The sequence below is a fragment of the Achromobacter xylosoxidans genome, from assembly GCF_002192695.1.
Classification (GTDB): domain Bacteria; phylum Pseudomonadota; class Gammaproteobacteria; order Burkholderiales; family Burkholderiaceae_B; genus Achromobacter; species Achromobacter xylosoxidans_C.
The window spans coordinates 166993-223015 of sequence record NZ_MTLG01000052.1; the positions used below are offsets into that span (position 1 = coordinate 166993).

The following is a 56023-nucleotide window of genomic DNA, read 5'->3' on the forward strand; positions in this document are numbered from 1 at the left end:
CTGGTGGCGAGCATGGGCCAGGCGGGCCTGCTGGCTCAAGCCGTGCCCGACCCGCTAGCCCCTGGCGCCCGCATCGACACGCGAGCTGTCTGCCTGCTGCGCGACCGGCTGGCCCAACATGGCGCGCTGTTTGACTTCGCGTTCGCCATGCAGGGCTTGGGTTCGGCCGCCATTTCCCTGGACGGCACGCCCGCGCAACGAAAGCGCTATCTGACTCCTGCCCGGGCAGGAAACCACATCGCGGCGTTCGCGCTGTCGGAGGCGCAGGCGGGTTCCGACGTCGGCGCCTTGTCGTGCGCGGCCAGGCAGGATGGCGACGCCTATGTCCTGGACGGCGAGAAAACCTGGATCTCCAACGGCGGCATCGCCGACCACTACGTCGTCTTCGCGCGCGAGCCTCGCAGCACCGGCTCCAAGGGGATTTCGGCTTTCATCGTGGACGCGGATACGCCGGGACTGGAGATCGCGGAGCGCATCGACGTCATATCCCCGCACCCGCTGGCGACCCTGAGGTTCACCGCTTGCCGTGTCGCGGGCGGGCAGGTGCTGGGCGAGCCGGGGCAGGGATTCAAGCTCGCGATGCGCACGCTGGACATCTTCCGCACCTCGGTGGGCGCGGCGGCGCTGGGCTTTTCGCGCAGGGCGCTGCAAGAGGCCACGCAGCATGCGCTGCAACGCGAGATGTTCGGCAAGACGCTGGCCGACTTCCAGCTGACTCAGGCCAGGTTGAGCCAGATGGCGACCCAGACCGACGCCTCCGCGCTGCTGGTCTATCGCGCCGCCTGGGCGCGCGATGCCGGGCTGGGCTCGTCGCGCGATGCGGCCATGGCAAAGCTGGCCGCCACCGAGCATGCGCAGCAGGTGGTGGATGCCGCCTTGCAGATGCACGGCGGGCTGGGCGTGCGGGCCGGACACATCATGGAGCAGCTATACCGCGACGTGCGGGCGTTGCGGATCTACGAAGGCGCGACCGAGGTCCAGCATCTGATCATTGGACGTGATCTGTTGCGCGAGGCTCGCGAGCAGTCGTTGGCGGCGACAGCCCACCCACCCACTCAAGGCCCGATCAGGGCGACCCATAACCAGGAACAACCATGACAGGCCCTTTGTCCGGTATGCGCGTCATTGACGCCAGCAATTTCGTGTTTGGACCGATGGCGACCCAGTTGCTTGCCGACATGGGGGCCGATGTGATCAAGGTGGAGCCGCCCCAAGGCGACCCGATGCGCATGGTCGGCAAGTCGCGCAACGCCAGGATGGGGTCATTCTTCCTGAACTTGAACCGCGGCAAGCGCAGCGTGATCCTGGACCTGAAGCATGCCGCCGACGTGGCGCGGCTGGACACGCTGCTGGCCAGCGCCGACGTCTTCGTGCATAACATGCGGCCCGCTGCCGCAAGGCGCCTGGGCATAGACTACGACAGTCTGGCGCAGCGCCATCCCCGGCTCGTCTATGCCGTGGCGCTGGGCTTTCACCAAGACGGCCGCTACGCCGAACGCCCCGCCTATGACGACGTGATCCAGGGCATGAGCGGTGTGTCCGGCCTGCACGCCAGGATGTATGGTGAGCCGGGCTTCATTCCGATGCTGTTCACCGACAAGCTCTGCGGCGTCTATCTGGCTGGCGCCATCGCGTCGGCGCTGGTGGCGCGAGCCGCCAGCGGGCAAGGGCAGCAGGTGGAGGTTCCGATGTTCGAAACCATGGCCTCTTTCAATCTGGTCGAACATCTGGCCGACAGCATATTCAGCGGCCCGGAGACGGCGGCCGCGCCGCGCGGATATGAGCGCGTCTTCAGCCGCTACCATCGGCCTTTGAAGACACGTGATGGCCATGTATGCGTGGTGGCCAACACGGACGCGCAGTGGCAGCGCCTGTTTGCCTTGCTGGATCGGCCCGATCTGGCCGCGGACCCGCGGTTCGGGAGCATGGGGGATCGTATCCGCCACGCCGAACCCTTGTATGAGGAAGTCAGCCGCAGCCTGCTAAAACGCGACGCGGCGCAATGGCTGGCGCTGTTCCTTGAGCACGACATTCCCGCGGGACCGGCCAACAATCTGGATGACTTGCTGCGCGACCCGCATCTGGCGGATGTGGGTTTTTTCGAGACCGTTGAGCACCCGACGGAGGGCGAACTGCGTTGCGCGGCCACGCCGTTGCGGTTTTCCGCGAGCCCCAGAGCCTCCGCCGGCGCCGCACCCGGGCTGGGCGAGCATAGCGCCGAACTGCTGGGCTAGGGACAGCGCGACTCCAGACCGCGAGTCATTCCGGCGGCTTCAGCCGCGACGGCACTTCGCCCACGTCGCTGCATACCGCCAGCACTTCCGCGGGCTTCCTGCTCATCGACAGGTATACATGGCCGATACTGCTGTCGAAATAGGCGGTTTCCAGCTTGCCCAGCACGACGCTGTCGCCGTTTTCGAACTGGATGCGTACTTTGCCCGACAGCACCACCGCGAATTCCTGGCCTGGGTGCCGGATGTAGTCCTCGAACTCGACCACCTTGCGCGAGTCGATGAGCGCCAGCATGGGCGTCATCTTCTTGCCGGGATATTCGCCCATCAGCAAGCGGTAGTGGTAGTTCTCGGTGACGTAGTCGCGGGCGTCGCTGAGCTTGTTCTTGACGAAGGTCGGGGCGACGGCGGCCTGCGAGGCGTCGGGCAGCATGAACATGCGGGTCATGTCTATGCCGAGCGCGCCCGCCAGCGCGGCGAACTTCTCGTAGCTGAGGGCGATCTGCCCCAGCTCCGCTTTCGACAGGGTCGAGACCGCGATGCCGCTGGCGGCGGACAGCGCCTGCAGGGTCATCTTGCGCGCCTTGCGCTCGGCCCGCAGGCGAGCGCCCATTTCTTCCTTGCCGACGATCTCGGGCGGGGATGTAGTGCCGGGTAGGGCCATGTAGCGATCTGGCTGGTAGGGGTGGTTGGGGGCAGGGCCCGCAAGCCCCGCTGCGTATGCCGGATTGTAAGGGCTGGCGGGGCTCAGGCTCCCGCCCGGCTGAGAACGCGGCCGGCGTGCTGGCCGGTAAAGGCCTGGCCTTCCCAGACGGGCGCGCCGTTGACGTAGACCGAGTGGATGCCCGCGGCGCGCTCGGTGGGACGCTCGAAGGTAGCCGAGTCGGCCACGGTGGCGGGGTCGAAGACCACCAGGTCGGCGTAGTAGCCGGGCTGCACCTGGCCGCGTTCGGCCAGGCCGAACTTGGCGGCGGTCAGGCCGGTCATCTTCCAGACCGCGGTCTCCAGCGGGAACAGGCCCAGGTCGCGCGAGTAGTGGCCCAGCACCCGGGGGAAGGTGCCCCACAGGCGGGGGTGGGGGCGTTCGTCGTGGGGCAGGCCGTCGGAGCCGATCATGGTGGGTCCGAACGCCAGGATGCGCTGCACGTCGGGCTCGTCCATCATGAAGTAGATGGCGCCGGCGGGCTGCAGCTCCGGCACCACGTCGTACTTGGACTTGCCGCGCTCGGCGGCGATTTCCTCCAGGTCGCGTCCGCTCAGTTCGGGGAACGGCTTGCACCAGGTGATGAGCGTGCGGCCCGCCAGCAGCACGCGGTCCTGCTTGAGCATGGTGGAGCCGGCCACGTAGGGATAGGCGTCCAGCGACACGTCCTGGCTGGCCATGGCCGCCTCGATCAGCGCTAGCGTTTCCTTGGAGCGGCCGAAGTTGGGCTTGCCCATGACCTTGTGGTGCGAGATCACCACCGGCACGTCCAGCTCGCGGCCGATGCGGAAGGTCTCTTCCAGCGCCGCCACGATGTGTTCGCCTTCGTCGCGCATATGGGTGGCGTAGACGCCGCCATGCGTGCCGAGCGGACGGCAGACTTCAATGATTTCCTCGGTGCTGGCATGGGCCGCGGGCGGGTAGAACGCGCCGGTGGATATGCCGATGGCGCCGCTGGCCAGCGCATCGTCGGCCAGCGCCTGCATGGCCTGGATTTCGTCAGCCGTGGCCTCGCGCCGCAGGTCGGGCATGACGGCGGCGCGCAGGGTGGAATGGCCCACCATGCAGGCGGCGTTGACCGCGGGCGGGGCCGCGCGCAGGGCTTCCAGGTAGTCGGAGAAGCGTTCGAAGCGGAACGAGCCGCCTTCGTCCAGCAGATCCAGCGGCGCGGGCGGGTTGGCGTGCGCCAGCGGCGCCAGGCTGATGCCGCAGTTGCCGGTGACCACGGTGGTGACGCCCTGCGAGATCTTGGGCGTCATGTCGCGGTGCTTGAGCAGGTAGTTGTCGTCGTGCGTGTGCGAGTCGATGAAACCCGGCGACACCACCTTGCCCGCCACGTCGATGCGCCGCCGGGCAAGGTGGGCGCTCAGGTCGCCGACGGCGGCGATCCGGTCGCCGCGCACGCCGACGTCGGCCAGCCGGCCGGGCGAGTTGGTGCCGTCGATGACGGTGCCGCCGGCAAGGATGTAATCGAACGGGGTGGCGTCGGTCTGGGACATGAGTATCTCCGGCTAAACGGGGGTGGCGAAGTGGCAGGCGACCTGCTGTTCGGGAGCGATCTGGCGCGGCTGCGGCGCTTCCTCGGCGCAGCGCGGCTGGGCCATCGGGCAGCGGGTGCGGAAGGCGCAGCCCGAGGGCGGCGACAGCGGGCTGGGAATCTCGCCCTTCAGCACTTCCACGGGCTTGCGCTCGCCCTGGCGGGCGGAAGGAACGGCGGCCAGCAGGGCGCGGGTGTAAGGATGAGCGGGACGTTCGAAGATGGCCTCGCGGGTGCCGGTCTCGACGATCTTGCCCAGGTACATCACGGCGACGCGGTGGCTGATGTGGCGCACCACGCTCAGGTCGTGCGAAATGAAGACATAGGTCAGTCCCAGATCGCGCTGCAGGTCCATCAGCAGGTTGATGACCTGCGCCTGGACCGACACGTCCAGCGCCGATACGGGTTCGTCACAGACGATCAGGCCCGGATCCAGCGCCAGCGCGCGCGCGATCACAATGCGCTGGCGCTGGCCGCCGGAGAACTCGTGGGGATAGCGGTCGGCGGCGTCCGGGCGCAGGCTGACGCGCGCCAGCAACTGCGCGACGCGCTCGCGGATGGCGGCGCGGCCGTGGCCGAAGGCGCGCAGCGGCTCGCCGATGATGTCGCGCACCCGCATGCGCGGATTCATCGACGAAAACGGATCCTGGAAGATGAACTGCATGCGCTGGCGCATGGCGCGCAGCTCGCGGCTGTTCATGGCGGCCAGGTCGCGGCCTTCCAGCAGGATGCGGCCTGCGGTGGGATCGGTCAGGCGGATCAGGCATTTGCCGGTGGTGGACTTGCCGCAGCCGGATTCGCCCACCAGGCTCAGCGTCTGGCCGCGCGGCACCGACAGGGACACGCCGTCGACCGCGCGCAGCACCTTGGCGCCGCTGCCGCTGTCCACGGGATAGTGCTTCTTCAGGCCGATGACTTCCAGCATGGGCGGGGCCTCGGCGGCGGACGCGGACACCGCGCTGGCAAGGGGGATGTCGTGCAGATTCATGGCGGGCCTCAGGCGGTCAGGGCGGCGGGGGCGGGTTCGGCCGCGCGGGCCCAGCACCAGACGCGGTGGCGGCTGCCGGCATCGGCGGCGGGGGGCGCCTGCTCGGAACAGCGCGGCTGCGCCTCCGGGCAGCGCGCCGCGAAGGCGCAGCCGCGCGATTCGGGCGTCATCACCGGCACGATGCCGGGCAATTCGGCCAACCGCGCCGTATGGTCCTGGCCGTCGGCGAAGTCCGGCAGGGAGCGGATCAGCGCCTGGGTGTAGGGGTGTTGGGCGCGGTCCAGGATGTCGTCGACGCTGCCTTCCTCGACCTTGCGCCCCGCGTACATCACGATGACGCGCTGGCACATCTGCGCGACCACGCCCAGGTCATGGGTGATCAGCACGATGGAGGTGCCCAGCCGTTGCTGGATCTCCCGCAGCAAGTGCAGGATCTGCGCCTGGATGGTGACGTCCAGCGCGGTGGTGGGTTCGTCGGCGATCAGGACCTTGGGCTGGCAGGCCAGCGCCATGGCGATCATGGCGCGCTGGCGCATGCCGCCCGACAGCTGGTAGGGATACTCGCGCACGCGGCGCGCCGGGTCGGAGATCTGCACCAGCTCCAGCAGCGATTCGGCCTGCGCCATGGCCTCGCGGCGCGACAAGCCTTGATGCAGCATGAGCGATTCGCTGATTTGCTTGCCCACCGTGAAAACGGGATTCAGCGAAGTCATGGGCTCCTGGAAGATCATCGAGATCTGGTTGCCGCGGATCGCGCGCATGGCTTTTTCAGGCAGCGCCAGCAGATTCTGGCCGTCGAACTCGATGCTGCCGCCGGCCACGCGCCCGGGGGCGCGCAAGAGCCGCATGATGGACAGGGACGTGACGCTCTTGCCGCAGCCGGATTCGCCGACCAGGCCCAGGGTTTCGCCGGGCATCAGGTCGAAGGACAGGCGGTCCACGGCAAGCACCGTGGTTTCGTCGCCGTCGAAACAGGTGGTGAGGTCGTGCACGCGCAAGACGGGTTGGGTTTGCATGGGCGCTCCTACAGCTTTTTCGCCAGGCGGGGATCGAGCATGTCGCGCAGCCCGTCGCCCACCAGATTGACGGCCAGGACGGCCACGCCCAGGAACAGGCCCGGATACAGGATGATGTGGAAGGCCACGGCGACGAAGTTGCGGCCTTCGGCCATGATGTTGCCCAAGCTCGGGATCTGCGGCGGAATGCCCACGCCCAGGAAGCTCAGCACCGCCTCGGTCAGGATGGCGGATGCCGCGATGAAGGTGGCCTGCACCATCAGCGGGGCGAACAGGTTGGGCAGGATGTGGCGCAGCAGGATCGCGGGCACGCGCGTGCCCGACGAAATGGCGGCCTCGATATAGGGTTGCTCGCGTATCGTCAGCACCAGCGCGCGCACCAGCCGCACCACGCGCGGCACCTCGGGGATGACGATGGCGATGATCACGGTGCCCAGGCCGCCTTTCAGGGTGGCCATCAGGGCGATGGCCAGCAGCACGCCGGGAATCGCCATCAGGCCGTCCATGATGCGCATGATGAAGGCGTCGATGCGGCGGAAGTAGCCCGCCGCCATGCCCAGGGCCACGCCGGCGACGGTGGATACCACCGCAACCACGATGCCGACCACCAGCGAGACGCGGGCGCCCCACACGGTGCGCGAATAGACGTCGCGGCCCAGCGCATCTGTGCCGAAGAAGTGTTCCGACGAAGGCGGCTTCATGCGCGCCAGCGGATTGATGTCCTGCGGGTCGACGGTGGCCAGCCAGGGCGCGGCCAGGGCGATCGCAGCCAGCGCCAGCAGGATGGCGCCGCCGATGTACAGCATGGGGTGGCGGCGCAGCGAGCGCAGCACGCGGCGGTGGCGCGGCCGGCGCGCGGGCAGGGACAGGGTAGTGGTCGTCATGCGTAGCCCCCGTTCAATAGCGGATGCGCGGATCGAAGAGCCGGTAGCTCAGGTCGACCAGCAGGTTGATCAGGACATAGATGCCCGAGGCGACCAGCAGCACGCCCTGGATCACGGGATAGTCGTGGCGCAGCACGGCGTCGATGGTCAGCCGGCCCAGGCCGGGAATCGCGAACACGGTTTCGGTGACCACCACGCCGCCGATCAGCAGGGCCACGCCCACGCCTATGGTGGTGACGATGGGATTGGCGGCGTTCTTCAGCGCATGCCATACGATGGGACCGGCCGCCAGGCCCTTGGCGCGGGCGGTGCGGATGTAGTCCTCGGACAGGGCTTCCAGCATGGTGGCGCGCGTCATGCGGGTCAGCAGCGCCATGTACACCAGGCCCAGGGACAGGCAGGGCAGCACCAGGTGGCGCAGGTAGGGCACCAGGCCGTCGGCCAGGGGCTTGTAGCCCTGCACCGGCAGCCAGCCCAGCTTGATCGAAAAGCCGTAGACCAGGCTGTAGCCGATCAGGAACACCGGCACCGAGAACGCGCAGACCGCGCCTATCATGACCAGCCGGTCCAGCCAGCGTCCCGCGTGCCAGGCTGCCAGGACGCCCAGCGGAATCGCCACGATCACCGCGAACAGCATGGTGAAAATGGCGATGGACAGCGTCGGTCCCATGCGCTGGCCGATCAGCTGCGAGACCGGCATCTGCGTGGACATGGATGTGCCCAGGTCGCCGGTGGCGATGTGGCTGACCCAGATGCCGAACTGCTGCAGCAACGGCTTGTCCAGCCCCAGGTTCTGGCGGATTTTTTCCACGTCGTCGGCGGTGGCGTTGTCGCCCGCGATCACCGCTGCGGGATCGCCCGGCGACAGGTGGATCAGCAGGAACACCACGACCGCGACCACGGCCATGACAGGAATGACGGCCGCGATGCGGCGCAGTATGTATTTCACGCTGGTTTTCCCCCGGCTTGTGGCCGGGCGCGCGCGGCGCCCGGCGCCCGCCTTACGGCTTCTCGATGTTCCACATCACCGGGATGCCGGTCTTCAGCAGCTCGGTGTGCTGCAGGCCGCGGAACGCGGACACGGGCTTGAACTCGCCCCACATGACGTAAGGCACGCTCTGGTAGGCGCGGGCCTGCATCTGCGCGGCGATATCCTTGCGCTTGGCCGGGTCGGTCTCGCGGATCCAGCTGGTGCGCAGCGCGTCGAGCTCCTTGTCGCAGGGCCAGCCCGGCAGGCTGTTGCCGCAGGCGGCGGACATCCAGGGGTTGGTCACCGGCGTGCTGGCGTCGTAATAGCCGCCCCAGGTCAGGAAGACGTTCCAGCCGCCTTGCGCGGGCGGATCCTTCTTCAGGCGGCGGCCGGCCAGCGAGGCCCAGTCCATGGATTGCAGGTCGACGTTGATGCCGGCCTTCTTCATGTTCTGCGTCAGCACCATGACGGCGGGCGCGCTGAGGTGGTCCGTGGGGTACAGCACCACGACCTTCTCGCCTTTGTAGCCGGCTTCCTGCAACAGCTGCTTGGCACGCGCCGGATCGGTCTTGGCGTAAGGCGCAGCGCCCGCGTCGCTGGCCAGGGGCGAGCCGCAGACGAAGAGGCTGGGGCAATAGTCCACGCGGTATTTCTCCGGGTAGCCCATGGCCGACAGCATTTCCTTCTGGTTCACCAGGTGGTACAGCGCCTGGCGTGCAAGCTGATTGTCGAAGGGCGGATGCAGCGAATTGAGGATGACCATGCCCTGCGTCGCGACGGATGTGTTCAGGGTGATGTCCTTGTTGGTCTCCAGCACGGGCAGGAAGTCGGGCGTGGTCTGTTCGATCATGTCGACCTCGCCGTTCATCAGGGCGGCGGTGGCCGTGTTGCCGTCTGGGATGTAGACCCACTCGACGCGGTCCACCTTGACGTTCTTGCCGCCGGCCAGGCCGTCGGCGGGCTCCGCGCGCGGCACGTAGGCCGGGTTCTTCACATACACGACCTTGTTGCCCGGCACCCATTCATCGCGCTTGAAGAGGAAGGGGCCCGAGCCGACCATTTCCGTGACCTGGGTGTTCGGGTCCGTCATGGCCAGGCGCTTGGGCATGATGAAGGGCGGCATGCCGGAAGGCTTGGACAGGGCGTCCAGCACCAGGCCGAAAGGCTCCTTGAGCGTCAGCGTGAAGCTGTTGTCGCCGGTCGCCGCGAGTTCGGCGCCTGCGGCCATCATGGCCTGGCCCAGCGTGTCCTTCTTAGCCCAGCGCTGGATCGACGCCACGCAATCCTCGGCCTTGACCGGCGTGCCGTCGTTGAACTTCAGGCCCGGGCGCAAGGTGAAGCTCCAGCTCTTGCCGTCCTCGGACACGGTCCAGGTGTCCACCATCTGCGGCTTGACCTGGCCGCGGCTGTCCTGCGAGAACAGGGTGTCGAACACCATGTAGCCGTGGTTGCGCGTGATGTAGGCCGTGTTGAACAGCGGGTCCAGCGTCTTGAGGTCCGCGTGCGGCACCAGGCGCAAGGTCTTGGTCTGCGCCAGCGCGCCGCTGGCGGCGCCCATGGCCAGCAGGGCGGCTGCGCCCAGCAAACTGAAACGTCTGATCATTGTTATCCCCTTCGTTATTCCCACGCCCTGCTCGGGCGGCAATCGTTGAGCCTCAGGCCTTGAACGGCCACTTCGGCAATTTGCGCTTGGTGTAAGGCAGCGCGTTGTAGTCGGTGGTGATGGCGCCTGGCGTCTCCACGTAGATGACGTGGCGGCCCACCTGCGAATACGAGGCGTAGAAGTGCTGTGACGATTTCACGATGATGAGCTTCATGGCCAGCAGGTCGACGCCGAACTGCGTGAACAGGTCGGTGCCCATGGCCTGGGTGCGGTTGGTGGTGAGGGCGATGGTCACGCCCTGGCTGCGCACGATGGCGACGTCGCCCAGCAGCGCGGGCGTGCCGGCCAGCCCGGTCATGATGGCGTCGCGCTTGAGCGCCACGATTTCGCAGTCCAGGTCCAGCGGCTGGCCCGACACCGGCGCGACCTTGCCGCCGATGCGCAGCTGGATGCGCGCGCCTTCGCCCGCCTCGAAACAGAGCTGCACCGCCACCGGATCCCAGAACGGGCCGGTCGCGACGTCGGTGATGCCGCGCGCCAGCACGCGCTCCAGGATGAAGGTGGCGTCGCTGGGCGCGCCGCCGCCCGCGTTGTCGGCGGAATCCGCCAGCACCACGGGGAAGTCGTTCAGGGCCAGGGCCTGATCCAGCGCTTGGTCGGCGCCGGGGTAGGGCGGCGCCAGCTGGTCGCGGAAACCGATGATCTCTTCGCCCAGCGCGCGCGCCAGGGCGTTGGCCTGGGCCTGGTCGCCGTCGGTATAGACCAGCACCTTGGAGCCCATGTCGGGCGTGTCGCCCCACGGGAAACCATGCGCGATCGACACCGACAGCACGCCTTCCTTGCCCTCCATGGCGAGCAGGCGGTCCACGAAGCTGCGCATGGGTTCGCGGCTGGTGTGCATGATGGAGATCATCTCGCAGTCGTACACGGCGCGCGTGGGTTTGATGCGGCCTTCGGCGCGCGCCACGCACAGGTCCACCAGGTCGTAGGCGCGCTCCAGGATGTCGGTGTGCGGATATTCCTTGAAGCAGACCAGGAAGTCGGCGCTTTCCACCATGTCGGCCGTCATGTGGCAATGCGGGTCCAGTTCGGCGCCGATCACGGTATCGGGGCCGACGATCTCGCGGGCGCGGCGCAGCAGGTCGCCTTCGCAATCGTCATAGCCGTCGGCCACCATGGCGCCGTGCAGGCCGAACAGGGCGATGTCGACGCGGCCGGCGCGCTTCAGGTCGCCCAGCAGTTCGTCGCGCAGGGTTTCGTAGGCGTGGCGGGTGGTGATGCCGGCCGGCGTGGCGCCCGCGGTCAGGCCTTCGATCAGGGTCCAGTCCTTGCCCTGCGCGCGCTGGCGCGCCGCCCACAGCGGTCCGGAGAACATCTGCATGCGGTCCGGATGCTGGCCCGCGGGGTAGTAGCCGCGAGCCCGGTAGGCCGACAGCCCGGTCGGGATGGGAGAGAAGGTATTCGTCTCGGTCGCCAGCGACCCGGAAAAGATTTTCATGCTGCGGCTCCGCGTAAAGAGGTGCACAAGGGGGCGCAGGCGTCGCCGCGAGCGCGAGGGAAAGGCCGCACCGCCTGGCGCAGGGCCAGACAGTGTCAAACCATGGGACAGGCCCGCAGGGCGGGCTCAGGCTTCGGACACGGGGCCCGGCGTATAGCCGCCGTGCGTCGCCGCCGCGCCCAGCCAGGCCTGTACCTCGATTTCCACGTCCACGCCCATGGCCAGCTTGGCCTCGACCGTCGAACGCGAAGGGAAGTCAGAAGAGAAATGACTGCGGTAGGCGTCGTTGAACTGCGCAAAGAGCTCCAGGTCCGACAGCCACACCGTCACGCGCACCACGTCCTTGAGCGTGGCGCCCGTCAGCGCCAGCGTTTCCTTGATGCGCTCGATGGCGGCGTGGGTCTGCGCGGTGATGTCGCCGCGCACGACCTGGCCGTTGGCGTCCATCGGGATCTGGCCCGACAGGAACAGGAAACCGCCGGCCTGGGTGGCGCGGGAGAACGGCAGGGGCAGGGGGCTGGGGTAGCGGGCAATGGTGGTCATGGTGGACTCTCGCAGGCTAGGGGATGGTTCAGCGCAATCGCGCGGGGCGCACGGCCTCGGCGTCCACGCCGTGCGCATGCAGATGGGCGGGCACCGGCTGGTGCGTGAGCAGCGCGGCGGCCAGCTCAGAAGTCGCCGCGGCCGTCTGGATACCATAACCGCCCTGCGCCGCCAGCCAGAAGAAGGCGGGCGCATCGGCGTCCCAGCCGATCACGAAATCGCCGTCCCGCACAAAGGAGCGCAGGCCGGCCCAGGTGTGCTTGGGGCGGCGGATGGTGAGCGAGGTCGCGCTTTCGATGCGGTAGATGCCGGTGGCCACGTCCAGTTCTTCCGGCACCACGTCATGGGCCGCGACCGGATCGGCGTTGGCTGGCGACCCCAGCAGTTGGCCGGCATCGGGCTTGAAGTAATAGCTTTCGTCGACGCCGACCACGGCCGGCCAATGGGCAAAATCCACGTCCTGCGGACCGGAGAACGTGAAGGCGGTGCGCCGGCACGGTTGCAGGCCGACCGGCGATGCGCCGCACAGGGCCGCGGCGTGGTCTGCCCAGGCGCCGGCGGCGTTGACCAGCGCCCGCGCCCGCAGGCTGCGGCCATCGGCCAGGGCCAGCGTCCAGACGCCGTCCGCATGCGCGGCCGACACCACTTCTGCATTGTTGTGCAGCACCGCGCCCTGGCGCGCCATGCCGCGCAGAAAGCCTTGGTGCAGGGCGTGCACGTCGATGTCACGGGCGTCCGGCTCTTCGATGGCGCCGCAGATCTGGTCGCCGCGCAGGCAAGGCACGCGTTCGACGGCCGCCTCGGCGTCGATCAGCGCCACATTGGGCGATTGGCTGCGGAAGTCGTCGTAGACCTCGTGCAGCAGGTCCTGCTGTTCGGGCGTGGCGATGTACAGCACGCCGCGCGGGCTGAGCAAGGGATGCTCGCTGAAACCTTGCGGCGGATTCTCATAGAAGGCGCGGCTGGCGCGCGTGAGCGCCTTGATCTGGGCCGTGCCGTAGGTTTCCATGAACATGGCCGCGGAACGGCCGGTGGAGTGGTAGCCCGGCTGGGCCTCGCGTTCCAGCACGGCGACCGAGGCGGCGGCGCTCAGGCGGTAGGCCACGGAAGCGCCGGCGATGCCGGCGCCGATCACGGCGTAATCGAATAGGGGTTCTGCTGTCATTTTGTCGGAAGCGAGAATTCTCTTATTTGATAATTCTCGAATACGATAGTTTTTTGACGGCAGACAAGTAATAGGGGAAAGCCCCGATGGAGGAACTCCGGGGCTCGGGGGGATCAGGTCAGGCGCGTGCCGTTGGGAACCTGCTCATCCGGCACGGCCAGTACGATGCCGCCGGCTTCGTCCGCGAAACCCAGCACCAGCACCTCGGATTTCATCGGTCCGATCTGGCGCGGCGGAAAATTCACCACGGCCATGACGCACCTGCCGGCCAGTTCTTCCAGCGCATAACGCTCGGTGATCTGCGCCGAGCTTTTCCTGACGCCCACGCCTGCGCCGAAATCTATCGTCAGCTTGTAGGCGGGCTTGCGCGCCTCGGGAAAAGCCTGCGCCGACAGGATGGTGCCGACGCGGATGTCGACCTTGAGGAAGTCATCAAAGCCGATATCGGCGGCTGCGGGGGTATTCGGGTCTTGGGTGTAGTGCACGCTGGGTCCTTTGATTGGGTTGTCCTTCACCTTGCGTAGGGCCGATTTGGTCGATAGACGGAACAGTTTGTTCCGCGCAATGGTGTGTTTTTTGGCTTCTCAAACGTATTCGGGACAATTGCTGGTCGGTAGAATTCGCCATGCATTTTCCTCTATCTACTCGTCGGAAGGCCAAAACGTCATGAGCAATGCTTATCTGGACGCCCTCAAGCAGCGTCGCACGCAGTACTCGCTGGGCCGCAACCTGTCGATCTCCAAGGAGGAACTGACCTCCCTGATCCAGGACGCGATCAAGCACAGCCCCTCGTCGTTCAACTCGCAAAGCTCGCGCGCCGTGATCCTGTTCGGCGCCGAGAGCGAAAAGCTCTGGAACATCGCGATCGAAGAAGTGCGCAAGGTCGCGCCGGCCGAGAGCTTCGCCCAGACCGAAGCCAAGCTCAAGAGCTTCGCCGCGGGCGTGGGCACCGTGCTGTTCTACGAAGACCAGGGCGTGGTGCAGGGCCTGCAGGAAAAATTCGCGCTGTACGCGGACAACTTCCCGGTCTGGTCCGAGCAGGCGGGCGGCATGGCTCAGTTGTCGGTCTGGAGCACCCTGGCCAGCGCCGGCGTGGGCGCCAGCCTGCAGCACTACAACCCGCTGATCGACGCCGCCGTTGCCCGCGAATGGAACGTTCCGGCCTACTGGAAGCTGCGCACGCAAATGCCGTTCGGCTCCAACGAAAACGGCTTCGGCGAAAAGGCGTTCATGGACGACGCCGAGCGCTTCCGCGTGGCGGGATGAGGTATCGGGGTCCCGTCAACGGTGCCCAAATGAAAAGCCCGCATTTCCAAATCAGGAAATGCGGGCTTTGTTTTTCGGCCTGCCTGCAGCCGCGGTTCGTCCGCAGGGGACGATGGGGGCGTCAGAGAATGACGCCTCCCGCCGAATCGATCTTCTGATCGGACTTCGGCGGCGCGGCTCGTTTGGGCGGTGTTTTCTTGGCCGGCTGGGCGGGCGGGGCGGCCATGCGGGCAATCGAGCCCTTGGCAATGGATTCCAGCTGGCCGTTCACCACGGCGCCATAGGCCACTTTCGCCTTGATTTCGCCGATCTTGATCGAGGCCACCTTTTCTTCGGTTGCGCCGAGTTTCTCGCCGGTGTCGGGATCGACCAGTTCCTCGCCGGTGGCGTAGATGTCGTAGACCTGGCCTTCGTTCACGCTGCCCATGCCGCGGTTGATGATCACGCGGCCGTTTTGCACTGCCACGACTTTGGCCGGGTTCACGATCTCGATGATGTCGCCGACCATCTTGCCTTGGAACTGTTCCATCGCCGCGCTGATCTTGTTGCCGCCCGAGGCAAATGAGGCCGAGTCCGACCACTTCACGGCGCGGGTCGCGGCTTCGACCAGGGTGTAACGTACCGAGGCGCGGGTGGCTTGCGAGACTTCGCGGGTGGATTCGCCGGTGAGCTCGACGTTGTTCTCCTGGACCCGGGTCGAAACGCTGGCTTGCGTCAGGTCGATGATCAACAGGAAATCCGCCCCTGCCGCCTGGCCCAGGCGGGCGCGCTGTTGGTCGGATACGTTGTCGCTGGACAGAAAGTCGTTTTCCTTTTCGAATGCGGCGTCATTGCTGCGGTCCAGAACGGTGAAGCGTCCGCTCTTGACCAGTTTGTCGGTAACCGATTGGCGCATGTCCGCCGACAGGGCGCTGCGGCGCAACTTGCCGGTCGTGACGATGGCGATGCTGTCGCGTTCCAGCTTGGGAGACTTTGCCTGGTATTCGAACTTCTCGATCGTTACCGACAATTCGACCATGCAGCCCTTGCTGCCGCCGCACTCCTGCTTGGTCACCGAGTAACCTTTCACCTTGCCCTGCGCGCGCACATCATTCGTGCTGCCGACGCCTGCCTCGACCGTCGTCTTGCTGGACGCCTGGGCTTGCGCCGAGGCGCTGGCATTCAGGGTCTGCTCGTTGTTGGTGACCGTATCCTTGATCAAGCCGCTGTCCGTGTTCTGCTCGGTGCGCTTGGCGTCGAGTTCAGCGGAGGCTTGGCCTTCGGCATCCCGTTTGACCTGTACGTAGGCCTTCGGGCTGGCCGAGCGCGTTGCAACGGCGGCGCCATTGACTTGCTTGATGGCATTGCCCAGGGCCGATTCGACGGCCTGCTCGAAAGTGTCGCCGTACCCGACCGCGGGCACCGTGACATCTTCGGCGCTTGCCGTGTGGGCGACGCAGAACATTGCGGCGCCCAACATCCATTTCTTCATCATGAATCTGTTCTCGAAAAAAAGACCGCCTGCTGCAGGCAGGCGGCCTATTCGTCCATGACCCTTACCAGGTCACCGTGCGGTTGTCGCCGCGCTTGATGATTGCTTCCTCGCCTTCCCAGTAGGCCAGACCGTTGTCCAGGTTGGTGAGCGTCAGCTGGAAGTAGTAATCGACCTGCTGCGTGCGGCTATCGACGCGGTTGTTGCGCTGCAGGATCTTGCCGGACAACGAAAAGTCCGGGGCGACCACGCGGCCGTCCTTCTTCACCGTGGCCTGGTTGACCATCTTCGAACCCTTCAACGCGCGCGATTTTGCGGTCATTGCGTCTTCGGGACCGTTCAGGCCGACTGCCGTCGTGATGACGAAACGGCCAGAGTTGAGCAGGCTCACGCGAATCTTCTTGGTCAACTGGTCGGTGTCGATGCGTTGCGCCGTGTCGTTGGTGAGATTGGACATCGCGATCACGAAACGTCCGCCCTGGGCGGCCTTCGGGTGCACCATCAAGGGCGAGTTCAGCATGTCGTTGACCATCTTGTTGGCCGCCGATTCGAAGTCCTTGTAGTCCAGCCCCATCACCGCGACGTTATCGGTCTTCTGGTTGACGTATTGGGTCGTGGGGGCGCAGCCGGCCAGTGTCGCCGCCAGCAAGCCGGCCGTAAGAGAAAGCTTTACGCTCATGGTGTTCCTTGTAGATCGTTATTTGGAGGCCAGAATGTCGACGCGAGGCGCAATAGCGGCATTCAGGGCTCGCACATACACGACTACCGGTCTTTTTTCCTGGGGCAGGTCGACCACGATGTCTTCATGGCCGGGGACGCCCAGCGTCAGCTGGTTCGACTGGGGATATGGCACGTTCATTAGCTGGAAGTTGTGCGGTAGCGTCGACCACGAACGCAGGTCGGCTTGCGTCGAAGCAGCCTGCGCTATCCCGGCCAACGCCCCCAGTAGCGGGCTGGAGTCGTTCAGCTGCTTCTGCAGCACGGTCTTGGCCGTGGCGCGCACGATTTCCTTGATCAAGATGGCGTTGAAACGGGTCTTGAACTCGCCGCGTATGATGGTGTCCATGTCCGCCAGGACTTGCGTTTGCTGACGTCCGGCGCTCAGGTAAGGGTAGGCGGGCGTGCCTTCGCGCATGACCGGAAGGGCAATGCCGGTGTACTTGATGTTGCCGCTCACCAGGAACAGGGGCAGGTCGATCCGCAATTGCTCCTTGTGCGCCGCAGTGCCGTTCTCGAAGACGATCCAGACCGCAGGCTTGAGCTTGCCGCTCTTGGACTGGGCTGCCGCCGCGTCGATCTTGACCTGCGTATTCTTGGTCAGCGCGTACGCGCGCTCCAGGCTGGCGCGTGCCTTATCTGCATCAGCCTGTCCTTCGCCGTTGATCAGAAAGTACAGGCCATGCAGGTAGAGTGCGGCCGGGTTGATGTAACCGGCGTAAGGCGTCCACTGGGACAAGTCGACGCCGGCCTTGAGCAGGGTCTCGTCCGTGCCGGACAGGCTGCGGTTGACCAGGTCGGCGTTTTCGCCTTCCTTCAGCTCATCGCGCTGCTTGCTGATCTCTGCCTCGAAATGTTCGGCTGCGCGACGCTGGCGGTCATCGCTGCGGTTCCATTCGACACGCGCGTTGGCATGGTCGCCCAACTGCCAGAAATTCAAAGCCTTGTAGGTATTGAGCATGACCGTGTCGTACACGGCCGGAGCGTAGGGCAGCACGTTGTCATTGGCCACGAGCGACAGGGCATGATTGCCGACACTGGCCGCCACATTGCGCGTGTCGTCGTCCTTCATCAGCTCTTCGGCGCCGTCCAGCATTTGCGTGGACCGCTCGGCCAGGCCGCTTTGCCGCAAGAGGGTTCCGGCTTCCAGGGCCCAAGGCAGATTCGTCGGAGCGGCGCCTTCGGGACCGGCCGCCAGCACCGCGTTACTGGTGGCCGCAGGCAGATTGCCGCCCGCCAGATCTCGTGAAAAGTCCTTTCTTGCTTGAGGGTTGGCGCAACCCGCCAACACCACGGCCAAGCCTGCAACAGCTGCCCACTTCATTGCTTCTCCGGAAATGCGATTAAATGTTATTAGTTGTGAAATTATTATGCATTTCTTCACATTTAATCACAATGTAAACGTATTAGCAATTTTGTGAGTATTTTGGTTTTATTTTGTCTTATTTCCGGATGTCATTATCACCAGCTGTCGAAGTGCCAACGCCGACGTGGATTAGCCGTTAGTGCGGATCGCTGACGGCAAGCAAGAAAAGTCCGCTCCCGGCGATCAAGGCGATGCGGGAGCGGATTATCCGGGGAGCCGGAAGGTTACGGTTTCCGAGAGACCGAAGGACGCGGTGCCTTATGTACTTGCCGTCAGGCAGTCCAGGCTCAATCCGTTTTCCAGCCCCACTTTTTGAAGATCGCCCGGCCTTCGGGCGCCGTCAGAAAGTCGACAAAGGCCTGCGCCTGCGCATTGCCCTTGCCTTTCTTGGTGACGACGGCGCCCGCGTCGCGATAGATGCGGTACGGCTCTTCCACCTCGACCACGCCGGCCAGCTCGGGGTTCGACACCTGCCAGATGTTCCAGATCAGCCAGGCGTCTATGGTCTTGTCCTCGGTCCATTGGGTACGCGCCTGGGCGCTGTTGCCGGCCTCGGGCAGCACCAGGTTGGCGCGGAAGGCACGCACGGTCTCGATATCACCCAGCCGGCCCGCCACGTCTTCCCACAATCCGGTCTGTCCCGCGCCTGACACGGCCATGACCTTGATGCCCGGCTTGAGCAGGTCCTTGAAACCGTTGATGGACTTGGGGTTGCCCGGGCGCACCAGGATGGCGGAGGGCCGCAGGTACAGCGTGCGCGCCTCGCGCAGTTCGAACACGCCAGGAAGCGCCGTGGCAAAGCCGCTCATCATGTTTTCGGCGCCGCTGTAGATCACGTCGGCGTCCTGTTTGGCCTTGTCGGCCCAGGCCGGCGTTGGGCCAGCGGTGACGGCGACGTCGATGCCGTGCAGCTTGCCGAACGCCGCGGCCGCCTCCTTCATCGCGGGCGCGGGGCCGCCGGGTCCGTACACGTTCAGGCTGGGAGCGGCCCAGACACTGCCGGCCGCGGTGCACGCCAGGGCGATGCCGCAGGCAAGGGATCTGATCGACTTCATATCAAACACTTCCGTTCTGCGCCGGCGGGCGCGGGGCGCGAAACCCCGCGCGAGCGGCTGGTTGATCCATGGCGCCGCGCGGTTCTTCTCGCAGTCTGCCACCAGGTAGACGCGCAAGGGCAGGGGATTATTCCAGCGGCCCGGTGATCCGGCTCAGCGTTGCATAACGTTGAAATCTGTTTCGAGTCTGTTAAAAAGTCCCGTGCAAAATTGCAGCCCCGCTGCTGCATCGCGATGGAAGCAAAGCGGCCTTCAACTATCGAGATAATGCGCAGCGCATCGTCAAAGAGAAACGTCACATGAAATCTGGATTCTTCGCTGGCCGCTTGTTGTGCACGGCTGGTTTCTTCGCGCTTGCCGCGCCCGCCCATGCGATCGATTGCGGCAAGGCGGGCAGCGCCGTGGAAAAGCTGATCTGCTCGGACCGGAAGACCGTTGCGGCGGACGCTGAATTGAACCGGGCCTACTCTGCAATACTGAAGCAGGCCCCCGACGCCGATATCCGCGCCATGCTGGCGCACAACCAGAAGCGCTGGCTCTTGGCGCGCGACCAGGCGCTCGCGAACCTGCTCGAGGATCCGGGCTCGGTTCCCGCCGGCAAGACGGCCGCAGGCATCGCTCGCGATTTGATCCGCGACCGCACGGCGCAGTTCAAGGAGACGCGCAAGGGCGCCGCGCTGCCCGACATGATCAGCCTTGCGGTCAGCCAGCAGCAGTTCCAGGCGCAATTCACCGGCGGCGCCTACGCCGGCTACTCGACATCATGCGACATCCTGCCGGGCGAACATGCCTACTACGGCTGCTTCGCGACGCGGCATTACCAGAACAAGGATCGCATCTGCTCCGTCGACGAGTACTGGGCCTCGGGCAGCGTCTACACCAAGCGTTATGTCGCCAACGTGGTGGATGGCAAACCCAAGCTGGCGGCGTCGTGCTCCTTCAGCAGCTCGGACGAGGCATGCTCCGATACAGCGGGCGAGACCAAATGGAATATGAAGCCGCAACAGCCGGACTTCTCCTATCCTGCCAAGCCGCTGCCCAAGATCGACGGAGAGATCGTTAGCGACGACGATTACGAGTGGGCTCGGGCCTGCCTGACGGGGGCGGCCTATCCGGCAGCCAACTAAGCGCGGGAGCCGATCGCCCCTTGCGAGCGGCTTCTGTCATGCAAGGCCTCGCGCGTATTGCGCGCAGTTAACGTTGTATTGGCAATACTTGCAGGATTTTGCGGGTAATGTATGGAGTTGTAAGTTATCGAGGGTTCCGCAGGCACGCGTACACGCGCAAGAATGGCGCGTGTTTACTAGGGGAAAACCCGTATTTTTGGCGAATCAGCGGGTGTTCTTCAGGCCGGATCTGCGGCAAGATTTTGAAACCGACTGGATGGCCGCGCGTTCAAAACGTCCATCCCGCGAACGTAGAATCCCGGTTTTCATCAGTGCCATCCGGCTGACAGGAACGAACCATGAAGAAAACCATCCTCCTTGCGTCCGTATGCGCCGCGCTGCTGCAAGCCTGCGCTCCGACCTCCTCTCCCCGCGAAGGATCGTCCTCCATGCCCACTACCGCCACCTCGCCCGCCAGCCCCGCAGTGAACCTGCCTGCCTACTATTGGCGCCTGGCCTCCGCCACCGATGCGGCGGGCAAGCCCATCGCCGCGCTGCAGGCCGGCGTCGAACACCAACTGCGCCTGTCGTTCACGCAGGACGCCTTGAACATCCGCGGCGGCTGCAATGCGCAGTTCGGCGGCTACACCTACAAGAACGGCGTGCTGCACGTGGCGAACCTCGCGTCCACCATGAAGGCCTGCGACCAGAGCCTGATGCGCCTGGACGCCGAGATCGGCCAGCGCATGAAGGGCGACCTGCGCGCCACGCTCAGCGGCGAAGCGTCTGAACCGGCGCTGGAGCTGGTCGCGCAGGACGGCAGCGTCCTGAAGTTCGTCGGCGAACCCACGCCTGAAACTCTGTACGGCAGCGCTGGCGAAATCATGTTCCTGGAAGTCGCCGCGAAGAAGACCGAGTGCAGCCATCCGCTGATCCGCAACTACCAGTGCCTGATGGTGCGCGAGCGCCGCTACAACGAGGCCGGCGTGCAACAGCCGGCACAGGACAAGTGGCATCCCCTGTATCAGTCCATCGAAGGCTTCGAGCACCAGGACGGCGTGCGTACCGTGCTGCGCGTGAAGCGCTACGACTGGAAGAACCCGCCCGCGGATGCGCCCAAGCAGGTGTATGTGCTGGACATGGTGGTCGAGCAGGACGCCTCGAAGAAGTAAGACGCCAGCATTCCATCTGGATAGTCCATTTGCGCCCGGCCCCTGGATCCAGGGGCCGGGCGCAGTCATTTCACCCGTCGCAGGCACAATATTGTAAATTATAGTTATTCTCATTTATAACCGTGCGTCTTCATGGCCGCCTCCGACCCCTCTCCGCGGCATCCCCTGCATACGCTGTACCAGGAACATCAAGGCTGGCTGCAGGGCTGGCTGCGCAAAAAGCTGGGATGCGCCTTCGACGCCGCGGACCTGGTGCACGACACCTACCTGCGTGTGCTGGCCCGCCGTGAACCGGGCGATATCCGCGAGCCGCGTTCCTATCTGGCGACCATCGCGCACGGCCTCATGGTCAACCACCTGCGGCGCAGGGATCTGGAACGCGCCTATCTGGAAACGCTGGCGCAGTTGCCCCAGGCACAGGCTCCATCGCCCGAGGAGCGCGCCCTGGCGCTGGAAGCGCTGTGCGAGATCGATGCCATGCTGGACGGCCTGCCCGTACCCGTGCGGCGCGCATTCCTGCTTTGCCAGCTTGAAGGCCTGACGCACGCGGACATCGCCAAAGCGCTGGGCGTGTCGGTCGGCTCCGTGCGGCTATACATTGCGCGCGCCTTGCGCCAGTGCCTGGAGTTCGCGCCGTGAGCGCCAGCGAAGCAGGGCGCATCGACCCGCGCGCGCTGGACGGGGCAGTGGAATGGTTTCTGCGCTTGACCTCGGGCGCCGTCAGCCAGGCGGACCGGGACGCATGGCAGGCCTGGCGCCAGGCCGATCCCGAACACGAACGCGCCTGGCAGCGCACCGAAGCCCTGACGCGCCGTTTCGAGGCGGTGCCCAAGGGCATGTTGCCCGTGCTGGGCCGGCCGCGTTCGCCCGCCCGCCGCGCCGCGCTGGGCAAGCTGCTGGTGCTGATCGGCGCCGGGGGCGCCATCGGCTATGCGCAGGTCGATGAAGCCTGGCGCGGCTGGGTGGCGCAATACCGCACGCCGGTCGGCGCGCGGCGCGAGGTGATGTTGGCGGACCATAGCCGCGTCGTGCTCAACGCCGCCACGGCCATGGATGTCCTGTTCGATGCCCAGCAGCGGCTGATCGCGCTGCATGGCGGCGAAATCCTGATCGAAACCGCGCCGGACCCGCAACAGCTCGCGCGGCCCTTCATCGTGCGCACCCGCGAAGGCAGCATCACCGCGTTGGGCACGCGCTTCGTGGTCAGGCGCGACGACGGCGTATCAGCGGTTCAGGTGCTGGAAGGCGCCGTGCGCGTGGCGCTGCGGGGCGCGCCCGCGGATGCGGCGCGCATCGTGCCGGCAGGCATGGGCTTGCGCTTCACCAGCGGGCATATCGACGCTGCCGAAGCGCTGACTGGCGATCCGTCCGCCTGGCAGCGCGGCATGCTGCAGGTCGACAGCATGCCCCTGGGTGAATTCCTGCGCGAACTCCAGCGCTACCGCAAGGGCTGGATCGATTGCGCGCCCGAAGTGGCGCACCTACCTATCTCTGGCGCCTTCCCGCTGGCCGAGCCCGACCGGGTGCTGGCCACGGTGGCGGACACCCTGCAGCTCGGCCTGCGCCATCGCACCCGCTACTGGGTGTCGCTGGTGCCGCGCGGCGAGACTATTTTGTAACGGCGACTAGCACTTTCTGCGTCTTATCTGGCTACCAGGGTAAGACCAATATCTGGAGTGCATGTCATGCCCCCTCAGTTTCCCCTGCTGCGCGCAAGCGTCTCCCTTCCTGCCTTGCTCGCGGCTGGCGCATTCGCGCTGCCGCTGGCCGGGGTGATGGCGCCCGTCCACGCGCAGGCGCCGGCCGGGCAGGTGAGCGTGGCCATCGAGCCCGGACCGCTCAGCGCGGCGCTCTCGGCCTACGCCGCCCAGGCCGGCGTGCTGCTGTCGTTCGATCCCGCCCTGACGCGCGACCTGCAGTCGCCCGGCTTGCGCGGCAGCTATGGCTTCGAGGACGGGCTGCGCCAATTGCTGGCCGGCAGCGGCCTGGAACCGGCGCGGCGCGCCGATGGCGGCTACACCCTGCGCAAATTGCCGCAGAGCGAGGTCACGGCCCTGCCCGCCGTGACCGTGACCGGCGCTGGCGATGAAGGTCCCTCCGAAGGGACTGGCTCCTATACCGTGCCGGCGACCAGCGCGGCCACCCGCATGCCGCTGTCGCTGCGCGAAACCCCGCAATCCATCAGCGTCGTCACGCGGCAGCAGATGGACGACCAGAATCTGAACACGCTTGACGAAGTGATGCGCCAGACGCCCGGCATCGCGGTCGAGCGGCTGGATGAGCGCGTGCAATTCACCTCGCGCGGCTTCGCGCTGAACACCATGCTCGATGGCGTACCCACGCTGTCGTTCAAGACGCCGTCCGCCGAAGCAGGGATGATCAACACCGCCATCTACGACCGGGTGGAAGTCGTGCGCGGCGCCGCGGGCCTGCTCAACGGCGTGGGCGAACCCGGCGGCTCGGTGAACCTGGTGCGCAAGCGCCCCACCTCGGAGTTCGCCGGCCACGTCACCGCGGGCGTCGGCCGCTGGAACAGCTACAACGCGGAAGCCGACCTGGGCGGCCCGCTGAACAGCGCCGGGACGCTGCGCGGCAGGGTTGTCGCCGCCCGCACCGCGGGCGACAGCTTCATCGACTACAAGAAGCGCTCCGACGATGTCTTCTACGGCATCCTGGAGGCCGACATCCTGCCGAATACCACGGTCAGCCTGGGCTACGAGCACCAGAAGACCGCCATCGACGGCGCCAACTTCGGCCAGGCGCCGCTGTTCTACAGCGACGGCACGCGCACGAATCTACCCAGGTCCTTCAATCCCGTGACGCCGTGGAGCCAATGGGACATGTACACGGACCGGATATTCGCCACGCTGGACCATCGCTTCGACAGCGGCTGGCATATCAAGATGGATGCCAGCCGCCTGAAGAACGAAAGAAAGGCGGCGTGGGGCTATCTGCTTGCGTACCGGCCCATAGAGCCGTCCGGCGCCTCCACCATCGAGCTGCGCGACAACCCGGCAAACTCGACCAACAAGTCCTTCGACGTCTACGCCGAAGGGCCGTTCCAGGCATTCGGCAGGGAGCATCGCGCCGTCTTGGGGGTGAGCTACAACCGCTACACCAGCGAACTCAATCTGAACTCGGCAAACCCGGCCGGCTGGGACCGCCGCCCGGTGAATTTCTACGAGTTGCGGGATGTCCAGAGGCCGTCGATGCCCTACACCTTCTTCAACACCTTCCTGGACGCGAAGGAAACCGCCATCTATGGTTCGGCGCGCTTGAAGGTGGCTGATCCGGTATCGGTGATACTTGGCGCACGGACCACCTGGTACGAAGAGAACTCGTCGTCCTACAACGGTCCCGCAAACCTCTGGACCCACAATCCCACCGCCAAGGAAAACGGCGTCTTCACGCCCTATGCAGGCGTGGTCGTGGACCTGAGCAAGAATTATTCGGCCTATGCCAGCTACACCCGGATCTTCATTCCCACCACCTCGCGCGACGCCGGCAACGTGGTGCTGCCGCCGCAGACCGGGCAGAACTATGAACTCGGCCTGAAGGGCGAGCACCTGGACGGCAAGCTGAACACCAGCTTCGCGATATTCCGGACGCAGGAGGAAAACGTTGCGGTCGAAGACCCGTCCAGCCCGCCGCTGCCGGACGGCAGCACGCCGTACCGCGCCGTCAAAGGCGCGCGCAGCAAGGGCTTTGAATTGACCGCATCCGGCGAAGTGGCGCCCGGCCTGCAACTGATGGGCGGCTACACCTACTTCGCCAAGCGCGATGCCGAAGGCGCATTGCTGCTGCCGAGCACGCCCCAGCGGCTGTTCCGCCTGGCCGCCAGCTACAGGCTGCCCGGCGAGTGGAACAAGCTCACGATCGGCGGCAACGTCAGCTACCAGAGCAGCATCTACTACGACGAAGCCAGCGGGCTGGGCCGCGCCAGCCAGGGCGGCGTCACCCTGTTCGGCCTGATGGCGCGCTATGACTTCAACAGGCATGTGTCCGCTTCCATCAATGTGGAAAACCTGACCGACAAGTATTACTACAGCGGATTGGGGGGCTACAACGGCTACAACTACGGCACGCCCCGGAACGTGTGGATGAAGGTCAGCTACAGGTTCTGAGGACCGGGCAGGCAGGGCTGCGAGCGCGGGGCTGGCAGCTTACGCGCGGAGCGCGGGTTTGATGTTTGTCATGTCCGTGCCACCTTTGCTGATGGGACAATCCTGACTGACGGCCATTCCCGTACGCAGCCATGAATACCTACCCCTTGCTGCTCATCCTGCACCTGCTCGCCGCCTTCCTCTTCGTCGGCACGGTCACCTTCGAGGTGCTGTTCCTAGAGCCCGTGCACAAGCGCCTGCCGCCCGACGTGCGCCGCGCTTTGGGCAGCCAGCTCGCGCCGCGCGTGCGGTCGGTGTTGCCGTGGTCGGTCGTGGTGCTGTACCTGGCCGGCCTGGGCCTGGCCTGGCAGTACCGCGGCGCGCTCGCCGACCCGTTCGCCTCGTCCTTCGGCATCCTGTTGTCGCTGAAGATCGCGCTGGCCCTGAGCGTGCTGGTCCATGTCGCCACCGCCCTGACGCTGGCGCGGCGCCAGCGCCTGACCGGAGCCTTGAGCCGGCGCATGCATGTCAGCGTGTTCTGCCACATGGTGCTGATCGTGGTGCTGGCCAAGGCGATGTTCCACGTGGCCTGGTGAGTTCCGTGGCGCGTTCAGAGCCTGCCCGCAACGCCACATGGGTCCGCAGTACGGGGCTACGCCGGCAATGCGATCGGCTCGCGTGTCCCGTAGCCTTCTTCCCCATAGACCAATCCAGGCAGTGGCGAGCGGCCGCAAGCTTCCCATAGTTCCGCCACCCATGGCATCGCGGTATCGACGATGACGTCCTGCACATTGAAGCCGGCTTCGTCCGACGCGAACAGCGGCACCTCGGGTTCGATGCCGTCTTCCGTGTGGCGCACATCGAACAGGTAACGGTGGCCTTCGATGGCCTTGTTGAGCACGAACAGGTCCGGGCCTTCCAGGCTGGCGACCACGGAAAACGTGCCTTCGCCGTCCTGATCGGGGAACACCACGAAGTGGATCTCGCGCGCCTTGGGCGGCAGGGCGGCGATCAGCGCCGTCAGCGTGGCACGGGCTGCGGCGTTGTGGACGCGCAGGATGCGCAGCAGTTCGATTTCGTATTCGGATTGGGTCATGGAAATCTTCGTTCAGGGCCGGTCGTGTTTCGGTGCGGCCGCCTTTGGATAGGCGGCAGGGAGTCCGGTGGATTATCTGCCATTTCTCTTTGCTGTCACCGCGCCAGCCGCAGGCACTCCATGAAGTAAGCCGCATGCTCCGATGCCAGCGCGGCGTCTCGCCACACCATGCCGGTTATCCCGCGGCTGCGCATGGCCAGCGGCAATACCTTGATCATGTGCTGCTTGGCGAAATGCTGCGCCAGCCGTTCCGAGATCGGCAGCACCAGGTCCGAGCCGTCCAGCAGCGCCAGGTTGACCAGCACCGACGACGATTCGACCTGATGCCAGGGCGCGGGCTGGCCGGCCAGCGCCAGTTCGTAATCGATGCGTGTCCGCATCGGCGTTGACGGGCCGGGCGCGATCCAGGGGTATTCCTGCACGTCCTCCCATGTCACCTTGCGCTTGTTCGCCAGCGGATGCGCCGTGCCCACGGCCAGGCAGATAGGCTCGCCGTACAACTCTTCGTAATGCAGGTTGCGCGGCAGCGAGTGCTGTTCCAGGCGTCCCACCAGCACGTCGAACGTGCCTTCCTGCATCAGCGGCAGCAGGTAGTCCAGTGTGTTCTCGGCCAGCCGCAGCAGCACGCGCGGATAGCGTTCGCGAAAGCGCCGGATGCTGGGAGGCAGCAGCACCGGGGCGATATTGGGTGTGACGCCCACGGCCAGCGTGCCGGTGGCGCCGCGAGCCAGTTGCGCCATGGTGTCCTGGGCGCGGCCCAGCTTGCCCAGGATCTCGCGCGCATGCGCGCGCAGTTCCAGTCCGTACAGCGTGGGCTCGATGCCGCGCGCATGGCGCTCGAACAGCATCAGGCCGATGTCTGCTTCCAGGTCCTTCAGCCACTTCGACAGCGCTGGCTGCGTGATGTTGAGTTCCGACGCGACCTGGCTCAGGTTGCGGGTTTCGCACAGGCGCACCAGGATGGCCAGGTGGCGCAGGCGGATGCGGTGGGTCCAGTCCATGCAGGCGTCCTTGAGGCATAAATACGCGGTTATGGCTCGGTAATATTAATTCATTACCAATTTATGTCTCCTCTACACATAATGGCCTGACAACAGAGCCCGGCCGGCGCAAAGCCGACGGCGAGGAGACACGATGCAGCCGAATTTCCTGCTATTCATCACGGATCAGCAGCGCGCGGACCATCTGGGTAGTTATGGCAACGCCATGCTGCGCACACCGGAGCTGGACGCGCTGGCGGGGCAGGGGTGGTCCGCCGACCGCTTCTATGTGGCATCGCCGATTTGCATGCCCAATCGCGCCACCCTGATGACGGGCCGCATGCCCTCGGTGCATGGGGTGCGCCACAACGGCATTCCGCTGTCGCAGCGCGCCACCACCTTCGTCGACCGCTTGCGCGGCGCGGGCTACGCCACCGCATTGATCGGCAAATCGCACTTGCAGAACATGACCGGCAAGCCCGCCGTCTGGCCGCCGGCTGGCGACGGCGCGCAGGGCGAGGCCTGGACCGCCGAGCCCGGCAACTACGATCAGGAATGGGGCCCGCTGTGGCGCACGGATCCTCGACATGACCTGGATACGCCGTTCTATGGCTTCGAGCGCGTGGCGCTGGCGGTGGATCACGGCGACCAGGTCTGGGGCCATTACGAGCGCTGGCTGGCCCGCGAACATCCCGAGGTGCGGCGCCTGTGGGGGCCCGAGCATGCCCTGCCGGCGCCCGGCTATGTGCTGACGGAGCATCATCAGGCCTGGCGCACCCGCGTGCCGGAAGAATGCTCCACCACCGCCTACATCGGCGACCAGACCATCGCGCAGTTGCGTGACAACGCGGCCAGCGGCAAGCCTTTCTTCATCCAGTGCTCGTTCCCCGATCCGCACCATCCTTTCACGCCTCACGGCAAGTACTGGGACATGTACCGCCCGGAAGACGTGACGCTGCCGGAGTCGTTCCACGCCGGCGCCGCGCCGGGCCGCCAGCCGCCGCCTCACGTAGCCTGGATGCACCAGCAGCGCGACCAGGGCAAGGCCGTCAAGCACACACCCGCCATCTTCGCCTGCACCGAGCGCGAGGCGCGCGAGGCCATCGCCCTGAACTACGGCTCCATCAGCCACATCGACGCCACCATCGGCCGCGTCATGCAGGCGCTGCGCGAGACCGGATTGGACGACAACACCGTCGTCATCTTCACCAGCGATCACGGCGACTATTTCGGCGATCACCAACTGTTGCTCAAGGGGCCGATCCATTACCAGAGCCTGATCCGCACGCCCTTTATCTGGCGCGATCCGCAGGCAGCGCCCGCCGCCCCGCGCAGCCAGGCGCTGTGCTCCACCGCCGACATCGCCGCCACCGTCCTGGCGCGCGCCGGCCTGCCTGCCTACAACGGCATGCAGGGCGCATCGCTGCTGCCGCTCATGTCGGGCGAGGCCGGGCGCGTGCGCGACGCGGTGCTGATCGAGGAAGAGGGCCAGCGCACCATGTTCGGTTTTCCCGGCCGCACCCGCATGCGCACCTTGCAGACGCCGCGCCACCGGCTCAGCGTCTATGCCGATGCCGCCTGGGGCGAACTCTACGATCTGCATGAAGATCCCCACGAGCTGCGCAACCTGTGGGATGACCCCGCCGCCAGCGCGCTGCGTGCCGACTTGCTGCTGGAGTTGTCGCGCGACATGATCCGCCACGCCGAAACCAGTCCGCATCCGTCCGCCATCGCCTGATAACCCGCTGAGGCGCCGGCCAGCAGGCCGGCCCATCCAGGAGCCAAGCATGATCAAGTCCTTGCTGTTCTGTACGGCGCTGCTCGCGGCCGGAACCTCGGTTGCCATGGCGTCCGACTACCCCTCGCGTCCTGTCCGCCTCATCGTCAACTTTCCGCCGGCGGGGCCCCTGGACCTCGAAGCCCGCGCCATCGCGCAGCATGCGGGCAAGCTCCTGGGCCAGACCATCGTCGTCGAGAACCGCTCCGGCGCGTCCGGCAACATCGGCGCGCAATCCGTGGCCCAGGCCGCGCCTGACGGCTATACGCTGCTGATGACGCTGGATACGCTGATGACCGTCAATCCCTATATCTTCAAGGGGCTGGACAAGGACGTCACCCAGCGGCTGGAACCGCTGAGCCTGGCCGGGTCCTTCGGGCTGGCGCTGGCGGTGCGCCCCGAGCTGGGCATCAACACGCTGGACGAGTTCCTGCGCTACGCCAAGGCCAATCGCATCACCTACGCCTCGGCGGGCTACGGCAGTCCTGGAAACCTGGCCTTCGAAAAACTCCGCCTTGCGGCCGGCATGGAGGTCGCGCACGTTCCGTATCGAGGCAATGCTCCAGCCGTAAACGCCTTGCTCGGCGACCAGATACAGGCCGCCTTTCTCGCCACGCCCGGCGTCCTGCCGCATGTGCGGGCGGGCAAGCTGAAGGCCTTGGCGGTGTCGGGCAAGGAACGCGACGCCGACCTGCCTGAAGTCCCCACCGCGGCGCAATCCGGCGTGGCCGGCCTGAAAAACTACGACGTATCGTTCGCATTCCTGGTGATGGCGCCCAAGGGCACGCCCAAGGAGATCGCGCAGGTCTGGGAAGACACGCTCGCCAAGGTCTACGCCATGCCGGAGTTCCAGCAGAGCATGGCCGTGCTGGGCATGCGCGGTCCGTTCGCGGGCAAGGCCCAGGCGCAGGAATGGGTGAGCAGGGAGGCCAAAGGCTGGAAGGAGGTGATCGAGAAGGCGGGAATACGCGGGGAGTAGTGCTGTAACACACCGGTCGGCAGGCTCTGCTAGACTGGTTCCACTCTTTGGGGAGTAGCCTCCCTGCGGCCAGTTCCGCGGGGGCTTGCGTCAACATTCTTGGCTTCCTCGGCCATGGCGCAGGCGGCATCCATGCTTGGCGAGACCACGGATTTTTCGCGCGACGCTGGGCGGCGCGGAAGATCCGTGCCGTTTCCGCCCAGCAGGATCCTTCTTCAAATGAATGCCATCGCCATCATCGTTCTCGCGTTCGCCATGTCCACGGACGCCTTCGCCGCGGCCGTCAGCAAGGGCGCCGCGCTCCACAAACCCCGATTTCCGGAAGCCCTGCGCACAGGGCTGATCTTCGGCGTGATAGAAGCCATCACGCCAGTGATAGGCTGGGCGCTGGGCTCCGTCGCCGCCAAGTACGTGGTCGCCTGGGACCATTGGATCGCGTTCGCGATGCTCTGTACCCTGGGCTTGCTGATGGTGCGCAACGGCCTCAAGGATGAAGACGAGGATGCCGCGCCCGTCACGCGCCATTCCTTCTGGCTTCTGGCCGCAACAGGCTTGGCCACCAGTATCGATGCCATGGCGGTCGGCGTGGGTCTGGCGTTCGTGGACGTGAACATCGTGGTGGCAGCCATCGCCATCGGCCTGGCAACCACCTTGATGGTGACCCTGGGCGTGATGCTCGGACGGGTGCTGGGCAGCGTTGCCGGCAAGCGGGCCGAGATCCTGGGCGGGATCGCGCTGATGGGGATAGGCGCGGCGATCCTTTATGAACATCTCAGCGCCGCGGCCCCCTGAAGCAAGGGAGGCTTGCCGCAACCGGGCGAGGGCCGCGGCGCGGCGTGGCGGCGCAGCTCAGGCGATGTCGTTCAGGTTCAGCCTTCAGGAGCGTCGGCGCGGCAGAACGTGATTTGAAAACTGCCCGGGAGTTCGAACGCCACATGGTGCCGTACCTGCGGTTCTATCAGCACTTGCTGTCCGGCCGTCAGCACCACTTCGGTGTGCGGCGGATCATCCAGCGTGTAGCGCAGCACGCCGGCGTGCACCTTCAACAAGCCCCAGGTTCCGGCCTTGGTCGTATGCGCCGCGAGCAAACCGGCCGGCAGATTGTCGGGCGTGAACACCGGACTGTCACGGTAGGGCCGCACGCCTTCAGGCAGCGAGTCGGGCAGGCGCGGCAGACTTTGGCGCTGCTGCCACACGCTCCACAGCTTGGCGGCGATGCGTTCGGCCATGGCGTCGGCCTGGGCCTGCAAGGCTGGCTGGCCCAGGCCGGCGGTGACGCCATGGAACAGGGCCAGCCAGCGCTGGAACAGCGGCCAGGAAAGATCCGGGATGCGCGCATGCGCGGGAATCGGTGCGCCCTTGAAGCGGCGCGTGCCCAATAGCAGCGCCGACCAGAAGTCGCACAGCAGGTCCAGGTGGTGGTCCCAGTCCGCCACGCGTGAGTTGAATATCGGGCCCAGCGTTTCATCCTGGCGCACTTGCGCATAGAAGCGGTGCACCAGTTGCCGGATGTCTGCTTCGGTGATCGGGGGAGCCGCCGAGGCAGGCGCAAGGGGAGAGGCGGATTCGGACATGGGAGCAGGAGAGGGGATCTGCCTGCATTGTCCGGCGCTGACCGGCGTTGCTCCGATGACAAAAGTCATTGGCGCCCAGAGCTGGATCATTCCTGGCCAGCGCGTGGCGTGGGTACGGCCTCACTGTCAGAAAGGCCGCTTCGCCGTTGTCGCCAGTCTGGCCAGATGCGCCGGATCGTGCACCACCCATTGGCAACGCTTGCCGCTGATGTAGCCCTGTGTCTGCCAGTCGTTGAGCAGGCGGCTCAAGGTTTCCGCGCGGATGCCCAGGTGAGCGGCAAGCTGGCGCTGGTTCAGCGGCAGCGTCAGCGCCGCGCCCTGGCGTTCATGCAGGCCCATGAGGTAATTGGCCAGCCGCTCGGGCGCCGAGCTGGAAGTCATCCAGTCCACTTTGTTGACCTGGTCGTACAGGCTTTTGCTTAGCGCGGCCAGCAGCTTGAGCGCCAGCTCCGGGCAGCGGCGGCAAGCATCGTGCAACTGGCGGCGGCACAGGCGCCAGCCCTGCAGCACGCTGCGGGCGCGAGCCTGCATGGGGTAGCGGCCGTGGGGCATGAACATGGCTGCCTCTGCCATCAATTGGCCCGGTTCGAACACGCGGAACACGCGTTCATCGCCGTTATAGCTGTAGCGCATGACCTCGGCCTGGCCGCTTTCTATCAGCACGTAGCTGGAGGCCTCGTCGCCTTCGCCGAACAGGATCTGCCCTGCTTCGGCCCGCAGCGGGCTGGCGCCGCGCAGCAGGTCGGCCGCGACTTCCTGGGCCATGCCCGGCGGCAAGCCTTGCAGTAGCGGATGCCTTGCCAGCAGGGCGGCCACGGCCGCGCCGGCCAGATTGATATTTGTCATTCTGGGTCTTTCAGTGTGAATGGGAGAATCTTAAACGATAACAATTCTTATTTGAAATTCAATGAATGACTTGCACATGCGCCGCCGCTTCTGCGCGGCGGCCTTGGGAGCGGCGCTGCTGCCCGCGGCGGGAGTCCTGCGCGCGGCAGCGCCGGATCGCCGCGCCCGCCTGACGCTGGGGGGCCCTGGCGCCGTGGTCAGCTATCCACTGATGCACATGGCGGCCACCGGCGCGCTGGCGGATCACGCCGAACAGTTGCATTTCCGCCTGTGGCAGACCCCGGACCAATTGCGCACCCTGCTGGTGAACGGGGAGCTGGACTTCAGCGCCGCTCCCTGCACGCTGCCGGCCTTGCTACACAACCGCGGCATGCCTGTGCGCCTGTTGAATATCTCCGTATGGGGCATCCTGTGGCTGGTCAGCCGCGATCCGGCGGTGCGGACTTTCGACGATCTGGCAGGACGTGAACTGGTGGTGCCGTTTCAGCGCGATCTGCCCGCCGTGTTGCTGGACACCCTGCTGGAAGCGCATGCCGCGCGGGGCTTGGCGCCAGTCGCCTTGCGCCGTACCCGCGACGGACAGGACGCCATCGCGCTGATGCTCAATGGCCAGGCTGGGCAGGCGCTACTGGTCGAGCCCATGGCCTCGCTGCTGTTGTGGCGGGCTGAACAGACCGAAGGGGCGCCGGCGTTGCATCGCGGCCAAAGCCTGGAGCAGGCCTGGAGCGCTGCCTTTCCCGCGCAACCCACGCTGCCGCAGGCGGGTGTCATGGCCGCAGCGGGCGTGGCGGGCGACGCGGCGCTGTGCCGCGCCGTGGATCAGGCCTACACCGCCTCCGCGCGCTGGTGCGCCGATCATCCCGCCGACTGCGCCGCGCTGGTGCGCGAGCATCTGCCGCATCTGCCCTTGGCGGCCATCGAGACCGCCATTCGCGGCACCCGCCTGCAAAGCCGCAGCGCCCGCGACGCGCGTCCCGAACTGGAGGCGCTGTACCGCCTGCTGGCCGGCCGCTTTCCGCAAGCCATCGGCGGCGCCTTGCCGCCCGCCGGGTTTTACGGACCATGAGGGCCGGCCCGATGAGCACGCGCTCCAAAGGCCCCGTCCTGGGCACGCCGGCACGCACCTCGCGCGCCTGGAGCGCAGCCGGCGTGCTGCTGCTCCTGCTGGCCTGGCATGTGGCTGCGCGTCAGCTCGGTCCGTTGCTCATGGCCACGCCATGGGAAGCGCTGCGCGCGATCGGTCCGCTGGTGCGCAGCCCGCAATTCTTCGCCAACGCGGGCGTCAGCCTGATGCGCATCGGCGCAGGAGTGCTGGCAGGCGCTTCTATCGGCTTCGCGCTGGGCGTGCTGGCCGGACACAGCGCGCGCCTGCGCGGCTTGATCGAACCGCTGCGCTGGTTGCTGATGGCCATGCCGCCGGTGGTCGTCGTGGTGCTGGCCATGCTGTGGTTCGGCTTGGGCTCACCCATGGTGATCTTCATCACGACGCTGATGATGGCGCCCGGCATGTACGTCAACACGGTCAAGGGCATGCTGCATGTGGACCGCAAACTGATCGAGATGACCCATGTCTACCGCTGCGGTCCCTGGCTGCGCCTGCGCCATCTCTATCTGCCGGCGCTCAGCGCGCCGCTGCTGGCGGCCCTGTTGATCGCCGCCTGCGGCGGCGTGCGGCTGGTGGTGATGGCCGAAGTGCTGGGCGCGGAGAATGGCGTGGGTTACGCGCTGGCCAATGCCCGCAGCACGTTCGACACCGCCGAACTGTTCGCCTGGGTCCTGCTGATCCTGGGCCTGGTGGCCTTGCTGGAGTTCGCCTTCCTGCAACCCTTGCAGCGCCGGCTGGGCCGGTGGATGGAGCCCAGTCATGCTTGAGATGCAATCCCTGTCGCTGCGCTACGGTGCGCAGACCGTGTTGCAGGACGTGAACCTGCGCCTGCGCCCCGGCGAACGGCTGGGGCTGATCGGCCCCAGTGGCGCAGGCAAGAGCAGTCTGTTGCGCCTGGCCGCCGGCTTGGCCCGCCCCAGCGGCGGCGCGCTGCGCAACGGTTTCAGGCATCCCGTGCTGATGTTCCAGGAACCGCGGTTGCTGCCATGGCGCCACGCGCTGGACAACGTTGCCTTGCCGCTGCGCGCGGCCGGAAAAACGCCCGCAGAGGCTCGCGCCATGGCCGCGCAATGGCTGGGCCGCGTGGGGCTGGACGCCGCCATGCAGTCCTGGCCGGGCGAGCTCTCCGGCGGCATGGCGCAGCGCGTCGCGCTGGCCCGCGCCCTGGCGCTGGCGCCCGACCTGCTGATGCTGGACGAGCCCTTCAGCGCGCTGGACCCGGCCTTGCGCGGCCAGCTCGCCGCCTGCTGCGGCGAGGAACTGGCGCGCAGCGGCGCGGCCTTGCTGTGCATCAGCCACGACCCTGCGGAACTGCTGGGGCTGGTCGACCGCTGCGTCATGGTGCAGCGGGGGCGCGTCACGCCCATCGCATTGGAGGGGCCGGCGGAGTGTTCCGGCAACGGCCCGCCGGGCGGCATACCCAAGGCCGACGTGGAGCGCCTGCGCGAGCTGCTGCTGGCGGCTGGCGGACAGCTCTAAGGCATGCGAGCCACTCGAACATGCGAGCCACTCGAACATGCGAGCCACTCGATTTCCTGTTTTCCGATAACGGAATTTTCATGAATACCTATCCCTTCCTGCTCGTCCTGCACCTGTACGCTGCCTTCGTCTTCGTCGGCACCGTGACCTTCGAGGTGCTGTTCCTGGAGCCCGTGCAAAAGCGCCTGCCCGCCGATGTGCGCCGCGCGCTGGGCGGCCAGCTCGGCCCGCGCGTGCGCGCCGTGGTGCCCTGGGCGGTGGCCGTGCTGTACCTAGCTGGCCTGGGCATGGCCTGGCAGTACCGCGGCGCGCTTGCCAGCCCGGGCAGTTCATCCTTCGGCCTGCTGCTGTCGATCAAGATCGCGCTCGCCGCCAGCGTGCTGGTGCACGTAGTCACGGCCATGACGCTGGCGCGGCGCCAGCGCCTGCACAGCGCGCTGCGCAGGCGCGTGCACATCAGCGTCTTCTGTCACATGGTCGGCATCGTCTTGCTGGCCAAAGCCATGTTCCATCTGTCCTGGTAATCCAGCCCATTCAGTTCTACGCGGAAGCACTCCCATGACGTCCCCCGTCCTGCGCCAACTGGCGTCCAGCCTCACTCTCAGCGCCCTCGGCCTGTCCACGGCCTTTGCCCAGGAAGCTGGCCAGCTGCGCGTGGCCCCCGCCAGCCAGACGGTACCTTCGCTGGCGCCCGTGGTCGTGTCCGGCCAGTCCCTGACGCGCGCCCTCGACCCTGGCCCGCAGCAGGCCCAGGCCGAACTGCAGACCGTGCCCGGCGGCACCAATCTGGCCCAGCCGCAGCAGGAAGTGCGCCTGATTACGCTGCGCGACGCGCTGGACTACCAGCCCGGCGTGATCGTGCAGGAGTTCTTCGGTGGGCTGGATCAGCCGCGCCTGAACATCCGCGGTTCGGGCATCCAGAGCAACCCCTTGAGCCGCGGCATCCTGCTGATGCAGGACAGCCTGCCGCTCAACGATGCCGACGGCTCCTTCATCATCAGCCTACTTGAACCGCGCAACGCCGGCCTGGTCACTGTGCGGCGCGGCGCCAACGCGCTATCGCCTGGCGCGACCACGCTGGGCGGGGAGGTCGACTTCCAGTCCCTGACCGGAACCCAGAGCGATGTCATCCGCCTGGGCAGCGGCAGCTTTGGCACCCGCAATCTCACGCTATCCAAGGGCTTTGACGACGAGCGCCTGGACGGCCGCTTCAGCTTTGGCTACGACAAGTCAGACGGCTACCGCCACCATTCGTCGTCCGAACGTTCCAGCTTCCAGGGCAACCTGGGCTTTCGCCGCGGCACCTTCGAGAACCGCACGTATCTGTCCTACACGGACCTCAAGTTCGACATCCCCCAGCCCGTGCCCAAGGCCCGCATGTATCAGGATCCGCGTAGCGTGCTGGGCGACGGCAATACGCCGCAAGACCTGGCCAACAACGTCTACAAGCGCGATCTGCACCGCGACACCAGCCAGTTCCGCATCGCCAACCGCAGCTATTGGGGCACGGACGCGCTCAATCAGACCGCGGGCATCTATTGGCAGCGTACCAACGATGACTTCACCAATCCCCAGGTCGCCAATGTGACGGATGGCGATACCTACGGCCTGGTTTGGCAATTGGCTGGCAAGGCCGGCAGCGTGGACTACCGCGTCGCGCTCGACTGGCAGCGCAGCGACATGGACCGCGACCTCTACGCCATACGCCCCGCCGATGGCCGCCGCCTGCAACGCTTCGGCGCCTATGACCTCAAGGCCGAGAACCGCAGCGCGCTGGTCGGCCTGGATTGGCACGTGACCGAGCAATTGAGCCTGGTCGGCGACCTGAAGTACACCCAGGCGGTGCGCGACGCGCGCGAACGCAACAGCGGAAAAGCCCTGGACCAGGACTGGAACTACGCCACGCCGCGCCTGGGCATCATCTGGCAACCGGCTGTCGCCCAGCGCTGGTACGCCAACGTCAGCCGCAGCAACGAAGCCCCGACCTTCTGGGAAATCGTCAATGGCGAAGTGCCCGCGCCCATGAACCCCGCCACCGCGGTCACGTCGATGAGCAAGCTCGACCTGCAACGCGCGCTGACGTATGAAGTCGGCGGAGACGGCACGGTCCAGATCGCTGGCCGCGACTTGAACTGGACTGTGTCCCTGTACCGCAGCAACGTCGAGGACGAACTCATGTCCGTCACCAACGCGAACGGCACGCCGGCGGGTACCTACAACTACGCCGGACGCACCCGCCATCAGGGCATCGAGGCCGGTGTCAACGGCAGCCTGCCCTCTCCTGGCGAGGGGGCGTTCGATTACCGCATCGCCTATACCTTCAGCGATTTCCGCTTCCGCAGCGGTGAGTACCAGGGCAACCGCATCGCCGGCGTGCCGCGCCACCTACTCAGCGCGGAGGTGATGTACCGCCTGGGTGGATGGCGTTTCGGCCCCAATCTGCGCTGGCTGATGAGCGACACCGAAACCAACCACGCCAATGCGCCGGGCACGCAGCAGAACGCCTATGCATTGCTGGGCTTCAAGGTCGCATACGAGCACGATGCGCACTGGAGCGGGTACGTGCAGGCTGACAACCTGACAGACAAGACCTACGCCAGCAGCTATGCCATCCGCAATACGGCCACGCCCGCGATGCCGATCTTTCTGCCAGGCAACGGCAGGTCATTCAGCGCGGGCGTAGCGTATCGGTTCTGAGCGGCAAGCTAGCCGCGCGCGCATCCTATCAGCGCCGAACGCGCGCTGTCGAAGTTGCGGCACTCGGATTTCAACCACTCGGAAAAGACCCGGGTGCGCCGCTCCTCAGGCCGGCGCGACAGCAACACATAGCGCGCCGGCGCGGGCACGTGCTTGCCGAACACGTCTACCAGCCGGCCGCTGCGGATCTCGTCATAGACCATTGCGCTGCGCCCGATAGCCACGCCCTGGTGATTCAGCGCGGCGCCAATGGCCAGGCTGGCCAGATTGAACTGCGGCCCCTCCAGGTGGCGGATCCAGCCTGGCCGATGCGCTTGCATCCAGGTGCGCCACTCGATGAACTCCGCGGCGCCGACCCAAGGCGAGGCGTCGTGCAGGAACTCGACGCCGTCGAGCGATTTGCCGGTGCGAAACGCGGGGTGCGCGGCCAGGTATTCGGGCGTCGCGACCACCAGCAAGTATTCGTCCAGCAGGGCGTCCGCTTGCAGATGGCTGTAGTGCGCCGGGTCATAGCGGATGGCGAGGTCTATGTCTTCTTCCTCCATCAGCTTGCGGTCCAGCAGTTGGAACTCCGCCTTCAACCGCACCGATATGTCCGGCTGCAAGCGATGGAATTCGGTCAGGCGCGGCATCAGCCATTGCAGCGCGAACGATGGCAGGCAATTGACCTGCAGCGCGGACGCCGGCAAGCCCAGCCGCTCGATTTCCTGCTGGATGTCGCCCAGCGCGCGGCTGACTGTCGTGTACAGCGACTCGCCCTTGGGCGTGAACTTAAGGCCGCGTTGCTGACGGACGAACAGCAGGTAGCCCAGGCGGTCTTCCAACTGCCGGATCTGCTGGCTCACCGCGCTTTGCGTGAGATTCATGGCGGCCGCCGCCCGGGTGAAGCTGAGATGACGGCCGGCCATGTCAAAACACCGCAGGGCGCCCAGGAGTGTCGAGTCGAAATGGACAGACATAAGTCACACTAATGGCTGAATTAGAAATGATCGCTATTCTTGCATGCCTCCGGAATCTACGATTTGCGCCGAACCATCAACCCGCAAGTCCATGATGACCGCCAATTTCGATCCTCAGCTATTAGAAAATCTTCAAGCAAGAACGCCTTTGCTATGGCTCAACCCAGCTAGGGGAGGGCCCTTGCCCGGCTCCGCGCCGTCCCTGGCTCTGATCGACGAGGCCGAAAGCCGCCTGGCGCGTTGCGCGCCGCTGCTGGCCGCGTTGTTTCCCGAGCTTGCCGCCGCGGGCGGGCATATCGAGTCCCGGCTGATGGCCGCCAAACCCCTGCAGCAGGCGCTGGGCGCCGGCGACGCGTCGGGCAGCTGGTATCTCAAGCGCGATGACGAGCTGCCCGTCGCCGGGTCCATCAAGGCGCGCGGCGGCTTTCACGAAGTGCTGGCCATTGCCGAGTCGATCGCGTTGGAACACGACCTGCTCAAGGATACGGCGACGGACAGGCGCATCCTGGCGACGCCGCAGGCCCGCGCCTTGTTCAGCCAGTACGCCGTGACCGTGGGCAGCACCGGCAACCTGGGCATGAGCATCGGCGTCATGGCCGCCGCGCTGGGATTCGATGCCGTGGTGCATATGTCCGCCGATGCCAAGGAATGGAAGAAGGACCGTTTGCGCAAACGCGGCGTGCGCGTGGTGGAGCATGCCGGCGACTACGCCGAGGCCGTCGCGGCCGGGCGGGCGCAGGCGCTGGCCGCGCCCCGCAGCCATTTTGTCGACGATGAACAATCCGAGCTGCTGTTCTTCGGCTACGCCGCCGCGGCGCGCGGACTGGCGCGGCAGTTGGCCGAAGCGGGGCGCGTGGTCGATGCGGCGCACCCTCTGTTCGTGTACATCCCCTGCGGCGTCGGCGGCGCGCCGGGCGGCATCAGCCATGGCCTGAAGGCGCTGTTCGGCCCCAACGTGCATTGCTTCTTCGCCGAACCCGTGGCGTCGCCGTGCTTTCTGGTGCAGCTGGCATCGGGTGCGGATTCTCCAGTGTCGGTCTACGACATCGGCCTGGACAACCGCACCGAGGCCGACGGCCTGGCCGTCGGCCAGGCTTCCGAACTGGTGGCGTCGCTGATGAGGCCCCAGCTCGGCGGCGTCTTCACCGTGTCGGATGACGAGCTCTACCTGAACCTGTTGGCGCTGAAAGACACCCTGGGCGTGGAGGTCGAGCCGTCGGCCGCCGCCGCGGTTTCGGGGCCGGGTTGGCTGGGATCGGCCACCGGACGCGCGTATGCGCCGGACATCGACATGTCAGCCGCCACTCATGTCATCTGGGCCACCGGCGGATCGCTGGTGCCCCCCGACGCGCTGCGCGGCTTCCAGGACCACGCCAGGCAACTCAGCCAGCGTCGCGCGGCATAAGCCGCAGCACCCAAAAACGACATACCAAGGAGAAAACCCGTGAGCGGAAGTGCAACCCTCCCCGCCGGCCGCGCAGCGCGCCCGGACCAGCAAGCCTTTGAAGACGCGACCTACAGAAAGGTCGCGCTGCGGTTCATTCCCTTTCTGATGCTCTGCTATGTGGTCGCATACCTGGACCGCATCAACATCGGCATCGCCAAGCTGAACATGCTGGCCGACCTGCAGTTCAGCGAGGCCGCCTATGGCCTGGGCGCGGGATTGTTCTTCATCGGCTACATGCTGTTCGAAGTGCCCAGCAACCTGATCATGCATCGCGTGGGCGCGCGCCTGTGGATCGCGCGGATCATGATTTCATGGGGCATCCTGTCCGGCATCATGGCTTTCGTCACCGCGCCCTGGCAGTTCTACACAGTGCGTTTTCTGCTGGGCGTGGCCGAGGCCGGGTTCTACCCCGGCGTGATCCTCTACCTGACCTATTGGTTTCCCAACCGCCGCCGCGCCAAGATGACGGCCATTTTCCAGGCTGGCATTCCGGTGGCCGGCCTTATCGGCAACCCGCTGTCGGGCTGGATCATGGAACGATTCCATCTGGTCGGCGGGCATCCCGGCTGGCAATGGTTGTTCGTGCTGGAAGCGCTGCCCACCATTCCGTTGGCCATCGGCGTGCTGTTGATCCTGACCAATCGCGTCCAGGACGCCGCGTGGCTCACGCCGGAACAGCGCAAGCTGATCGAGCGCGACATCGCTGCGGACAACGCCGGCCGCGAGCACATGCCTCTGCTGCAGGCGCTGCGCGACGCGCGCATCTGGAAGATCGTCGCCATGACCTTTCCGGCGATGATGGCGCTGTACACGCTGGGCTTCTATCTGCCCACGCTGATCAAGGACGCCGGCGCCGAGGGCGGTTTGCGCATTGGCCTGCTAAGCGCCATTCCGTATCTGGTCGCCATGGTGGCCATGATCCTGGTCGGACGCAGCTCCGACCTGCGCCGGGAACGCCGCTGGCACCTGGTCTTCATCCTGGTGCTGGGCGCGGCGGGACTGGTCGCCAGCGTGTCCGCGGGCACCAACCTGACGCTGGCCGTCGTCTCATTGTCGGTGGCCGCCGCCGGCATCATCAGCTTCTCTCCCATCATGTGGACGCTGCCCACCGCCTTCCTGGGCGGGGCCACCGCGGCTGCGTCGATCGGCATCATCAACAGCCTGGCCAATCTGGGCGGTTTCGTCAGCCCCTACCTGATCGGCTGGATCCGCGACATCTATCACAGCACCGCGCCAGCCATCTACATCATCGCGGGTTCGCTCCTGGTCAGCGCCTTGATTGCGCTGAGCTTCGACCCCAAGAAAGTCAATCGCTGAAGGCAAGGGATACGCCATGGCAAACGCTAAAGCTGCCGCGCCGCGACTCGCTGTCGCCGGCCTGATCCATGAAACCAATACCTATGCCGCCGAGGTCGCCGGCCAGACGCCGCTGCGCGCATTCGAGCAATACGGCAGGGAAGAGATACTGCAAGCCTTTGACAAATCGAATCACCAGGTCGGCGGTTTCATCGAAGGCGCCAGACAGAAGGGCGCCGAACTGATCTGCACCTTCGTCGGCCAGGCCACGCCCTCGGGCACGATCGAGGCCCAGGCCTATGCGGAGATGAAACGCAGAATCCTCGACGGCATCCACGCCGCCTTGCCGCTGGACGGCGTGCTGCTGGCGCTGCACGGCGCCGGCGTCGCCGATGGCATCGAGGACATCGAAGGCGATCTGTGCCTGGCGGTCCGCCGGCTGGTGGGCGCCGAGGTCCCGATTGCCGCCGTCTATGACCTGCATGGCAACATGACCGAGGCCATGCGGCAGGCCTGCGATCTGACCTTGCCTTGCAAGCTGTATCCGCACACCGATTTTCACGACCGCGCGGTCGAGGCGGTGGCGCTGTTGCTCGAGATCATCGGCGGCCGGCTCAAGCCGGTAACCGCCATGCGCCGCCTGCCCATGCTGCCCTACATTGTCACGACGCAGGAAGGCTTCATTCCCGCCGAGGTCAATGCCGTATGCGCCAAGCTGGCCGCGCTGCCGGGCGTGATCGACTGTTCGTGGTTCCATGGCTTTCCCCTTGCGGATATCGCCGCGCCGTGCCCGGCCGTGGTCTGCACCACGGCGGGCGATCAGGCGCTGGCCGAGCGCTGCGCGAATGAAGTCGCGCAATGGATCTGGTCGCACCGCGAGGCGTTCCGGCCATCGCTGCCTAGCCCGGAGCAGGGCGTCGCCATGGCGCTGGCCGCCGCGCATGGTCCCGTCGTCGTCAACGAGTACGCGGACAACCCCGGCGGCGGCACGCCCGGCGATGGCACTTACCTGTTGCGCGCCATTCTGGACGCCAAGCCCGCGCCCGGCGTCTGCTGCTTTGCCTCCATCAACGATGCGTCGGTGGTCGAGCAGGCGCGCCAGGCCGGCGTCGGTGCGACCATCAGCGTGTCGCTGGGCGCCAAGCAGGGCCGCTTCCAGGGGCAGCCGCTGCGGGTGCATGCCTATGTGAAAGCCATCACCGACGGCCGCTTCGTCAATCGCGCAGGCTCGATGTTCGAAGGCGTGCGCTTCGACCTTGGCGCCATGTGCCGCCTGGTCATCCAGGGCGTGGACGTGATCGTCGCCTCGCGCGCCGAACAGATCTACGACGAGGAACCGTTCTTCCTGCATGGCATCGACGTGACCGCGTACAAGCTGATCGCCATCAAAGGCGCCAACCACTTCCGCGCGGGCTACCGCCGGCTTGCGGCGCAGATCATCTCTGTCGATAGCGTGGGCTTGAGCACTGCCGACATCACTTCGTTCCCGCGGGAGCGGCTGGCAGGCGAATACTGGCCGCTGGCGGATATCGCGGACTACGCGCCGCAGCCGTAACTGCGCAGCGGCCCGGCCCTGAAGAATGTGTGCGGCAGGCGCTATCGCGCCGCGCCGTATTCCAGCGCGTAGCGGCTCTGCACGAAGCCGAAAGGATAGGCCACGGTCGCTGCATGCCGCAGGGCGACGTCCTTCGCCAATTCACCGAACAGGCGGCGCCCGCCGCCGATCAGCACGGGGATCACCGTGATAGTGATGTCGCTTAGCAAGCCAGCCTGGATAAAGGACTGCACCGTCTTGCCGCCGTCGATGTACAGGCTCTTGCAGCCGTCCGCGCCGGCGCGTTCCAGCAACTCCTCCAGCGAGCCGCCGTGCAGCCGGACCGAAGCGGGCGCGCTTGCTGGCAGGCTGGCCATGCTGCGGCTGAGCACGTAGACCGGCATTCCGCCGTAAGGCCATTCCGGAAACGAGGCGACCTTCTCGAACGTGGCGCGGCCCATCACCAACGCATCCACGGTCTTCATGTACGCGCCATAGCCGCAGTCCTCGCCGGCAGGCACGGTCTGGTTGGCGCTGTCCAGCCAGTCCAGACCGCCGTCCTCGCGGGAGATGTAGCCGTCCAGGCTGGTCGCGATGAATGATGAGCAGTGCAGTGCCATGGCGCGCGGATCCTATCGGTTGCGGGAAGGCGAAGATGGTAGCGCATTGCCCGTTAGTTGCCGTGGGCCAGGACGCGGGCTGGGTTGCGTTTCCGTCGTTAGCGTGCCCATGATTCGGACGATGTCCGCGCAGTCCACTCCCGGTCCCGCGGCGCAAGTAGGGCGGTCCAGCCGTGTTTGATCGGAGGCTGTGCAAGCGCGCGAGCCTCCGTCCCGTTCAGTCGGAAACCAGATACGCCTGCCCGCCTGGCTTCAGATAGGGCGCCAATGCCCTGAACGGCACGCTGGCGTGCGTGCCCAGGCAAGCGCCCGCCGAGTGTCCAACTCCGGACACTGACAGGCTCAGCGCGCCGGGCGCCTGGACGCCCAGCGCCAGGTAGTCGGGCCAGAGGTCCGCGCAGTCTTCCAGATTGGGGCGATCCTCGGACTGCTGGGCGGCCGTTCCCGCCTTGACGGCCTGTTGCACCAGCCCGAGCAGGGCAGGACTCTTTTCCCCGCCAAAGCTGCGCTTGCCCGGCGCATACGCGTCGAACACGCGATTCCAGTCCAGGTACTCGCCGCGCAGCAGATCGTAGGTGTAGGGCTCGAAATGGTTGTAGGGATGGGCTCCGCCGCAGTCCAGGCTGCCCGATTCGGTCACGGTCATCAGCGCGCGCGACAGCCAGGTGACTGTTACGTCCTCTTCATCGAACCCGCCCAGCGTGCCGGCGCCGGGATTGCTGCTGGTGTAGGCCGACGCCATGCAATCGAGTGCGCCCAGGCTCTTCTGCCAATGGCGCTGTTCCAGCAGATGGTTCGTGCGCTGCAGGACCTGCGCATCGGGATGCCGGCTCAGCCGCGGGTAAACGAACTTGGTGCGCGGGTCTTGCCACATGCGGTAGGCCACCACGCCGTCGCCGATCTCCTTGCCGACGGGCTGGGCGTGTCCGGCCAGCTTCAACGTCTGGTAGGGCGCGCGGGCAGCGTCGATGCCCGCCTGGACGTCGATATCGCCGAGATTGACTTGGTTGGCGCGTGCCTGCTTGCGGTCCTTTTCCAGCTGCTCCGTGTCGTACTGGGCAACCTGTTTCAGATCGAAGCGGCGCTGCTTGCCGGTGCCTGTGTCGGTCCAGAGACCACGGTAGCCGTTGGCGTCGAGCGTGCCCTGCCAGGTCGCGGCTTGAGCCGAAGCCCCTTCCTGGCGGGGCTTCGGTTCGAAGAGTTCCTTGGCCGTTCCCCGCAGGGGGATGTCCACGCCGTGCCTGGCGTAGAAGTAGCGGCCGGTCAATGTGCCGTTGGCCGCTGCTTCGGTGTCCAGCTCCAGCACGATGTCGCCGGCGCCTTGCAGGGTTCCGGTGTAGACGGTGCGGGGCGCGGCGCAGGCCGGGGCGGCCGACAGGGACAGGACGGCCAGCGTAAGCGCGGTGCGGACGTTGCAATGCATACGGAACGGTGAGCGAAGCATCAGAGGGCCTAGGGTACAAGGGGTAGGGTCGGCTGAATATACCGGAACTGTCAGCCCAGCATCGCAGCCGCCTGGCCGTCCGCAAGCATCTGCTCGAACAGGTCATCGAGGTCGCTAGCCACCTCGCTGACCGCCTCGAACTCCGGTTCGACGCCATGCACGACCTGACCGGATCTTCTGTCGATCGCGAGAAATTCGTAGTCTCCGTCCACGCTCATGAAGATCGGTACATGACGCGTCCAGAAGGCCTCGACTTCCTGCCGGCCGGCCTCGCTCACGGCGGCTTCCAGGCTCATGCCGCGAAAGGCGTCCCATCCAAAGGCGCTACCGGTGGTTGCGGCATAGTCGGCCGCGCAGAGGAACCAGCGCGTGTCGTCCGCGTTGCTCAGGTGCGTGTACAAGGACAGGAACGCCGCGTGTTCGGTGCTGCCAGCCGGCGCGGCCATGGGCGCGGGGCCGGGCTCCGGGCGCAGTACCGTCCAGCCGCGCGCGGCAAGAAAGTCCAGGAAACGTTCGTGCAGGATGTTCATCAGGCCCGCCATGGCTATCGCGTGGCCGCGATGTTCACGCGCCGCAAGCGCGCATTCAAGGTTTGCGCCAACTCGCCCAGTCCCACGTCGCCGCAGCCGACCAGCGTCAGCTCCTGCAATCGGGGCAGTTGGTCCAGCACGCCGATGTCCGCAATCCGCTTGCAGTACTGAATATCCAGCCGCTCCAAGCCCTCAAGTGCGGCGACAGGACCTATCATCTCCAGTGCAGTCTGGTTCTTCAGCCGCAAGGAACGCAATCCCGCCAGTTGCTCGATACCGGACAGCGTCTTCAAACCGCGTCCCGCCACCAGGCCCAGCGCCAGCAGCGGCAGTCCCGCGATGCGACCGAAGACCGACGAATCGAACGGCACGTTCCAGAGGTTCAGTTCCCTGAGCGGCAGGCTCAAGGCGCGGTCCAGCAGCGTGCCGCGCCGGTCTGGAACCATCGACAGCGACATCAATGCCGGGAAATCCTCCGGATCGAACCGCAACGTTGCGTCGACTGTCAGCGCTTCCAGCCTGGGCAGCGGGCCAGCCTGCCAGGTGTAGGTGCCGGGTGCGGGATGGAGAGAGAGATGGCGCAGGCTGGCCGGGAGCATGTCTGCGCGCAATCCGGTCAGGACGCTGCTTGAGACGGCGCCGGGACCGACAGACAGATGCGCCAGCGATGGCAGCCGGGCGATGAGTTCGGGCAGCTCGTGCAGCGGGTCGCCATGAGGCGCCCATAGGTGCGCGTCTTCGATCGAGGCCAGGACGGCCTCGCCCGGCGGGGCGTCGTGGAACACGATGCGTTCATCCGCGCCTGGGAATTGCGAGCGTTGGCGGCTGTGCATGACGCGCCAGGTCTGCGCGCGGGCAGGGCGAGGGATCGAAAACGGGATGAAGGACATGCGGCTTTCCAACGGATCCTTGGCCTGTCAGTTTACGGTGTGGATCGTGCGGGGAGCGGGTATCGCGCGATGGCTGGCGTGGTATAGCTATTTTGTAACTTGATAGATAATAACTTAGTGGTTACATTGAAGGCGGAGATAACCATGACCGCCACCCCCTCGCCCGAATTCCGCCTGCTGGGCGACCACGCCGCCCTGGATCTGATCAACACCATCGAACAATCCGATGATGGTCCCCTCGACCGACTGCAATCGGACGACGACGTGCTGGCCTGGCTGCAAGCTTCGGGCTTTGCGCCCACCCAGCGCAAGGCCCCCAAGGGCCTGCTCGAATCCGCGCGAACCCTGCGCGAGACAGTGCGCACGTTGGTGGCGCAAAGAAAGGGGGGATTGCCGCTCAAGCTTCATGCGCTCAACCAGGCGCTCGCGGCCGGAGGCAGCCATCTCGAGGTCGCCGTTGTGGCGGGCGCGCCCAGCCTGGCGCGCCGCTATGAGGCGGCTACGCCTGATCAATGGCTGCTTCCCGCCGCGGAGGCCGCCGCGGACTTGCTCGTGCACGGGGATTTCGACCTGGTGCGCAAATGCGAGAGCCCGCTCTGTTCCCTCTGGTTCTATGACCGCACGCGATCCCATCGCCGCAGGTGGTGCAGCATGGCGCTGTGCGGCAACCGCCACAAAGTGGCAGCCTTTCGCCAGAGGGAAGCCCAGGACGCGGCTTCCTGAGTTCTGCTTCGCTCAACCATCCGGCCGCTCTGGCCGGATTTTTTTTGGGTGTACCTCTGCTGACCATAGCTTCCATCTATTTTGGTAACCGGTAAAAATTAAATTGACAGGTTACTTAGAAAGAAGAAGAATGGCTTCCACAGCCAGTAGGAATTTGGCCATTGATCCAGTCCTTGAACCCGGAGATCGTCATGTCCAGCACCCCTGAAAACCAGATCCAAACGCGTCGCGTGCAAGCCGACGGCCTGAATTTTTTCTATCGCGTGGCGGGCGATCCCGACGCGCCCGTGCTGCTGCTTCTGCACGGCTTTCCCAGTTCCTCGCATCAATTCCGCAACCTGATCCCGATTCTGGCGGCACGCTTTCACGTGATCGCGCCGGACCTGCCCGGCTTCGGCTTCACCGAAGTGTCCGAGGAACGCCGCTACCGGTACACGTTTGACGACCTGGCCGTGTCGCTCGGCGCGTTCGTCGATGCGTTGGGCCTCAAGCGCTATGCGATGTACGTTTTCGATTACGGCGCGCCCGTCGGGCTGCGACTGGCGCTGGCCCACCCCGAGCGGGTGACCGGCCTGGTCTCGCAGAACGGCAACGCGTATCTCGAAGGGCTGGGCGACGCCTGGGCGCCAGTCCGGGCCTACTGGGCAGAGCCGACCGCGGCCAACCGGCAGGTCATCGCGGATGCCGTGCTGAACCTCGAGGGAACGAAGTGGCAGTACCTGCATGGCGTCGCCAATCCGGACGACGTGGCTCCGGAAAGCTACACGCTCGATGCCGCCCTGCTCGAACGGCCAGGCAACAAGGAAATCCAGCTCGATCTGTTCCTGGACTACGCCAACAACCTGAAGCGGTATCCGGATTTCCAGGCGTTCTTCCGCGCGGCGAAAGTCCCGACGTTGGCAATCTGGGGGCGCCACGATCCGTTCTTCATTCCGCCTGGCGCCGAGGCGTTCAAGCGGGACAATCCGGACGCGCAGGTTGAGCTGCTGGATACCGGGCATTTTGCGCTCGAGACGCATGCGGGGCATATCGGACGCCGGATCATCGAGGTGTTGGCGCCGTGATGGATTCCGAAAGGACCGCCGGGGCGGCCCTTTCATTACGCATACCTATTGGAGCGCGCCGCGTATACCGCCGCAGCAGACGGATTCAGGCTAAAGTGCCCGTTCATTTGGATCGAGGATGGATAGGGTATGTCCAACGAAAGCCCGCTTCTTGATGACAACGCGGTGTACAGGACCTTGCTGGAGTCGACCAAGGCGATTCCCTGGAAGATTGATTGGGCCACGAAGCAGTTCGCCTATATCGGTCCGCAGATCGAGGCGTTGCTGGGCTGGACCGTAGCAAGCTGGGTGAGCGTGGAGGATTGGGCCATGCGCATGCACCCGGAGGATCGCGATGCCGTGGTGAATTTTTGCGTCAGCCAATCCCAGGCCGGCGTGGACCACGAGGCCGACTATCGGGCGCTGACCAAGGACAACGGCTACGTGTGGATCCGCGACGTCGTGCACGTCATGCGCGATGACAACGGCCAGGTCCAAGCGCTGATCGGCTTCATGTTCGACATCACCGAACGCAAGCAGACAGAGGAAAAGCTGCTGACCTTGCAAAAGGAGTTGGAGGCGCTGTCCTTCAAGGATGGCTTGACGAATATTGCCAACCGGCGTCGCTTCGATAGCGGTTTTGAACTGGAATGGGAGCGTGCGGGCAGCGAACGAAAGCCGTTGTCGGTATTGTTGTTCGACGTCGATTTTTTCAAGCAGTACAACGATTTGTATGGCCACACCCAGGGCGACCAGTGCCTGGTGGATATCGCGCAGACCTTGAGCCTTGCGCTGGACGGCCCGCGCGATCTGGTTGCGCGATACGGCGGAGAAGAGTTTGTCGTGCTGCTGCCCGAAGCCGATGCCGAAGTTGCGCGAAAAGTCGCTGAACGCTGCCAGCGATTGCTCCAGAAGAAGGCTATCGTGCACGCGCTGTCACCGCATGGCGGGTGCGTTACCGTCAGCATCGGAGCAGGCACGGTGGTGCCAGACGGGCAGACAGACCGTGCTGGTTTCGTCAAGGCCGTAGATCAGCAACTGTACGCGGCCAAGAACAACGGGCGAAACCGAATTGAGCACGTGGAGCTATAGACCCGTCCGTGTGTGGGAAATGGGTGCCAGACTACAATTTGCCTATCCAAATACTGCGAAATCGTAGTCTGACACCGTTATCCTGCCGAGGAATCTACCCGTTCATGCACATCGAAGAACGCATCCAAATCGCAGTGCCTCCCATGGTCATCGACCATATTTGGAGCGAAGTCGACCGATGGCACCTGTGGGACCCGGACACCAAGCAAGCCCAATTGAACGGGCCATTCGTCGTTGGAACAAGAGGCCGGATAGTTCCCCGCAAGGGCATGGGCGTGCCCATGGTTGTCACAGAGCGATCCGAGGGCCGATCGTTCACCGTAGAGGGTTACATCCCTCTGTTCCGCATGCACTTCGAGCACACCGTTACGCCGGTGGATGCCGGCTCGGAAGTCGCTCACCGCGTATGGTTCTCTGGCGCCCTTGCGGTTATTTTCGGGCCACGTGTCGCCAAGCAGATTCGGGAGGGGCTTCCTCAAACCATGCAATCACTTAAAGCATATGCTGAGAATCGCGAAGCGCCTCGTCACTAGCCGCGGGCCAGCCTGGGATATGGCGTCAGCTTCACGCCTATCCCACCATTCCTAGGCATACCGCTTCGCACCCGCCACGCAAACCACCGCCGCCAGCGTCACGATCAACATCGTCCAGCTGACATTCTCATGCAGCAGCAGCGCCGCCAAGCCTAGCCCCATGAAAGGCTGGAATAGCTGCAACTGCCCCACAGCGGCAATTCCGCCCTGCGCCAGCCCGCGGTACCAGAACACGAACCCGATAAGCATGCTGAACAGCGACACGTAGGCCAGGCCTATCCACGCGGGCGTGCCGACGTGTTCGAACGTGGCGGGCATGGTAAGCAGCGCAATGGGCAGCATGACGGGCAGGGACAGCACCAGCGCCCAGCTGATGACTTGCCAGCCGCCCAGCTTGCGGGAGAGCTTGGCGCCTTCGGCGTAGCCCAGGCCGCAGACGATGATGGAGGCGAGCATCAGCAGGTCGCCGGTGGGCGAGGCTTCCAGGCCGCCCCAGGCGGCGTAGCCCGCAACGCAGGCGGCGCCGACGATGGAGAACATCCAGAACGGCGGGCGCGGGCGTTCGCCGCCGCGTATCACGGCGAAGATGGCGGTGCTGAGCGGCAGCAGGCCGAGGAAGACGATGGAGTGGGCCGAGGTCACGTGCTGCAGGGCCAGCGCCGTCAGCAAGGGGAAGCCGACGACCACGCCCAGCGCGGTCAGCGCCAGGGACGGGATGTCGGACAGGGACGGCCGGCGTTGGCGCAGCAGCATCAGCAGGGCCAGGCCCAGCAGGCCTGCGATGGCGGCTCGGGCGCAGGTCAGGAATATGGGGTCGAGGTCCGCCACGGCGACCCGCGTTGCGGGCAGGGATCCCGCGAAAATCACGACACCGATAAAACCGTTTACCCAGCCGCTGGTGGCCTTTTGCATCTGAAGCTCCTTGATACCGGGCTTCAGTACAGCACGGCGGCCGTGTGCAGTCCACGCACAATCCAGTACAATTTTACGGAACTGTTATGTATTAAAAGCCAGTACGGTGGAGGATTCCATGGCGCGTGGCGGTACCCTCATCAAGAAAGTCATGAGCGAGATCCAGGCGCGGATTGCGGCGCGCGTGGCCTTGCCCGGCGCCCGGCTGCCTTCGGTGAGAGTGCAGGCCAAGGCGCTGGACGTGTCGGTGTCCACGGTGGTGGAGGCCTACGAACGGCTGGCGGCCGAGGGCGTGCTGGTGTCGCGTCCCGGTTCGGGATTTTACGTGGCCGGGCAGGTGGCGCCGCTGGCGCTTACCGAGATGGGACCGAAGCTGGACCGGGAAGTCGACCCACTGTGGGTATCGCGCCAGTCGCTGGCGGCGGAGGCGGATAGCTTGCGGCCGGGCTGCGGCTGGCTGCCGGTCAGCTGGATGTATGAGGACGGGCTGCGGCGCGCCATGCGCGGCATGGCGCGGGCCGAGACCGCGGAACTGACCGAGTATGGAACGCCCTTGGGCCACGCGCCCTTGAGGCAGCTGCTGGCGCGACGGATGGCGGGGATGGGGATAGAGGCCGGGCCCGAGCAGATCATGCTGACCGATTCGGGGACTCAGTCCATCGACCTGATCCTGCGCTTTCTGCTGGAGCCGGGGGACACGGTGCTGGTGGACGACCCCTGCTACTTCAATTTCCATGCGCTGTTGAAGGCGCATCGCGTCAAGGCGGTGGGGGTTCCGTACACGCCGAACGGTCCGGATGTGCGGGCATTTGAAACGGCGCTGCGCGAGCATTCTCCGCGGCTCTACATCACGAACTCTGGCATCCATAATCCCACGGGCGCCACCCTGTCGCCCTTGGTCGCGCACCGTCTGCTGAAGCTGGCGGACGATTCCGAGTTGGTGATCGTCGAGGACGACATCTTCGCGGATTTCGAGAATACGCCCGCGCCGCGCCTGGCCGCGTTCGACGGGCTGTCGCGGGTCATACACATCGGCAGCTTCTCGAAGACGGTATCGGCGTCGGTGCGCTGCGGATATATCGCGGTGCGCTCCGACTGGGTGGAAAGCCTGACCGACCTGAAGGTCGCCACGACCTTCGGCAGCAGCCGCCTGGCGGCCGACATCATCTTCAGGACGCTGACGGGGAGCGGCTACCGCAGGCATATGGAATCGACCCGGCTGCGGCTGGCGCAGCAAATGGACAAGACGGCCGCGAAGCTGCAGAAACTGGGCATCAAGCCCTGGCTGACGCCGCGGGCGGGGATGTTCCTGTGGTGCCGCCTGCCCGAGGGCAAGGACGCGGCCACCGTCGCGCGGCTGTGCCTCAAGGAAGGCGTGGTGGTGGCGCCTGGCAATGCGTTCAGCCAGTCGCTGGCTGCGGGAGATTTCCTGCGGTTCAACGTCGCCCAGTCCACGGATGAGCGGGTGTTCACGGTCCTGGCCAAGGCGCTGAACGCGGCTTGATGCGCGCGCTGACGCCGCTTGCCTGAACCGTCGCCAGCCGCATTCCAAAATATTCTCCTGTCCCCTGATACCTTTTGCTTTCTCAACTGGCATAGCAACTATCCATCCCAGTTCGAGAGGCTTTCTTCATGCGTTTCCCCTCCACCAGGCGCCGCCGCGCGATTTCCATGGCCGTGTTGGCCGGCACCCTGGCCGCAGGCGCGGCCCATGGCCAGGGCGTTGCGGCCCCCGCCACCGTCCAGGCCCGCCAGGTCTATGACATTCCGCCCGGTCCGCTGGGCAAGACCATGGCGAGCTTTGCGCTGGCGTCTGGGATTTCGCTGGCCTTCGAGCCGTCCTGGACCGACGGCCTGCAAAGCCCGGGCGTGTCGGGCGAGTTGAGCCGGGCCGAGGCGGCGCGGCGCCTATTGGCTGGCAGCGGGCTGGAGATGGTGGCGCGGACCGATGGCAGCTACACCCTGCGCAAGGCGGCGTCGGATGCGGCGACGCTGCCGGCGATTACGGTGACGGGGGCTGCGGGCTATTCGGGCGTGAATCCCTATCTGGTCGGCAGCGCCACGTCCGCGACCAAGACGGCGACGCCCTTGATGGAGACGACGCAGTCGATTTCCGTGGTGACGCAGGAGCGCATGACGGTGCAGGGCGTGCAGACCGTCAGCGACGCGCTGAGCTACACGGCGGGCGTCTACGCCAATGTGGCGGGGGACAACCCCACCGACAATACGCTGATGGTGCGCGGCTTCCAGCAGATTTCGACCAACGCCTATACGGATGGCCTGCGCAACAGCAACACCGGCTATTTCGCGCCGGAGCCTTACGGCATGGACCGCATCGAGGTGCTGAAGGGGCCGTCGTCGGTGATGTACGGCCAAGGTTCGCCGGGCGGCATCATCAATTTCGTGTCCAAGCGCCCCTTGTTCGAGTCGCATCGCGAGGTCGGGCTGTCCACGGGCAGCAATGACCGGATCCAGGGCTCGATGGACATTGGCGATGTGATCGATGAGCCGGGCACGCTGGCTTACCGCCTGGTGGCCCTGGGCCGCAACGCGGACAGCAATATCGACGGCGTGCCGGACGATCGCGTGTATGTGGCTCCCAGCCTGACCTGGGCGCCGAGTGCGCGCACCTCGGTGACGCTGCTGGCCTCGTACCAGCGCAACCGCAACCTGTTCACCAGCAATCTGCCATATTCGGTGCTGGACGGTTCCAACCCCAATGGCCGCGTGCCGCGGCATCGCTCGCTGAACCAGCCGGGCTTCGACAAGGAGCAGGGCGAGCTCACCAACATCGGCTATGAGCTGAGCCATGCGTTTTCGGACGCGTGGACGTTCCAGCAGAATTTCCGCTATGGGCATTTCAAGGGCTACGAGGATCAGCTGTTCCGCAACAGCGGCGTGATCAATGGCACGGACATCGCGCGCTATTACCAGCTGCGCGATTACGACAGCGATACGTATTCCGTGGATAACCGGCTGGTGGGCAAGTTCGCGACCGGCGCGCTGGACCATACCCTGCTGGTCGGCCTGGATTATCAGTACAGCAAACGTACTGCCGATACGCAGACGGGCAATGCGCCGCCGATCAACATCTACCATCCGGTGCGGGTCAGCATCGATACGTCGCGCTATACCTCGCTGCTGAGCACCGATGAAAGCAGCCGCCAATTGGGCGTCTATCTGCAGGATCAGGTCAAACTGGACCAGTGGGTCGCAACGCTGGCCGGACGCTATGACTGGGTCAACCAGCGCACCACCAATGTGTTGCGGGATGTGCGCACGGACACGGCAGCGGAGGATTTCACCGGCCGCGCCGGGCTGGGCTATGCCTTCGAGAGCGGGTTTTTCCCGTACGTGAGCTACAGCGAGTCGTTCTCGCCGCTGACGGGTACGGACATCAACGGCGCGCAATTCAAGCCCGAGAAGGCCAAGCAGTACGAGGTCGGCGTGAAGTACCAGGCGCCGGGTTCGGACAGCTATGTGACGCTGGCGGCGTTTGACCTGCGGCGCCAGAACGTGCTGACCACCAATCCGCGGAACACTTCCTTCAGTGTGCAGGAAGGGGAGGTGACGTCGCGCGGCATCGAGCTGGAGGGCGTGCTGCGTCCGGTGCGCGGGCTGAATGTGATCGCGTCCTATACCTACAACGACGTGGAAGTGACCAAGGACAATCCCAATTTCGCGGGCCTGAGCAACAAGGGCAAGGCGCCGGTGCGCGTGCCCAGGCATCTCCTGTCCTTGTGGACCGACTACACCTTGTCCAGCGGTGCGCTGGAAGGCCTGACGCTGGGCGCGGGGGTGCGCTACACGGGCTCCACCTTTGGCGATGCGCAGAATACGTTCAAGGTGCCGGCCTACACGCTGGTGGACGCGATGGTGGGCTATGACTTTGGCCGCGCCAATCCGTCTTTGAGAGGCTTGAGCGCGTCGGTCAATGTACGCAACCTGACGGACAAGTATTACGTCGCGGGCTGCTTCCTGAACAATGCCTGCCTGCTGGGCGCGGGCCGCAGCGTGATCGCCAACGTATCGTACAAGTGGTGAAGGGCCAGGCGGAGCGGCCTGCGTCCCGCCGGCGTCAGGCCGGGCCTACCGTGATCCAGTAGCCGCCCAGGCGCGAGGCGACCGTCACCGGATAGGTGGCGGCCAGCATCGCCAGCGAGCGGTCGGTGTCTGAAAGCGGGAAGGCGCCGGACACGCGCAGCGCGGCAACGGCGGGATCGCAGCGCGTGACGCCCTTGCGGTAGCGTGCCAGCTCGGCCACCAATGCGCCCAGCGGCATGCCGTCGGCCAACAGCATGCCGCGCGTCCAGCCGATGGCGGCCGGGTCCGATGGGGCGGCGGCGTCGATGCCACGCGCCGAGAAGGCGGTCTGCTGGCCGGCGTTCAGGACCAGCGTGTCGTGTTCCGTGGCGACGCGCACCGCGCCTTCCTGCACCGCGAGGCGCGTCCCGCCGTCCTGCAAGCGCGCCGAGAATCGGGTACCCAATGCCCGCAGCTTGCCGTCGCGCGTGTGCACCTCGAAGGGGCGCGGGTCGCCGGCAGTCTCGATGTAGATCTCGCCCGCGCGCAGCAGGACGATGCGTTGGCCCGCGTCGTAACGCACGTCGATGGCGGAGGCCGTGTCCAGCGTCAGGCGGGTGCCGTCGTCCAGGCGGATCTCGCGGCGTTCGCCGGTGGCGCTGCGGATATCGGCGGTCCAGCCCTCGGTATCCGACCAGCGCCACGCGCTCCAGGCGGCGGGCGCCACCGCCAGCAGCGCGGCCAGCTTGGCCAGGGCCGCGCGGCGCGAGCGCGGCCGGTCCAGCGCGGGCATGGCCAGCGCGGCGGGCACGCCGCCCAGCGTGCCCAGCAGCCGTTCGGCGCGCAGCCATGCCTGTTCATGGGCGGCGCTGCGCGAGCGCCAGTCCATCCAGGCGCGGCGGTCTTCGGCCGACACGGCGCCGGCATGCATGACTACCAGCCATTCAGCGGCTTCGTCGAGGATGCAGTTTTCCACGGCGCTCATTGGCGGTTCACTCCATGCAGGCCAGGCATTGCCGGAAGGCGCGTGCCATGTAGCGCTTCACGGTG

General features: G+C 65.8%; 53 protein-coding genes and 1 riboswitch (2 of these 54 running past the window's edge). Of the genes, 26 read left to right on the plus strand and 27 right to left on the minus strand.

The window, feature by feature from the left end; translation table 11 throughout:
* A protein-coding gene (locus BRO63_RS05790; protein WP_088138816.1) for an acyl-CoA dehydrogenase family protein crosses the window boundary here: on the plus strand, nt 1-1098 show its 3' portion. Its footprint begins 144 nt before the window's first position; the window shows 1098 of its 1242 coding nt (coding positions 145-1242); the start codon falls outside the window, past its left edge; the stop codon is at nt 1096-1098.
* Nucleotides 1095-2234 carry a CaiB/BaiF CoA transferase family protein gene (locus tag BRO63_RS05795; protein WP_088138817.1) on the plus strand — a complete coding sequence of 380 codons (1140 nt, stop codon included), beginning with the start codon at nt 1095-1097 and terminating at the stop codon, nt 2232-2234. Before BRO63_RS05790 ends, BRO63_RS05795 begins: the two co-directional genes overlap by 4 nt.
* A 25-nt stretch (nt 2235-2259) precedes the next feature.
* Here BRO63_RS05795 and BRO63_RS05800 read toward each other — a convergent pair whose 3' ends face one another.
* From BRO63_RS05800 to BRO63_RS05850, 11 genes are all read right to left on the minus strand, one after another.
* On the minus strand, nt 2260-2895 hold the full coding sequence (locus BRO63_RS05800) for a helix-turn-helix domain-containing protein (protein ID WP_088138818.1): 636 nt from the start codon (nt 2893-2895) through the stop codon (nt 2260-2262).
* Nucleotides 2896-2978: 83 nt separating this feature from the next.
* Nucleotides 2979-4433 carry an N-acyl-D-amino-acid deacylase family protein gene (locus tag BRO63_RS05805; protein WP_088138819.1) on the minus strand — a complete coding sequence of 485 codons (1455 nt, stop codon included), beginning with the start codon at nt 4431-4433 and terminating at the stop codon, nt 2979-2981.
* 12 nt (nt 4434-4445) lie between these two features.
* Nucleotides 4446-5459, minus strand: coding sequence for an ABC transporter ATP-binding protein (locus BRO63_RS05810; RefSeq protein ID WP_088138820.1), 1014 nt, complete (start codon nt 5457-5459; stop codon nt 4446-4448).
* Between the two features lie 8 nt (nt 5460-5467).
* Nucleotides 5468-6475, minus strand: coding sequence for an ABC transporter ATP-binding protein (locus BRO63_RS05815; protein WP_088138821.1), 1008 nt, complete (start codon nt 6473-6475; stop codon nt 5468-5470).
* 8 nt (nt 6476-6483) lie between these two features.
* Entirely contained in the window at nt 6484-7359 is an 876-nt protein-coding gene (locus BRO63_RS05820) for an ABC transporter permease (protein WP_088138822.1), read from the minus strand.
* Between the two features lie 13 nt (nt 7360-7372).
* Nucleotides 7373-8308, minus strand: coding sequence for an ABC transporter permease (locus BRO63_RS05825; RefSeq protein WP_088138823.1), 936 nt, complete (start codon nt 8306-8308; stop codon nt 7373-7375).
* A gap of 52 nt (nt 8309-8360) precedes the next feature.
* A complete protein-coding gene (locus BRO63_RS05830; RefSeq protein ID WP_088138824.1) occupies nt 8361-9932 on the minus strand; it encodes an ABC transporter substrate-binding protein in 1572 nt (523 codons plus the stop codon).
* A 52-nt stretch (nt 9933-9984) separates the two neighbouring features.
* Entirely contained in the window at nt 9985-11430 is a 1446-nt protein-coding gene (locus BRO63_RS05835; protein ID WP_088138825.1) for a M81 family metallopeptidase, read from the minus strand.
* Between the two features lie 126 nt (nt 11431-11556).
* Nucleotides 11557-11973, minus strand: a complete 417-nt coding sequence (locus BRO63_RS05840) for a RidA family protein (protein WP_088138826.1) — start codon at nt 11971-11973, stop codon at nt 11557-11559.
* Nucleotides 11974-12001: 28 nt separating this feature from the next.
* Nucleotides 12002-13138, minus strand: coding sequence for an NAD(P)/FAD-dependent oxidoreductase (locus BRO63_RS05845; protein WP_088138827.1), 1137 nt, complete (start codon nt 13136-13138; stop codon nt 12002-12004).
* Nucleotides 13139-13251: 113 nt separating this feature from the next.
* Nucleotides 13252-13623, minus strand: a complete 372-nt coding sequence (locus BRO63_RS05850) for a tRNA-binding protein (protein WP_088138828.1) — start codon at nt 13621-13623, stop codon at nt 13252-13254.
* A gap of 181 nt (nt 13624-13804) precedes the next feature.
* On the opposite strand from BRO63_RS05850, the gene BRO63_RS05855 reads away from it, so the two are divergent.
* On the plus strand, nt 13805-14404 hold the full coding sequence (locus BRO63_RS05855; protein ID WP_088138829.1) for a nitroreductase family protein: 600 nt from the start codon (nt 13805-13807) through the stop codon (nt 14402-14404).
* 121 nt (nt 14405-14525) lie between these two features.
* Here the strand turns inward: BRO63_RS05855 and BRO63_RS05860 are convergent, their stop codons facing one another.
* The 4 genes from BRO63_RS05860 to BRO63_RS05875 form a co-directional block, all read right to left on the minus strand.
* Nucleotides 14526-15878: a CsgG/HfaB family protein gene (locus tag BRO63_RS05860; protein ID WP_143219454.1), complete on the minus strand. Its 1353-nt coding sequence runs from the start codon at nt 15876-15878 to the stop codon at nt 14526-14528.
* A 61-nt stretch (nt 15879-15939) separates the two neighbouring features.
* Nucleotides 15940-16554: a penicillin-binding protein activator LpoB gene (gene lpoB, locus BRO63_RS05865; RefSeq protein ID WP_088138831.1), complete on the minus strand. Its 615-nt coding sequence runs from the start codon at nt 16552-16554 to the stop codon at nt 15940-15942.
* An 18-nt stretch (nt 16555-16572) separates the two neighbouring features.
* Nucleotides 16573-17916: a COG3014 family protein gene (locus BRO63_RS05870; RefSeq protein ID WP_143218562.1), complete on the minus strand. Its 1344-nt coding sequence runs from the start codon at nt 17914-17916 to the stop codon at nt 16573-16575.
* Nucleotides 17917-18245: 329 nt separating this feature from the next.
* The gene (locus tag BRO63_RS05875; RefSeq protein WP_088138959.1) at nt 18246-19013 is read right to left on the minus strand and encodes a substrate-binding domain-containing protein; all 768 of its coding nucleotides are present in this window, start codon (nt 19011-19013) and stop codon (nt 18246-18248) included.
* A gap of 299 nt (nt 19014-19312) precedes the next feature.
* Between BRO63_RS05875 and BRO63_RS05880 the strand changes: the two genes are divergently transcribed.
* The 6 genes from BRO63_RS05880 to BRO63_RS05905 all read left to right on the plus strand — a co-directional run bounded on the left by BRO63_RS05880 (nt 19313) and on the right by BRO63_RS05905 (nt 25990).
* Nucleotides 19313-20140: a lysozyme inhibitor LprI family protein gene (locus BRO63_RS05880; protein ID WP_088138833.1), complete on the plus strand. Its 828-nt coding sequence runs from the start codon at nt 19313-19315 to the stop codon at nt 20138-20140.
* Nucleotides 20141-20478: 338 nt separating this feature from the next.
* Nucleotides 20479-21291: a DUF4377 domain-containing protein gene (locus BRO63_RS05885; protein ID WP_088138834.1), complete on the plus strand. Its 813-nt coding sequence runs from the start codon at nt 20479-20481 to the stop codon at nt 21289-21291.
* A gap of 132 nt (nt 21292-21423) precedes the next feature.
* Nucleotides 21424-21930, plus strand: a complete 507-nt coding sequence (locus BRO63_RS05890; RefSeq protein ID WP_088138835.1) for a sigma-70 family RNA polymerase sigma factor — start codon at nt 21424-21426, stop codon at nt 21928-21930.
* The gene (locus BRO63_RS05895) at nt 21927-22910 is read left to right on the plus strand and encodes a FecR domain-containing protein (protein ID WP_088138836.1); all 984 of its coding nucleotides are present in this window, start codon (nt 21927-21929) and stop codon (nt 22908-22910) included. Before BRO63_RS05890 ends, BRO63_RS05895 begins: the two co-directional genes overlap by 4 nt.
* Before the next feature lie 66 nt (nt 22911-22976).
* Entirely contained in the window at nt 22977-25415 is a 2439-nt protein-coding gene (locus BRO63_RS05900; RefSeq protein ID WP_088138837.1) for a TonB-dependent siderophore receptor, read from the plus strand.
* Between the two features lie 131 nt (nt 25416-25546).
* Nucleotides 25547-25990, plus strand: coding sequence for a CopD family copper resistance protein (locus BRO63_RS05905; protein WP_088138838.1), 444 nt, complete (start codon nt 25547-25549; stop codon nt 25988-25990).
* A 56-nt stretch (nt 25991-26046) separates the two neighbouring features.
* On the opposite strand, the gene BRO63_RS05910 is transcribed toward BRO63_RS05905, so the two are convergent.
* Together BRO63_RS05910 and BRO63_RS05915 are read right to left on the minus strand one after the other, a co-directional pair.
* Entirely contained in the window at nt 26047-26490 is a 444-nt protein-coding gene (locus BRO63_RS05910) for a DUF6389 family protein (protein ID WP_088138839.1), read from the minus strand.
* A gap of 95 nt (nt 26491-26585) precedes the next feature.
* On the minus strand, nt 26586-27491 hold the full coding sequence (locus BRO63_RS05915) for a LysR family transcriptional regulator (RefSeq protein WP_088138840.1): 906 nt from the start codon (nt 27489-27491) through the stop codon (nt 26586-26588).
* Between the two features lie 133 nt (nt 27492-27624).
* On the opposite strand from BRO63_RS05915, the gene BRO63_RS05920 reads away from it, so the two are divergent.
* The 3 genes from BRO63_RS05920 to mntP all read left to right on the plus strand — a co-directional run bounded on the left by BRO63_RS05920 (nt 27625) and on the right by mntP (nt 31018).
* The gene (locus BRO63_RS05920; RefSeq protein ID WP_088138841.1) at nt 27625-29208 is read left to right on the plus strand and encodes a sulfatase family protein; all 1584 of its coding nucleotides are present in this window, start codon (nt 27625-27627) and stop codon (nt 29206-29208) included.
* Between the two features lie 49 nt (nt 29209-29257).
* A complete protein-coding gene (locus BRO63_RS05925; RefSeq protein WP_088138842.1) occupies nt 29258-30226 on the plus strand; it encodes a Bug family tripartite tricarboxylate transporter substrate binding protein in 969 nt (322 codons plus the stop codon).
* 37 nt (nt 30227-30263) lie between these two features.
* Nucleotides 30264-30439, plus strand: a riboswitch (yybP-ykoY riboswitch).
* Nucleotides 30440-30445: 6 nt separating this feature from the next.
* Nucleotides 30446-31018 carry a manganese efflux pump MntP gene (mntP, locus tag BRO63_RS05930; RefSeq protein WP_088138843.1) on the plus strand — a complete coding sequence of 191 codons (573 nt, stop codon included), beginning with the start codon at nt 30446-30448 and terminating at the stop codon, nt 31016-31018.
* 77 nt (nt 31019-31095) lie between these two features.
* Here mntP and BRO63_RS05935 read toward each other — a convergent pair whose 3' ends face one another.
* Both BRO63_RS05935 and BRO63_RS05940 read right to left on the minus strand, forming a co-directional pair.
* Nucleotides 31096-31800 (minus strand): DUF1971 domain-containing protein, encoded by a 705-nt coding sequence (locus BRO63_RS05935; RefSeq protein WP_179215043.1) that lies wholly within the window; start codon nt 31798-31800, stop codon nt 31096-31098.
* Between the two features lie 126 nt (nt 31801-31926).
* A complete protein-coding gene (locus BRO63_RS05940) occupies nt 31927-32646 on the minus strand; it encodes a Crp/Fnr family transcriptional regulator (protein ID WP_088138845.1) in 720 nt (239 codons plus the stop codon).
* 61 nt (nt 32647-32707) lie between these two features.
* Here BRO63_RS05940 and BRO63_RS05945 point away from each other — a divergent pair, with 61 nt between their 5' ends.
* From BRO63_RS05945 to BRO63_RS05965, 5 genes are all read left to right on the plus strand, one after another.
* Complete coding sequence (locus tag BRO63_RS05945; protein WP_256943246.1) at nt 32708-33712, plus strand: ABC transporter substrate-binding protein; 1005 nt, start codon at nt 32708-32710, stop codon at nt 33710-33712.
* Nucleotides 33713-33723: 11 nt separating this feature from the next.
* Nucleotides 33724-34518, plus strand: coding sequence for an ABC transporter permease (locus tag BRO63_RS05950; RefSeq protein ID WP_088138846.1), 795 nt, complete (start codon nt 33724-33726; stop codon nt 34516-34518).
* Nucleotides 34511-35230 (plus strand): ATP-binding cassette domain-containing protein, encoded by a 720-nt coding sequence (locus BRO63_RS05955; RefSeq protein ID WP_088138847.1) that lies wholly within the window; start codon nt 34511-34513, stop codon nt 35228-35230. Before BRO63_RS05950 ends, BRO63_RS05955 begins: the two co-directional genes overlap by 8 nt.
* An 80-nt stretch (nt 35231-35310) precedes the next feature.
* Nucleotides 35311-35754, plus strand: coding sequence for a CopD family copper resistance protein (locus tag BRO63_RS05960; RefSeq protein WP_088138848.1), 444 nt, complete (start codon nt 35311-35313; stop codon nt 35752-35754).
* 34 nt (nt 35755-35788) lie between these two features.
* Entirely contained in the window at nt 35789-37927 is a 2139-nt protein-coding gene (locus BRO63_RS05965; protein WP_088138849.1) for a TonB-dependent receptor family protein, read from the plus strand.
* Nucleotides 37928-37935: 8 nt separating this feature from the next.
* On the opposite strand, the gene BRO63_RS05970 is transcribed toward BRO63_RS05965, so the two are convergent.
* Nucleotides 37936-38886 (minus strand): LysR substrate-binding domain-containing protein, encoded by a 951-nt coding sequence (locus tag BRO63_RS05970; protein ID WP_088138850.1) that lies wholly within the window; start codon nt 38884-38886, stop codon nt 37936-37938.
* A gap of 91 nt (nt 38887-38977) precedes the next feature.
* Between BRO63_RS05970 and BRO63_RS05975 the strand changes: the two genes are divergently transcribed.
* The 3 genes from BRO63_RS05975 to BRO63_RS05985 are packed head-to-tail and all read left to right on the plus strand — an operon-like array spanning nt 38978 to nt 43184.
* A complete protein-coding gene (locus BRO63_RS05975) occupies nt 38978-40291 on the plus strand; it encodes a D-serine ammonia-lyase (RefSeq protein ID WP_088138851.1) in 1314 nt (437 codons plus the stop codon).
* 39 nt (nt 40292-40330) lie between these two features.
* A complete protein-coding gene (locus tag BRO63_RS05980) occupies nt 40331-41650 on the plus strand; it encodes an MFS transporter (protein WP_088138852.1) in 1320 nt (439 codons plus the stop codon).
* A 16-nt stretch (nt 41651-41666) separates the two neighbouring features.
* The gene (locus BRO63_RS05985; RefSeq protein WP_088138853.1) at nt 41667-43184 is read left to right on the plus strand and encodes a M81 family metallopeptidase; all 1518 of its coding nucleotides are present in this window, start codon (nt 41667-41669) and stop codon (nt 43182-43184) included.
* A 41-nt stretch (nt 43185-43225) separates the two neighbouring features.
* Here the strand turns inward: BRO63_RS05985 and BRO63_RS05990 are convergent, their stop codons facing one another.
* From BRO63_RS05990 to BRO63_RS06005, 4 genes are all read right to left on the minus strand, one after another.
* Nucleotides 43226-43783, minus strand: a complete 558-nt coding sequence (locus BRO63_RS05990) for a dihydrofolate reductase family protein (RefSeq protein ID WP_088138854.1) — start codon at nt 43781-43783, stop codon at nt 43226-43228.
* Between the two features lie 217 nt (nt 43784-44000).
* Nucleotides 44001-45206: a hypothetical protein gene (locus BRO63_RS05995; RefSeq protein WP_088138855.1), complete on the minus strand. Its 1206-nt coding sequence runs from the start codon at nt 45204-45206 to the stop codon at nt 44001-44003.
* 71 nt (nt 45207-45277) lie between these two features.
* Nucleotides 45278-45757, minus strand: coding sequence for a hypothetical protein (locus BRO63_RS06000; RefSeq protein ID WP_256943247.1), 480 nt, complete (start codon nt 45755-45757; stop codon nt 45278-45280).
* 14 nt (nt 45758-45771) lie between these two features.
* Nucleotides 45772-46647 carry a hypothetical protein gene (locus BRO63_RS06005; protein WP_088138857.1) on the minus strand — a complete coding sequence of 292 codons (876 nt, stop codon included), beginning with the start codon at nt 46645-46647 and terminating at the stop codon, nt 45772-45774.
* Nucleotides 46648-46791: 144 nt separating this feature from the next.
* On the opposite strand from BRO63_RS06005, the gene BRO63_RS06010 reads away from it, so the two are divergent.
* The 4 genes from BRO63_RS06010 (at nt 46792) to BRO63_RS06025 (ending at nt 50038) form a co-directional block, all read left to right on the plus strand.
* Nucleotides 46792-47370, plus strand: coding sequence for a CGNR zinc finger domain-containing protein (locus tag BRO63_RS06010; protein WP_088138858.1), 579 nt, complete (start codon nt 46792-46794; stop codon nt 47368-47370).
* A gap of 191 nt (nt 47371-47561) precedes the next feature.
* Nucleotides 47562-48434, plus strand: coding sequence for an alpha/beta fold hydrolase (locus tag BRO63_RS06015; protein ID WP_088138961.1), 873 nt, complete (start codon nt 47562-47564; stop codon nt 48432-48434).
* A 129-nt stretch (nt 48435-48563) separates the two neighbouring features.
* A complete protein-coding gene (locus tag BRO63_RS06020; protein WP_088138859.1) occupies nt 48564-49505 on the plus strand; it encodes a sensor domain-containing diguanylate cyclase in 942 nt (313 codons plus the stop codon).
* Between the two features lie 104 nt (nt 49506-49609).
* The gene (locus BRO63_RS06025) at nt 49610-50038 is read left to right on the plus strand and encodes an SRPBCC family protein (protein WP_088138860.1); all 429 of its coding nucleotides are present in this window, start codon (nt 49610-49612) and stop codon (nt 50036-50038) included.
* Between the two features lie 51 nt (nt 50039-50089).
* Here the strand turns inward: BRO63_RS06025 and BRO63_RS06030 are convergent, their stop codons facing one another.
* Nucleotides 50090-50950, minus strand: a complete 861-nt coding sequence (locus BRO63_RS06030) for a DMT family transporter (protein WP_088138861.1) — start codon at nt 50948-50950, stop codon at nt 50090-50092.
* Nucleotides 50951-51068: 118 nt separating this feature from the next.
* Between BRO63_RS06030 and BRO63_RS06035 the strand changes: the two genes are divergently transcribed.
* On the plus strand, nt 51069-52454 hold the full coding sequence (locus tag BRO63_RS06035; RefSeq protein WP_088138862.1) for an aminotransferase-like domain-containing protein: 1386 nt from the start codon (nt 51069-51071) through the stop codon (nt 52452-52454).
* 128 nt (nt 52455-52582) lie between these two features.
* Nucleotides 52583-54994, plus strand: coding sequence for a TonB-dependent siderophore receptor (locus tag BRO63_RS06040; protein WP_088138863.1), 2412 nt, complete (start codon nt 52583-52585; stop codon nt 54992-54994).
* A gap of 34 nt (nt 54995-55028) precedes the next feature.
* On the opposite strand, the gene BRO63_RS06045 is transcribed toward BRO63_RS06040, so the two are convergent.
* Nucleotides 55029-55958 (minus strand): FecR domain-containing protein, encoded by a 930-nt coding sequence (locus BRO63_RS06045; RefSeq protein WP_088138864.1) that lies wholly within the window; start codon nt 55956-55958, stop codon nt 55029-55031.
* A gap of 7 nt (nt 55959-55965) precedes the next feature.
* On the minus strand, nt 55966-56023 hold the final stretch of the coding sequence (locus BRO63_RS06050) for a sigma-70 family RNA polymerase sigma factor (protein WP_088138865.1). The gene runs 449 nt beyond the window's last position; only the last 58 of its 507 coding nucleotides appear in the window; its start codon lies off the right edge, out of view — the gene reads right to left on this strand; its stop codon occupies nt 55966-55968.

Bases quoted from the DNA above. Each gene is read 5' to 3' on its own strand.
- BRO63_RS05875 (WP_088138959.1), bottom strand. From the start codon at position 19,013: ATGAAGTCGATCAGATCCCTTGCCTGCGGCATCGCCCTGGCGTGCACC.
- BRO63_RS05925 (WP_088138842.1), top strand. From the start codon at position 29,258: ATGATCAAGTCCTTGCTGTTCTGTACGGCGCTGCTCGCGGCCGGAACC.
- BRO63_RS05995 (WP_088138855.1), bottom strand. From the start codon at position 45,206: ATGCATTGCAACGTCCGCACCGCGCTTACGCTGGCCGTCCTGTCCCTG.
- BRO63_RS06020 (WP_088138859.1), top strand. From the start codon at position 48,564: ATGTCCAACGAAAGCCCGCTTCTTGATGACAACGCGGTGTACAGGACC.
- BRO63_RS06000 (WP_256943247.1), bottom strand. From the start codon at position 45,757: ATGAACATCCTGCACGAACGTTTCCTGGACTTTCTTGCCGCGCGCGGC.
- BRO63_RS05880 (WP_088138833.1), top strand. From the start codon at position 19,313: ATGAAATCTGGATTCTTCGCTGGCCGCTTGTTGTGCACGGCTGGTTTC.
- BRO63_RS05885 (WP_088138834.1), top strand. From the start codon at position 20,479: ATGAAGAAAACCATCCTCCTTGCGTCCGTATGCGCCGCGCTGCTGCAA.
- BRO63_RS05955 (WP_088138847.1), top strand. From the start codon at position 34,511: ATGCTTGAGATGCAATCCCTGTCGCTGCGCTACGGTGCGCAGACCGTG.
- mntP (WP_088138843.1), top strand. From the start codon at position 30,446: ATGAATGCCATCGCCATCATCGTTCTCGCGTTCGCCATGTCCACGGAC.
- BRO63_RS05920 (WP_088138841.1), top strand. From the start codon at position 27,625: ATGCAGCCGAATTTCCTGCTATTCATCACGGATCAGCAGCGCGCGGAC.
- BRO63_RS05795 (WP_088138817.1), top strand. From the start codon at position 1,095: ATGACAGGCCCTTTGTCCGGTATGCGCGTCATTGACGCCAGCAATTTC.
- BRO63_RS05855 (WP_088138829.1), top strand. From the start codon at position 13,805: ATGAGCAATGCTTATCTGGACGCCCTCAAGCAGCGTCGCACGCAGTAC.
- BRO63_RS05845 (WP_088138827.1), bottom strand. From the start codon at position 13,138: ATGACAGCAGAACCCCTATTCGATTACGCCGTGATCGGCGCCGGCATC.
- BRO63_RS06025 (WP_088138860.1), top strand. From the start codon at position 49,610: ATGCACATCGAAGAACGCATCCAAATCGCAGTGCCTCCCATGGTCATC.
- BRO63_RS05985 (WP_088138853.1), top strand. From the start codon at position 41,667: ATGGCAAACGCTAAAGCTGCCGCGCCGCGACTCGCTGTCGCCGGCCTG.
- BRO63_RS05990 (WP_088138854.1), bottom strand. From the start codon at position 43,783: ATGGCACTGCACTGCTCATCATTCATCGCGACCAGCCTGGACGGCTAC.
- BRO63_RS05840 (WP_088138826.1), bottom strand. From the start codon at position 11,973: ATGACCACCATTGCCCGCTACCCCAGCCCCCTGCCCCTGCCGTTCTCC.
- BRO63_RS05945 (WP_256943246.1), top strand. From the start codon at position 32,708: ATGAATGACTTGCACATGCGCCGCCGCTTCTGCGCGGCGGCCTTGGGA.
- BRO63_RS05815 (WP_088138821.1), bottom strand. From the start codon at position 6,475: ATGCAAACCCAACCCGTCTTGCGCGTGCACGACCTCACCACCTGTTTC.
- BRO63_RS05800 (WP_088138818.1), bottom strand. From the start codon at position 2,895: ATGGCCCTACCCGGCACTACATCCCCGCCCGAGATCGTCGGCAAGGAA.
- BRO63_RS05805 (WP_088138819.1), bottom strand. From the start codon at position 4,433: ATGTCCCAGACCGACGCCACCCCGTTCGATTACATCCTTGCCGGCGGC.
- BRO63_RS05905 (WP_088138838.1), top strand. From the start codon at position 25,547: ATGAATACCTACCCCTTGCTGCTCATCCTGCACCTGCTCGCCGCCTTC.
- BRO63_RS06040 (WP_088138863.1), top strand. From the start codon at position 52,583: ATGCGTTTCCCCTCCACCAGGCGCCGCCGCGCGATTTCCATGGCCGTG.
- BRO63_RS06005 (WP_088138857.1), bottom strand. From the start codon at position 46,647: ATGTCCTTCATCCCGTTTTCGATCCCTCGCCCTGCCCGCGCGCAGACC.
- BRO63_RS05870 (WP_143218562.1), bottom strand. From the start codon at position 17,916: ATGAAGTGGGCAGCTGTTGCAGGCTTGGCCGTGGTGTTGGCGGGTTGC.
- BRO63_RS06015 (WP_088138961.1), top strand. From the start codon at position 47,562: ATGTCCAGCACCCCTGAAAACCAGATCCAAACGCGTCGCGTGCAAGCC.
- BRO63_RS05860 (WP_143219454.1), bottom strand. From the start codon at position 15,878: ATGATGAAGAAATGGATGTTGGGCGCCGCAATGTTCTGCGTCGCCCAC.
- BRO63_RS05970 (WP_088138850.1), bottom strand. From the start codon at position 38,886: ATGTCTGTCCATTTCGACTCGACACTCCTGGGCGCCCTGCGGTGTTTT.
- BRO63_RS05965 (WP_088138849.1), top strand. From the start codon at position 35,789: ATGACGTCCCCCGTCCTGCGCCAACTGGCGTCCAGCCTCACTCTCAGC.
- BRO63_RS05940 (WP_088138845.1), bottom strand. From the start codon at position 32,646: ATGACAAATATCAATCTGGCCGGCGCGGCCGTGGCCGCCCTGCTGGCA.
- BRO63_RS06010 (WP_088138858.1), top strand. From the start codon at position 46,792: ATGACCGCCACCCCCTCGCCCGAATTCCGCCTGCTGGGCGACCACGCC.
- BRO63_RS05910 (WP_088138839.1), bottom strand. From the start codon at position 26,490: ATGACCCAATCCGAATACGAAATCGAACTGCTGCGCATCCTGCGCGTC.
- BRO63_RS05830 (WP_088138824.1), bottom strand. From the start codon at position 9,932: ATGATCAGACGTTTCAGTTTGCTGGGCGCAGCCGCCCTGCTGGCCATG.
- BRO63_RS06045 (WP_088138864.1), bottom strand. From the start codon at position 55,958: ATGAGCGCCGTGGAAAACTGCATCCTCGACGAAGCCGCTGAATGGCTG.
- BRO63_RS06030 (WP_088138861.1), bottom strand. From the start codon at position 50,950: ATGCAAAAGGCCACCAGCGGCTGGGTAAACGGTTTTATCGGTGTCGTG.
- BRO63_RS05835 (WP_088138825.1), bottom strand. From the start codon at position 11,430: ATGAAAATCTTTTCCGGGTCGCTGGCGACCGAGACGAATACCTTCTCT.
- BRO63_RS05950 (WP_088138846.1), top strand. From the start codon at position 33,724: ATGAGCACGCGCTCCAAAGGCCCCGTCCTGGGCACGCCGGCACGCACC.
- BRO63_RS06035 (WP_088138862.1), top strand. From the start codon at position 51,069: ATGGCGCGTGGCGGTACCCTCATCAAGAAAGTCATGAGCGAGATCCAG.
- BRO63_RS05975 (WP_088138851.1), top strand. From the start codon at position 38,978: ATGATGACCGCCAATTTCGATCCTCAGCTATTAGAAAATCTTCAAGCA.
- BRO63_RS05900 (WP_088138837.1), top strand. From the start codon at position 22,977: ATGCCCCCTCAGTTTCCCCTGCTGCGCGCAAGCGTCTCCCTTCCTGCC.
- BRO63_RS05890 (WP_088138835.1), top strand. From the start codon at position 21,424: ATGGCCGCCTCCGACCCCTCTCCGCGGCATCCCCTGCATACGCTGTAC.
- BRO63_RS05810 (WP_088138820.1), bottom strand. From the start codon at position 5,459: ATGAATCTGCACGACATCCCCCTTGCCAGCGCGGTGTCCGCGTCCGCC.
- BRO63_RS05935 (WP_179215043.1), bottom strand. From the start codon at position 31,800: ATGTCCGAATCCGCCTCTCCCCTTGCGCCTGCCTCGGCGGCTCCCCCG.
- BRO63_RS05915 (WP_088138840.1), bottom strand. From the start codon at position 27,491: ATGGACTGGACCCACCGCATCCGCCTGCGCCACCTGGCCATCCTGGTG.
- lpoB (WP_088138831.1), bottom strand. From the start codon at position 16,554: ATGAGCGTAAAGCTTTCTCTTACGGCCGGCTTGCTGGCGGCGACACTG.
- BRO63_RS05820 (WP_088138822.1), bottom strand. From the start codon at position 7,359: ATGACGACCACTACCCTGTCCCTGCCCGCGCGCCGGCCGCGCCACCGC.
- BRO63_RS05960 (WP_088138848.1), top strand. From the start codon at position 35,311: ATGAATACCTATCCCTTCCTGCTCGTCCTGCACCTGTACGCTGCCTTC.